The organism is Curtobacterium luteum (assembly GCF_001475545.1).
Taxonomy (GTDB): domain Bacteria; phylum Actinomycetota; class Actinomycetes; order Actinomycetales; family Microbacteriaceae; genus Curtobacterium; species Curtobacterium luteum_A.
Genome location: NZ_LDQC01000079.1, coordinates 1 through 47305, shown reverse-complemented (window position 1 = coordinate 47305; position 47305 = coordinate 1). Strand labels below are relative to the sequence as shown.

Sequence of the window (47305 nt, the reverse complement as noted above, 5' to 3'; positions counted from 1 at the left end):
ACGAGGTGGACCAGGCCGTCGACGTGCGTGCCGTCGGCCTGGAGGCGCGACACCAGTCCGTCGACCGCGCTGCGGTCCGCCAGGTCGCACCGCTGGGTCGTGACCTGCGGGACGGACGCGCGCAGTGCCTCCAGGCCGCCCTCCCTCGCGCCGACGGCGACGACCGCCGCACCGGCCGCGACCAGTGCTCGGGACACGGCCGCGCCGCTGGTGCTGGTCGCTCCGGCGACCAGCACCGTGCGGTCGGCGAGTGGGCCGCCGCTCACGCTGCGGCGGCCGGCACGTCGTCCGTCGTCCCCGTGATGCCCGCGGTCGACTGGATGACGGTCGCCATCTTCTTGTTGAGCGCCTCGTAGAACATCGAGAGCGGGAACTCGTCGTCGAGCACGGCGTCCGTGTAGCCCTTCGGCGGCCCGGCGAGCGTCTCCTGCGGCAGCCCCTTCGCCCAGGCCGAGGCCGGGTGCGGCGTGAGCGTCTGCGTGAGCATCTCGTAGGCGGCGAGCCAGTGCGCCGACTTCGGGCGGTCGATCGAACGCCAGTAGAGCTCGTTGATCTGGTCGCTCAGCGCGATCACCACGTCGGGCACGGCGTCCCAGTCGATGGTGAGCTGCGTGTCGGTCCAGTGCAGGACGCCGTGCTGGTGCAGCCACGCGAAGAGGAGCTGGCCGCCGAGCCCGTCGTAGTTCCGCACGCGGCTGCCGGTGATCGCGAAGCGGAAGATGCGGTCGAACAGCACCGCGTACTGCACGAGCTTCGCGTGGTCACGGATCGCACGCTGTGCCTCCGACAGCTCGGCGTCCGGCACCGCGGACAGCGACCGTTGCAGGGACACCGACTCGCGGAACGCCGTGAGGTCGCAGCGCAGTTCCTCGAGCGAGTAGAGGAAGAACGGCATGCGCTGCTTGATCATGAACGGGTCGAAGGGCAGGTCGCCGCGCATGTGGGAGCGGTCGTGGATGATGTCCCACATCACGAACACGCGCTCGGTGAGCTCCTGGTCGTCGAGCATCGCCGCGGCGTCCTCGGGCAGGTCGAGCTTCGTGATGTCGGCGGCGGCGCGGACGACCCGGCGGTAGCGGGCTGCCTCGCGGTCCTGGAAGATCGCGCCCCAGGTGAACGCCGGGACCTCGCGCATCGAGACCGTCTCGGGGAACAGCACGGCGGAGTTCGTGTCGTAGCCGGGCGTGAAGTCGACGAAGCGCAGGGCGACGAAGAGCTTGTTGCCGTAGTCGCCGGCCTCGAGCTCGGCGATGAAGTCCGGCCAGATGACCTCGACGAGCAGGGCCTCGACGAAGCGCGAGGCGCTGCCGTTCTGCGTGTACATCGGGAACACGACGAGGTGTCCGAGGCCGTCGACGCGGTGCTGCTGCGGCTGGAAGGCGTTCAGCGAGTCGAGGAAGTCCGGGACGCCGAAGCCCTGGTCCTGCCACGCCGCGAAGTCCCGCGCGAGGAGGTCGAGGTACGCGGCGTCGTGCGGGAACGCGGGGGCGAGTTCGGCGATCGCGGGGACGACCACGGCCAGCAGCTCGGACGCGGTGGCGTGGTCGGCGGGGTCCGGCACGGAGCCGTCCGCGGCCTGGAGGCCCTGGAGCGCGACGACTGCGTCCTTCAGTCGGAGCCAGGCCGGGTGGGTGGCGACCTCGCGGACCGGGCGGTGCGCACCGGCCGCGGTTTCGTCGCCGGTCCGGCGGTCCTCGACGACCTCGGGCTCTCCGATGATGGCGTCCTGGGTGAACCTCTGGACGAACTGCGACATCTCGAACCTCCCGTCGTCGGGCCGGCGTACATGGCCGGACCGCCTCGATCGGCGGCCCTGACGGAATCCTAATGAGGACTGCGAGCGGCATTCTTGCCACTTTCCGGCGCTTTCCTGCGCGCCCGGGCGCACCACGCTCGCAACCGTGCGTGGCACGCACGACATCGTGAGCGGAGCGCTCCTGGCCCCCGTCCGGGACGGTCATCCTGCGGGATGATCCGGCTGGCCGACCGGTCTCGCTACGGTGACCTCGACCGCGTGCCGCTCGGGGCGTGCGCTCGCAGACAGGGGTACCCGACGTGGACCGTCACCACCGCCAGCACCGCCCTCGCCGTCACCGCCGATCGGGCCGGACGCGCCGCACCGGAGCCGCTGCCGTCGTCGCCGCGTTCGCCGTCGCCGTGAGCCTCGCCGGTAGCCTCGTCGCGCTGCCCGCCGTCGCCGCGCCGTCGGACGGTTCGACGGCTCCCGCGGTCGGGTCGAACAGTGCACCCACGCCGGGCACCACGGTCGCCACGGGCACCACGGGCGCCACCGGCAGCGCCGGCAGCTCCGGCAGCCCCGGCAGCTCCGGCAGCTCCGGCACGACGATCTCGGCCGGTGCGGCGCCCGTCGCGTCCGGGCCCGGTTGGACCGTGACCCCGACCGACAGTGGGTACACCGTCACCCTCACGCTCGACGAGCCGCTGGTCGTCCGTGCCGCGGCCCCGACGCTCGTGGTCGACGGCACCGACATCGGCGTCGCGACGACGAGCCTCGACCAGCGGACCCTGACGGTCACCACGACGGACCCGTCGGTGGCGGACGCGACGAGCGTCGTGCTCGGCTCGACCGGCGGCGTGCAGCGGCCCAGCGGCGCGGCTCCGCAGGTGCAGGCGAAGCCGCAGGCCGTCCCGCGGGAGACCCCGGCTCCGCTCGACGCCGACCCGGCCGCAGCGGGACCGTACTCCGTCGTCCGTGCCGACTACGACCTCGGTGACCAGGTCGAGACGATCCGCGGGTTCGCCGGTCGCAAGGGCGAGATGCGTGCGGCGGTCTGGCTGCCGTCGAACGCGCCGGGGAAGCGTCCGGTCGCGGTGTTCCTGCACGGCCGTCACGAGGTGTGCTCGGGCGGGACCCCCTCGAAGACCGGCTGGCCGTGCGGCAAGGGGCAGACGGTGATCCCGAGCTACCTCGGCTACACCGCAGCGGCCCAGGCCCTCGCGAGCAACGGTGTCGTCGTCGTCTCGATCTCCGCGAACGCGATCAACGCCCTCGACGGCACCTACGCGGCGGACGGGGGAGCGGAGGCCCGGGGGCAGCTCGTCCTCGACCACCTCGCCCTCCTGCAGCGCGCGGATGCCGGTCAGGAGCCACGACTGTCGTCGAGGCTCGTCGGCAAGCTCGACCTCGGGCACGTCGGTCTGATGGGGCACTCCCGTGGCGGCGACGGCGTGGTCCGCGCAGCGCTGCTCAACAGCCAGCGGAAGCAGCCGTTCGGCATCGTGTCGGTGCTGCCGCTCGCTCCGACGGACTTCGGTCGGACCACCCTGCCCGACGTCGACACCGCCGTCGTGCTGCCGTACTGCGACGGCGACGTGTCCGACCTGCAGGGGCAGCACTTCTTCGACGACTCCCGGACGGCGTACGGCGACGACGTCCTCCGCTCCTCCGTGCTCGTGATGGGCGCGAACCACAACTTCTTCAACAGCGTGTGGACCCCGGCCACCTACCCGAAGGACTCGTTCGACGACTGGTACGACGACTCGGACGCGGTCTGCGGCGCGAAGGCCAAGGGGACGACCCGACTCTCGTCCTCTGCGCAGTACGCCGTCGGCACGAGCCTGGTCAGCGGGTTCTTCCGCCTGACCCTCGGCGGCGAGCAGCAGTTCCTGCCGTACTTCGACGGCAGCGGACGGGTCCCGGCCGCGCTCGGGAAGGCGGACCTCCGGGTCACCGCGTCCCTGCCCGGGAGCACCCGCCGCGACCTCGCGCTCTTCACCGCGCAGGACCCTGCCGTCACGACGGCCGGAGCGCTCCGGGCCGCCACGTGCGCCAGCTCGGACGGGATCGCCGTCGCGAGCGCCCTGCCGACCTGCGTCACCGGGGAGACCACCGCGCCCGACTACGTGCCGGCGTGGCTCGCGCCGTCCGTCCCGGCGACGCCCGCCCTGCACGTCACCCCGACCGGGAGCGCGACCGGCGGCGAGGTCCGGGTCGCCGTCAGCCCGACCGCTGGCGACCTGTCGTCGTTCTCGGCGCTCTCGTTGCGCCTCTCGCCCGACGACCGTGCGACGTCGGCCGCTGACGTGAGCGTCCGCCTGACCGACGCCGCGGGCGCAGCGGCGAGCGTCCGGCTGTCGGACGTCAGCCGTGCGGGTGCACTCCTGCCGGGTTCCCAGGACGCCGTGCGCAAGACGCTCCTGCAGGAGGCGCGGGTTCCGCTCGCCTCGTTCACCGGCATCGACCTCACGAGCGTCCGGCAGGTCGCGGTCGTCGTGCCGAAGGGGAAGAGCGGCCTGCTGCTCAGCGACCTCTCCGCGGTGCCCGAGTCGTCGCTCGGGACCCCGGAGGTGGTCGACCGGCCCAGCGTCCGCGTCGTCGACCGGTTCGTCGACGAGGGCAACGCCACGGGCACCACGCGCGTCGCGATCGTGCTCTCACGGCCGGCGGAACAGGTCGCGACGGTCGCGTTCGACCTCGACGCGTACGACGAGACGGTGCGCTCGACGGTGCAGTCCGTCGTGTTCCAGCCCGGCGACACCTGCCGGTCGGTGGCGGTCACGAAGGTGGGGAACCGGCGTGCGTCGGAGTCGCCGACGACGGCCTACCCCCTCTCCGTGAGCCTCACACAGGGTGGCGCCGTGCTCGGCGGCGGGACCGGCACCCTGACGCTCCGTGAGGACGACGGAGTCAGGGTCGACGGCCGGACCCGGGCGTCGGCCCCTCCCGTCGGCAAGGCCGGTGAGGCGTGCGCCGAAGCGCAGGCAGGCAAGGGCACCGTCACCGCGAACCCGACGCAGCCGAAGCGCGGCAAGAGCGTCGCCTGCACGTCCAGCGGCTTCCGTCCGGGTGAGTCGGTGGCGATGCGGATCGACGGCGGTGCCGTCGTGCGGGTGACGGCGAACTCGGCGGGGACCGCGACGTACACGATCGGCGCGACCCGGACCGTCGGGAAGCACACCGTGTCCGCCCAGGGGTACGGCTCGGGGCGCACGGCCTCCGGCTCCTTCACGGTCCGCCGCTGACGCCGCCGACCCGCGGCTGCGCACACCGACGCGGACCGGAGGCGCGGGTCGGGTCCGCCCCGCGCCTCCGGTCCGTCAGCCCGTCCGTCCGCGGACACGACCACTCGGTCAGCCGGCCGGTGCCGGTCGACGGCCGGCTCGCACCGGGCGCTGCTGCAGGAGGAGCCGACTGCGTCGCGAGCGCACCCCCCGGTCCCTCGGCGTCACGCGCGTGCGGCCGCCACAGCTCGTGACGCGAAGGTGCGGAGTGCGTGGTGCAGCAAGGCGCTGTCCCCGTTGCGGTGCGCGGCGGCCGCGAGCTGGAGTGGCCCCGCGGTGCGGTGCAACCTCGCTCTGGCGAGCTCGTCAGGACGCAGGTCTCGTCGCAACTCGTCGGCCGGGAAGCTCCGGACGAGCCAGGACAGGTCGATCGCGGGGTCAGCGACGGACGCGTGGTCGACGTCGATCAGTCCGACCGAGTCCGTCGCGACGAGGACGTTGAACGGGCTGAGGTCGCCGTGGACGACCGCGGGAACCGCGTCCGCCTCTGCGTGGAGGAGCTCCGCCACCACCCCTCGTGCCAGATCGCGCAGAGCCGAGGTCGGCAACGCCTCGGTCGTCTCGTCGACGATGGCCGGCCATGCATCCCCACCGCACCAGTCACGGACCGGCCGCAGTGCCTTCGCTCCCGGCAGGTGCGTCGGCAGACTCCGCAACCGCTCGAGCACGGGCAGGTAGACCCGTCGCGCCTCCGCCCAGGTCGATGCCGTGAGCGCGGCGCCGTCGACCCGTGTGTACACCGCAGCCGTCCAGTCCCGCGTCGAAGCGGGCTCGAGGACGGGGGTGGGGACCGCCAGCCCGTGCGGGAGGTCCTGGAAGCGCCGCGAGTTCTCGGCTTCAACGGTCGTGCGGTGCCGGTGGCCGGTGCCGAAGGCCACCCGCACCGCGACGTCCTCGAGCAGGACCACGCCGTGGAAGGCGCCGTGCACGAAACGCCGATCGCGCCACCGAAGAGCGGGCCAGGTGGCCTCGAGGGCGGTGGCCACGGGTGCCAGATCGACCTCTCGGAGGTTCACCGGGTCGCGCGACACGGTCACACTCCTGTCCCGCGGACGGCTGGCGAGCAGTTGACGGAGAACGTCGTGGTCACTCGGCGATCCTCGCACCTCGAGCGTGCCCGTCCTGCCTCGCACCGGGCCGTTCGGGCGTCGGCTGAACGGTCACCGCCGTCCGCGGACGTACGCGCTGCCGTCGCACGTGTGCACCGCATCGTCGTCGACGAGCAACCGGAGCGAGTACTCGGCGCAGTCGACGAACGTCCCGATGCTGATCCACCACGACGACCGCCGCAACTGCCCCTTCGACGGTCCGTCCGACCCGATGCCCGCGCGGTGCACGACCCACTGCAGGTCACGGGCCTCGCTGTCGAGGTACCGCATGACGGCCTCGTTGTCGCGGTGTTGTCCGTCGTAGCTCTTCGCGATGGTGCGACGGACGATCTGGAGCACGAGCGGCAGGCGCTTGCCGGGCTTCGCACTGAGACCGCCCGCCTGGTAGAGGAACCGACGTACGCCCTGCCGACGCATCGCCGGCACGAGCGCACGGACGAACTCGTCGTTGATCATCCGGGTCGCCTGCGTCGCCCGGTCCCCGAGCATCGCCACCACGGCGTCCACGCCGTCGAGCAGGGCGTCGAGGTCGAGTGGCTCCGTGACGGAGCCCCGCACGACATCGAGCTGGTCGTGGGTGGTCGCGAGCTTCGAGGGTGTGCGGGCGACGGCCCGGACGGTGTGCCCCGCGGCGAGGGCGAGGCGGACGAAGTGCTGACCGGTCTGACCGGTGGCACCGAACACGAGGATGCGCATGTCGTCAATCTAGGCACTGACTAGAAAATAGGCAACGCCTAGATCGGGATTAGGATGAACACGTGAGCGAGCGGCCCTTCCACCACGGCAACCTGCGAGCGGTGCTGCTCGACGAGGCCGTCACCGTGCTCCGGGGATCCGGTGTCGACGGGCTGTCCCTCCGCGACCTCGCTCGACGCGCAGGAGTGAGCCACGGCGCACCCCGCAGCCACTTCGTCGACCGACAGGCGCTGCTCGACGCCCTCGCCGTGACCGGCTTCGAGCGACTGACGGCAGCGGTGCGACGAGCCCTCGCCCGTTCCGGCGACGACCTCGACGGCCGGTTCCGAGCAGTGGCGCGCGCGTACGTCGACTTCGCGATCGACGAGGCCGCGCTGATGGAGCTCATGTTCCAGGCGAAGGAAAGCGGCGGTGGCGGACCCACGGCGGAGTCCGCGGCGACCCTGTTCGCGGTGCTCGACGGCGCGATGGGCCCGCGGCCGGGAGACGGCGGCGACGAGGACGCGCGGACCACGTTCGGGATGCTGTTCGCCGCCACCATGCAGGGCATCGCCGCGCTCGTCGCGTCGCGCCGGCTCGAACGGACGCACGCCGACGGGCTCATCGACGCGGCGACCGACATGATGCTCGCGTCGGACCTCCGCGCGCGAGCCGTCACGGAGCGCTGATCCCGCCGGCCGAACCGCCCCGTTCGTTCTCCGCCACACTGGCGACATGCTCTCGGTCCGCGTCTCCGCTCCCGCCCCGCTCGCGGAGGAGCTCCGCGCGCGGTTGTCGACGGACCCGACCGTCTCGGACGTCACGGTCCTGCGCGCCGCCTGCCTCGACGGGCACGGCGACGTGCTCCTCTTCGACATGGCCCGCGAGAACGCGAACAACGTCATGCGGATGCTCCGGCACGCCGGCGTTCCGGAGCAGGGCACCATCGCCGTCTACGACCCGGTGACGGTCGTGTCGGACGCTGCGGACGCCGCCGAGCGAGCAGCACCGGGACACCCTGCCGACGGAGTGCTCTGGGCGCAGCTCGCCGACAGTTCCCGGGAGGACGCGCGCCCCTCCGTGTCGTTCTTCACCTTCCTGCTCCTGGCGACGCTCATCGCCGGGATCGGTCGGCTGCTCGACCAGCCGGTCCTCATCATCGGCGCGATGGTGGTCGGGCCGGAGTTCGCCCCGATCGCCGCGACCTGCTACGCCGTGGTCCGTCGGCGCTTCGGCATCGCGGGTGCCGCGCTGGCGACGCTCCTCGCCGGGTTCGCCGGCTCCGCGCTCGTGTCGTGGGGCCTCTGGGCAGCCCTGTACGGGGCGGGCCTGATCACGTACGAGCAGGCGACGACCGGGCAGCAGACCGAGTTCATCGTCGCGCCGGACGGGTGGTCCTTCGTCATCGCGGCGCTCGCCGGCATCGCGGGGGTGCTCTCCATCACCTCGGCGAAGCCGTCCGCGCTCGTCGGGGTGTTCATCTCGATCACGACCGTCCCCGCGGTCGGGACCGTCGGACTCACACTGGCGGTCGGCGCCTGGGACGAAGCATCCGGCGCGGTCGTGCAACTCCTCGTCAACCTCGCAGGGCTGCTGCTCGCGGGCACGGTGACGCTCGCGGTCCAGCTGCTCTTCGGCCGGTGGGTCGGTCGGCGGCTGCAGGAGCGTCGGGCAGCCCGGAGATGACGGTGCGCGCGACCCGCGCGGCCTGCTTCGACCTCGACGACACGCTGTTCGACCACCGAGGAGCGGCCCGCGCCGGCGTCCGACGGTTCCTCGGCGACCTGGGCGTCGACGTCGACGAGGCGGTGCTCGCGGCGTGGACCCGAGCCGAGGACGAGCAGTACGAACGGTGGCGGTCCGGCGCGATCAGCTTCCCCGAGCAACGGCGGGAACGGCTCCGCATCGTCCTCCCGCCCCTCGGCGTCACGCTGCCGGCCGACGACGCGGGGCTCGACGATCTCTTCGACGACTACCTCGCCGCCTACCGGGACGCCTGGCGGGTCTTCCCGGACGTCGTGCCGCTGCTCCGGACACTTCGGGAGCGCGGGTACCGGATCGGTCTCCTCACGAACGGCTCCGAGGCGCAGCAGCTCGAGAAGCTCGCCTGGACCGGCCTCGACGCGGCGTTCGACGCCGTGTGCATCTCGGAGCGGATCGGCGTGCAGAAGCCCGATCCACGCGCCTTCACGATCCTCGCAGAACGGCTCCGGGTCGATCCGCAGGCGTGCGTCTTCGTCGGGGACGACCCCGAGAAGGACGTCCAGGGTGCCCGGCGAGCCGCCATGCACGCCGTGCTGGTCGACCGAGCCGAGCCCGGAGCGCCGGACCTGGCGACGGTGGTCGAGACGGCGCTCGACGCGGGCTGACCCGCGTCAGGCCGACGAGTTGCGGTTCAGCCGGTCAGCCGCCTTGCCGAGCAGCCAGTTGACCGCCCAGCCGAGCACTCCGACCACGGGCACGAACAGGATGACGATCGTCCAGACGATCTTCACGACGTCACTCCGACGACGGTCGCGCCACACCTGCACGAGCGCGACCACGTCGAGCGCGAGCAACAGCAGCAGGACGAGGACGTGGAACCCGGTCAGTCCGACGAACACGCGGTCTTCTCCTTCCGGCACCGGCGGCCCGGTGCGCCCGGACGACACTACGGCCGGCCGGCCACGCTGTCGTCATCCGCTGGGGGGACCGGACAGGAGGCACGGGGCGGACCCGTACCGTGCCTCCCGTCCGGTGCGACCCTGCCGTGCGCCGGGGGCGACCCGCACGTCACCCCAGCAGCGCGGCGATGCGCGCGGCGCGCGCCGCGTCGTCCTGCGCCTCCGGCAGCTCGCCTCGGCTGACGTACCAGAGCGCCGACTCGACGAGCCGGGCGACCGACCAGGCGTGGATCCGTTCCGGGTCCAGCCCCGTCCGGTCGGCGACCAGCGCCGTCCGCTCGACGACCTCGGAGACCGGGTCGGGCAGCGCGAACGGGTCGTCGACCTGCATGAGCAGCGGGCAGAGGTCGTAGGCGGGGTCGCCCGTCATGGGCTTCGGGTCGATCACGAGCCACGGTGCACGTTCTGCCGCGAGGACGTTCCCCGGGTTGTGGTCGCCGTGCACGACGACCTCCTGCGGGGCGGTCCGGGGGAGCTCCCGGAGCAGTGCGACGCCGTGCCGGACGATGCCGGGGTCGAGCGGCGGCGCGAGGGTCTCCATGCGGTGCTCGGCGAGGTCCGCCCACTCGTCGCAGACGTCGACGAGCCGTTCGAACGGGCTCTCCGCGGGCACTCCCGCTGCCCAGAGCCGGGCGACGGCGTCCGCTCCGATCGTCAGCCGCTCCGTCGCGCCGAGGTCGTCCCGATCGCCGAGCCGGGTGCCCGGTTCGCAGCGCTCGAGGAGCAGCACGTACGGGTCCTCGGGGTCGGACCCGAGCAGACGGACCGCACCCCGGCCGTCCCACCACGTGAGCGCTGCGGATTCGTCGCGGGCCTCGCGGTGCGGGAACGACAGCTTGAGCACCGCCGGCTCGCCGTCGGCGGTGGTCACGCTGCGGACGTGCGAGACGCTGCCGCCGCTGACCTCGGGGCCGACGCGGAGACCCCACCGCTCGACGGCGGCGGCGAGCCGTTCCGGCACCGTCCGACGCCAGTCGTCCTCCGTCGGCCACACGCCGGGGATCAGCCGACTACCGGAGTGAGCTTCACCGGCACGGCCTTCGACACCGGGGTGTTGCTGCCCTTCGCGGCACTGTCGAGCGGCACGAGGACGTTCGCCTCCGGGAAGTACGCGGCCGCGCACCCCTTCGCGCTGGGGTAGGCGACGATGCGCTGGTCGCGGAGCACGCGTTCGACGTCGTCGTGCCAGACGGTGGAGACGTCGACGTGCTGCCCGTCCTCCAGCCCGAGCTCGGTGAGGTCCTCCGGGTTCACGAACACGACGTGCCGCCCCTTCTTGATGCCGCGGTACCGGTCGTTGAGGCTGTAGATGGTGGTGTTGTACTGGTCGTGGCTGCGCAGGGTCTGCAGCAGCAGGGTGCCCTCGGGCCGGTCGACGTGCTCGAGCTCGTTGACGGTGATCATCGCCTTGCCGGTCTCCGTGGCGAAGGTCCGCGAGTCGCGCGGGCCGTTCGGCAGCACGAATCCCTCCTTGCTCCCGGCTCGGCGGGAGTAGTCGTCGAAGCCCGGCACGACGTGGCTGATGTGGTCACGGATGACGCCGTAGTCGTCGCGCATGGCCTCCCACGCGATCGGCACGCGGTCGCCGAGGACGGCGCGGGCGAGCTCGCAGACGATCGCGACCTCGGACCGGAGGCCCGGTGCGACCGGTGGCACCTGGCCGTGGCTGCCGTGCACCGAGCAGACCGTGTCCTCGACCGAGACGAACTGCGGACCCGAAGCCTGGACGTCGACCTCGGTGCGTCCCATCGTCGGCAGGATGAGGGCCTCGTCCCCGACGACGGCGTGGGAGCGGTTCAGCTTCGTCGAGACCTGCACGGTCATCTCGGTCCCGCGGAACGCGGCCTCGGCGAGCTGCGAGTCCGAGATCGCCGCGACGAGGTTGCCGCCCATGCCCATCCAGAACTTCACGTCGCCGCGCTGCATGGCCTGGATGCCCTTGAGTGCGTCGACGCCGTGCTCCCGCGGCGGGTCGAAGTGGAACTCGGCCTGCAGGGCATCGAGGAACGAGTCCGGCATCTGCTCCCAGATGCCCATCGTGCGGTCGCCCTGCACGTTGCTGTGCCCGCGGATCGGGGAGGCACCCGCGCCGGGCTTGCCGATGTTCCCGCGGAGCAGCAGGAGGTTGATGATCTCCTTGATCGTGTCGACGGCCTTCGTGTGCTGGGTGATGCCCATCGCCCACGTGATGATGGTGCGTTCGGAGCGGAGGTAGCGGTCGGCGAGCTCGTCGATCTCGGCCAGCGTCAGACCGGTCGCGCGCACCACCTCGTCGTCGTCGACCTGCAGGATGTGCTCGACGAAGGCGTCGTAGCCGCTCGTGTGCTCGTCGATGAACGCGCGGTCGACGACGGTGCCGGGCGCGGCCTGCTCGGCGAGGACGACCCGCTTCGCGACCGCCTGCAGCAGCGCCATGTCGCCGCCGAGCCGGATCTGCAGGAACTGGTCGGCGATCTGCGTGCCGTGGCCGACGACCCCGCGCGGCCGCTGCGGGTTCTTGTAGCGCCGCAGGCCCGCTTCGGGCAGCGGGTTCACGGCGACGATCTCCGCGCCGTTCTGCTTCGCGTCCTCGAGCGCGGTGAGCATGCGGGGGTGGTTCGTGCCCGGGTTCTGCCCCATCACGATGATGAGCTCGGTCTGCTCGAAGTCGTCGTACGCGATCGTCGACTTGCCGATGCCGACGACCTCGGCCATCGCGAGACTCGTCGACTCGTGGCACATGTTCGAGCAGTCCGGCAGGTTGTTCGTCCCGAAGGCCCGGACGAAGAGCTGGTAGACGAAGGCCGCCTCGTTCGAGGTGCGGCCGGAGGTGTAGAACGACGCCTGGTCCGGGCCGTCGAGGCCGTTCAGCTTGTCCGCGATGATCTCGTACGCGCGTTCCCAGCTGACGGGCTCGTAGTGGTCCTTCCCGGCGGGCTTCCACACCGGCTCGGTCAGTCGACCCTGCATGCCGAGCCAGTACTCGGTCTTGTCCGCCAGGTCGTCGACGGAGTGCTCCGTCCAGAACGTCCGCGGCACGGTGATCGGGGTGGCCTCCCACACCACGGCCTTGCCGCCGTTCTCGCAGAACTCCGCGGTCTTGCGCTTGTCCGGGTCCGGCCAGGCGCAGCTCATGCAGTCGAAGCCGCCCTTCTGGTTCAGGGCGAGCATGAGCTTCGCGGTCCGGGCAGCACCGAGCTGTTCGAGCGCAGGACCCATCGAGTGCAGGACGCCGGGGACGCCCGCCGCCCAGTCCTTCGGTTCGCCGACCTCGAGGTCGGCGTCGGTCACGTCGTCGGTCGGGGGCTGCTTCGTCATCGTGCGCTCACGGTCTCTCGGTCGCTGCTGCTGTCGGTGGTGGTGTCGACTTCGACGATGCGCTCCGGTCGGCTGTAGACGACCATGCTCTGGCCCCGGAGGAACCCGACGATCGTGATGCCGACCTCCTTCGCGAGGTCGACGGCGAGCGACGACGGCGCGGACACCGCGGCCAGCACCGGGATCCCGGCCATCGACGCCTTCTGTGTCAACTCGAAGCTCGCGCGGCCGCTCACCATGAGGACGGTGCCGCTCAGGGGCAGCCGGTCCTCCTTCACCGCCCAGCCGATCACCTTGTCGACGGCGTTGTGTCGTCCGACGTCCTCGCGGAGGACGAGCATCCGCCCGGTCCGTCCGTCGAAGAGCGCCGCAGCGTGCAGGCCGCCCGTCTTCTCGAACACGGCCTGCTCGTCGCGGAGCAGGTCCGGGAAGGTCGCGAGGAGTGCCGGGTCGAGCACGAGGTCGTCGTGGAGGACGGCGTGCTGCGAGGTCGTCCGGACGGCGTCGATGCTCGCCTTGCCGCACAGCCCGCACGAGCTCGTCGTGTAGAAGGCCCGCTCCAGACTCGGGTCCGGCGCCGGGACACCGGGCGCGAGGGTGACGTCGAGCACGTTGTACGTGTTCAGACCCTCGTCGGTCGCACCGGCGCAGTAGCGGGCAGCGAGGAAGTCGTCACCACGGGCGATGACCCCCTCGGAGACGAGGAACCCCGCGGCGAGGTCGACGTCGTTCCCCGGGGTCCGCATGGTGATGGCGAGGGACGAGCCGCCGACCCGGATCTCGAGCGGCTCCTCGACGGCGAGCAGGTCCTCCCGGACCGACCGCGAGGTGCCGACGGTGATGCGGGTGACCCGCTTCCGTGCGGTGATCCGGTTCATGGGTCGGGTCTACCACCCGCACCCGTCGCCCACCAGTGCGGTGCGGGTCCCGTCCAGTGCGGACCACCCGTCCCGGACCCGTACCCGACCCAGGAGTCCGTCTCAGCTCCAGGGCAGCCGGAGCGCCGGAACGGTGTCCCCGATCCGTCCGCCACCGGCCCCGACCACCAGCAGCCCGTCCGCGTCCGCCAGGCCGCGGAGCATCGCCGACGACTGGTGGGACGTCGGCACCGCACCACCCGGCGTCGTCCGGTACGCGAGCAGGAGCGCGCCGGGTCGGTCGTTCGGGACGTCGGCCCCGAGCACGACCGAGCCCGGCTGGTCGAGCGCGCGCCCGGTCAGCCCCGCGACCAGCGGACCGCCGAACAGCACCGCGCCGACCATCGCCGCCATCGGGTTGCCCGGCAGGCAGAGGAAGAGGGTCCGGCCGCGTCGGGCGAGCATCGTCGGTCGTCCCGGGCGCACGTCCACCCGGTCGACGACGAGCTCGGCGCCGATCCGTCCCAGTGCGCCGCGGACGTGGTCGGTCGACGACCCGGCGGTCCCGCCCGTCGTGACCACCAGTCGTTCCGTGGCGTCGGCGAGGAGTCGGTCGGTCGCCGCGGGGTCGTCCGGCACCCGGACGGCCGCCACCGTCGACGCACCGAACCGCTGCAGCACGGCGGGGAGCGTCATCGTGAACACGTCCCGCACCCGCCCCGGCTCCGGGACGCCGTGGGCCACGACCTCGTCACCGAGCACCGCGACGCGGGCGGTCGGTGCGGGGACGACGTCGAGGCCGTCGACGCCCGAGGCGGCGGCGAGGGCGATCCGGGGCGGTGTCAGCACGGCCCCCGCGGGGAAGAGCAGCTGCCCGACGGCGACCTCCTCGCCCGCGGGCCGGATGTGGCGACGGGTCCCGACGGTGTGGCGTACGAGGCGGCCGTCGACGACGTCGGCGTCCTCCGAGCGCACGACCGACGTCGTGCCGGGTGGGATCGGCGCCCCTGTGGTGATCGGCCGCGCCCGACCGGGCTCGAGCCGCTCGGTCGACGGGACCGCGCCGGCCACGATCGCCGCACCGAGCGACCACGGGCCCTCACCCGCGACCGCCCAGCCGTCCATCGCTGCGCCGTCGTGCCCGGGGACGTCGCTGCGCGCGGTCAGGTCCGACGCGAGTACCCGCCCGAGACCGGCGGCGAGGTCGATCGGGACACCGGGCTCGCGGAGGGAGGCCCCGGCTGCGTGCACGGCGGCGCGTGCGGCGGTCCACCCGACCGGTCCGCCGGTCACGCTCCGTCCTGCTCGGCGCGCGCCGCGGCGAGGCGGGTCGCGGTGGCGACGGCGTCCGACAGGTCCCCGTCGGTGCCGCCACGGAGCCCCGCGGCGTACCCGACGAGGAACGTCGTGAGCGGCGCGGCCGGGCGGGCGACCCCGTGGGCTGCGTCACGCGCGAGGTCGAGCACGACCCCGATGTCGATGGTGGCGTCCGCGGGGAGTCCGAGCGCCTCGGCGAGCTCGGTCGTCCACGCGGCGAGGACGTCGTCTGTGGTCATGCCGTCAGTCAAGCAGGATGGCCGCCGCCGGACCCCTCGACAGGGTCAGGTGAGCCGTTCGGCGTCGTCCGCGGTGTCGACGTCCGCGCAGAGCGCCGAGGGCACCGGCACCTCGACCAGGTCGAGCGGGGCGGTGAGCCGGCGGAGCGACGCCCCGTCGACCTCGCCCAGGGCGTCGACCGCGGAACGCAGGGCTGCCGAGCGGTACAGGGCCAGGAGGGGCTGGCGCCGTCCGTCGTCGTCCACCGCGACCCATCCGTCCGGCGCCGACCTCGACGGCACCACGAGCGCCGTGCGCAGGACCGCGACCGCCTCCACGGGACGCACCAGGTCGCAGGCCAGCACGAGCGTGGTCGGTGCGCTCGCCGGGACCGCGTCCAGTGCGGCCGCGAGTCCGCTCACCGGACCGCCGAACGGCGGGTCCTCGCGGACGCGCACGACGCTCGCCGGCGACCGGGCGGCGCCCCGCGCTCCCACGAGCACCGTCCTCCGGGCGCCGGTGGCGGCGTCCAGCGCACGGTCGAGGAGCGTGTCGCCCGGCGCGCCGAGCGTGGTCTTGTCCATGCCGCCGAGGCGCGTGGCGCGGCCTCCCGCGAGCAGGACCGCGTCGAAGTCGGAGCTGTCGGGCACGTCCGGACGGTACCGCGTCAGCGGTCGTGCCCCGGCACGTCGGGACCCGTGGGGAGGGTCCAGGTGGCGCCGGGGGTCGCCGCGGCCGGAGCCCCCGCCGAAGGACGCCGTCGCCCGAGTTCGGCGAGCGCCCGTTCGGTGTTCCGCAACCCGCGCCGCGTCTGCCACATCGTGAACACGAGGAACCCGAGGAAGAACACGAGGAAGAGGAGCCAGACCGGACCGGCGCTGACGGCCATGACGACGCTGAGCACCGAGAACAGACCGAACACGACGGGCGCCAGCCACCGGTTGCGGAGCCACTGCCGCTGGTACCGCTCGAGTTCCGAGGTCCACCGGCCCGTGTCGACGTCGTCGGGGACGACGCCCGTGCGCATGGTCTTCTGCATGTCCGTGACGGCGTCGGCTCCGCCGGCTCGACGCCGCCGGACGCCGATGACGATGCCGAACACGACGGTCATGGTGACGGCGGAGAAGAGTGCACCGACCAGTCTCGCGCCGACGTTGACACGCGTCGGGTCGGTGAGGAAGCCGATGCCGAAGTACACGCCTCCGACCACCACGAACATGATCGGCAGCAGTACGGGCAGCGGGAGACGATTCAAGCGGTCCACGGGTCCTCCTCGGGTCGCTCCGCAGCGTGCTCCGGCCGCCATCCGGCCGACTGTGAGCCACGTCCCCCGATCAGCGGCCGGGAGGCTCGACACGGCACCGGCGTGCACACCCGGTCCGAGCGCGGTCGGCTCGCACCGCCGCTGGCGGCTCCGCGGTCAGCTGCAGCGCTCGAGGGTGAAGGACGGCTCGTCCCCGGTGCCGCCGTGGCTCGTCACGAACCCTCGGCCGGCAGTGTTCGACGAACCCCAGTGCTGCACCGTCGTGCACCCGAGCGCGTCGGTCGCCTCCACGACGGGGTCGGAGGCGGTGGCGGAGGACGCGACCACGACGAGCCGGTCGGCCCCGGTCGCGACGAGACGCTCGATCTCGGCCACGGTGAACACCGGCACGTGACCGGAGAACCCGCCGTCCGTGAGGACCTCGCGTCCGGTGTCACCGATGACGTCCGCTGAGATGCGCCAGGAGTCGGACAGGAAGAGCGGCCGTCCGTCCCGTCCACCCCCGTCCTGCTCGGCGGTCCGGACCAGGGCGGCCTCGGCGGGCGTCAGCGTCGAGTGGCCGCCCCAGACGTCCGGCGCCGAGATGCGGAACGCGGAACTCGGGACGACGCTCCGGTCCGCGCCGATCATCCCCGCGCGGGCGAGCGCGAACGACCGGTCCGGGGTGCGGCCGCCGAACGCGTACGCGCCGGTGCCCGTCCCGACCGACGCGTCACCGCCGCTGCCGTCCCGCGCGGCGTCGAGGGCCTGGATCGAGAAGCAGGCCGGCCCGGCGACGACCGCGGCCACGAGCAGCGCCGCAGCCGTCCGACGCCCGCGTCCGCGCGTCCGCACGGAGACGCCGCCCCAGTGCACGAGCAGCGCGATGAGCGCGACGATCGTCAGTCCGACCGCGACCGCGCCGAGCGCCACCGGCTCGGTGGAGGACCGCGCGAGCCAGGTCCACCAGGCGCCCTGCACCACGAGGAGCCCGATCGGGACGGCGCGGAGCCGTCGGTCCGCAGCGTCGACCAGCGACGCGGCGCCCCACCAGCCGACCGCAGCGAGCACCGCGAGCTGGACGCCGACGCCCGCGACGTACGCGGTGTGCGGGAGTCGCATGACGGACAGCACCGCGACCTCGGTGACCAGCCACACGACGACCGTGACGAGCGTGGCGAAGGCGGGTCCTGCCTCCCGGCCGGTGCGACGAGGCCACCACCGGGCCGCACCGATCGCGATGCCCGCGAGCGCTGCGGGCCAGGACCAGCCGACCTGCGAGGCGTACCGGGGCGAGAAGAGCTGGACCAACGTCCGTCCACCCTGCTGCGGGTGACCGCCGAAACCGTGGAACCCGTGCGTCAGGTGTGCACCGGCGCGCGCGAACGCGCCGCCCAGGGCGCTGACGGCGCCCGGCCAGGCTCCCGGCAGGAACCGGTCGACGCCGTTGTAGCCGAACACCATCGCGAACACGCTGTCGTCGGTCGAGCCGTCGACGTACGGGTGGTCCGCCGTCGGGAGCAGTTCGACCACCACCGTCCACGCGAGGCTGGCGACGAGCGTGGACGCGATGAGCACCGCGACGTGCCCGAGCGTCCGACGCCAGCGCGCACCCGGCACCGCCAGCGCGACCGCGGTGCCCACGACGAGCGCCGGGACGACGAGCCACGCCTGGAGCATCTTCGCCTGGAAGCCGACGCCGACGAACAGCCCCGCGAGCACCAGCGGCCACCAGCGACCGGTGAGCGCGGCCCGCTGCCACCACACCAGCGCGACGGCGAGCGCCATCGTGAGGAGGCCGTCCTCCATCGGGTGGCCGAACATCGACACGAAGATCGGGGTGGCCGCTGCGAGGGCCGCTGCCACGAGGCCGACCCGCGCGCCAGCCCACCGCAGCCCCACGACCGACACCGCGACGGTCGTGACCGCGCCCTCGACCACCTGCGGCAGCGCGAGTGCGGCGGTGGACATGCCGAACAGGTGCACGCTGATCGCCTGGGGGACCGCGAAGCCCGCGAGCTTGTCGAGCGTGACGGTCGCATCGGGGTCGAACGAGCCGCTGAGGAACGCGGGCAGGGACTCGGACATCGAGCGGGCCGCCGCGGCGTAGAAGTCCGAGTCGCCGCCTCGTGCGAGGTTCCAGCTCGTGAGGACGGCGCCGAGCACGACGATGACGGCGAGGACGACGAGCTGGCGCCGCGGTTGCTGCAGCCAGCGGGCGGGGCGCGCGTCGGTGCGGTCGGGCATGGTCATGACGGCAATGTGCTGCGCGCATCGATGAGGGAGCCGGGGATCCGCTCCAGTCCGGCAGCGGGTTCGTTCAGGTGGGACCCACCGGTAGCGTGGATGCATGCCCCGCTTCACACCGCCGCCGGCCGACGCCGTCCGCGCACGACTCCTCGACGCGGCCCGTGACGAGTTCGCGTCGCAGGGCGTCACCGGGGCGAAGGTCGAGCGCATCGCCGCCGCGGCCGGGAGCAACAAGGCGCAGCTGTTCCACTACTTCGGCGGGAAGGACGGGCTGTACGAGGCGCTCCTCGTGCAGACCGCGACCGAGCTCGCCACCGAGGCCCCGCTCGACGTCGACGACCTGCCCGCGTACGCCGGTCGGCTGCACGACGCGTACGTCCGGCGGCCGTGGGTGCCCCGGCTCCTGACCTGGCACCGGCTCGAGGGCGGAGCGGTCGCGTCGCTCGAGGACGCGCGAGCGGACGCCGTCGCGGCCGTCGAGGGAGCGCAGCGTGCGGGGGTGCTGCCCCGGACGTTCCGACCCGCGGTCCTGCTCGGGCTGGTCGAGCACCTGGCGGCGTTCTGGACCGAGACCGCGCCCGAGGCCGAGGGGTCCGTCGCGGCGGTGGCCCCGCAACGACGTCGGCAGGCCGTGGTCGACGCGGTGGCGGCGCTGCTCGGACGGTCGGGGGATTCCCGGCCGCGGGGGAGTTCGCTGGGCGCATGAGCGAGTTCGTGAGGGACAACCCGGCTGCCGCACCCGAGGAGCCGGACGCGTTCGGCATCGACCTCGTCGACGGCGACGAGCCGTCCGTGCGCCTGCTCGTGCGCGGCGAGCTGCCGGACTCGCTCGAGCACGACGGCCGCACCTGGGTCGCCACCGACGAGACGCACGACCCGGGCGACGACGGCCCGCCGATCGCCGTGTTCCGCCCGCAGGACTGACCGTGACGGCAGCGGACGAGACCGGACCGTTCTTCCACGGCACCGTCGCGGCGCTGCGGGAGGGGGACCTGCTCGTCGCGGGTCGGCCGTCGAGCTACCGGCCCGAGATCACGATGAACCACGTGTACTTCACGGCGCTCGCGGACGGCGGCGGACTGGCCGCGGAGCTCGCGGTCCTGCTCGCCGGAGGCGGCGAACCGCACGTCTACGAGGTCGAGCCCACCGGGGCCTTCGAGGACGACCCGAACGTCACCGACAAGAAGTTCCCCGGCAACCCCACGCGGTCGTACCGCACGACGGCGCCGCTCCGGATCGTGCGCGAGGTCCACGACTGGACGCGGCTGACGCCGGAGGCGCTCGGGACGTGGCGGGAGCGGCTGGCGACGATGCGGCGGGACCGGGCCGAGATCATCAACTGACGCCCGGCTGTCGGTGTCGGTCGTCGGCCGTACGCTGCCGGCATGCCCGAGGGTGACTCCGTCCACCGACTGGCTGCTCGGCTGCGCGCGGTCGACGGGGCACGGGTCCGCGCCGGTGAGCTCCGCGGCGGCCCGGACGCCGGGCACGCCTTCGTCGGGCAGCGCATCGTGGGCCACGCCACGCACGGCAAGCACCTGCTGACCCGTTTCGACGACGGCTCGACCCTGCACACGCACATGCGGATGCAGGGCTCGTGGACCGTGACCGCTCCGAGTCGACGGCTCCCGCTCCACGTCGCTCGTGACGCGCGGGTGCGACTCTCACTCGACGACGGCCGGACGGTGTGGGGGATCGACCTGCCGGTCGTCGAACTCGTCCCGACCGCCGAGGAACACCGTGTCGTCGGGTACCTCGGTCCAGACCTCCTGCACGACGACTTCGACCGCGACGAAGCCGTCCGCCGGTGCACGAGCGACCCGGCCGCGACGATCCGGACGGTCCTGCTCGACCAGCGCCGGGTCGCGGGTCTCGGCAACCTGTGGGCGAACGAGCTCTGCTTCATCCGCGGCGTCCACCCGGACCGTGCCGTCGGTGACGTCAACGTCCCGGCAGCGCTCGACACGGCACGCCGGATGCTGCGGCACTCGGCCACCGTGCCGGATGCGTACCAGGTGACGACCGGGGTGCTGCGCCGCGGGGAGCGGCACTGGGTCGTCGGACGGGCCGGACGCCCGTGCCTCCGGTGCGGGACGCGGGTGCGGGCGCGTGACGACGTCGAGGTGGTGGGATCACCCTCGCGGCGGCTGTGGTGGTGCCCCCGGTGTCAGCCGGCGCCGACGACGCGCTGATCGGGGGTGGCCCGAGCGAGCCGCCGGCTCAGAGCACCCGCTCGAGCAACCGCAACGTCCCCGCGATGTCGATGCTCCGGTCGAGCAACCACTGCACCTGCAGCCCGTCGAACGCCGCGATGATGAGCGACGCCACCTGCTCGAGGTCGGCGTCCGAGTACCGTCCCGACGCTGCGAGCTCGTCCCGGAGCTGCGCCGCGAGGTCCGCCCGCACGGCCTCGAACCGCTCGGTGAAGAACGCCCGTGCCTCCTCGTTGCCCGGCTCGACCGAGGCACCGAGCAGTGTCGTGTACAGCGTGACGAGCGCCGGTTCGCGGACGTTGTGGTCGGCGACCGCGGTCATGCCGGCGACGACCCCGGGGACCGCCTCGAGCATCCGCGCCGACAGGACGTCCCGCTCGCGGAGCACCTCGACGAGCAGGGCCTCGCGTGACGAGAAGTAGTGCCGCAGTGCCGCGTGCGAGACGCCGATCGCGTCGCCGATGGCCCGGAGCGACGTGCCGTCGATCCCGCGGTTCGCGACGACGTCGAGCGTGCGGTCGAGGATCTCCTGCCGCCGCTGGATCCCCTTGGCGTACGGACCCCGGACGCCGCTTCCCACGTTGGAACTCATCCGTCCAGGCTACGGCGCGACGGAGAGCGGACACGGCGCTCCGAAACGATCGCGTCAAAAACTTCCGACCGGAGGTTTTGAGTGCTACTGTCGCGGTCACCTACCAGCACTAGGTATTCAGACGGGCGTCAGCCCCCTGTGGCTCGAGGAGGAGTCATGTCGACACCGACGTCGAAGGAAGAACCCAAGTCCGGTCTCGCCGGCACCGCCACCCCGCCGGTCACCGCGGCCGCCGGGGCGACGAGCTCCGACCCTGCAGCGGCATCGCGTGCGTTCTCGGTCGAGGGCATCACGCAGGCCGTGAGCGCGGTCCGCGTCGGTCGCGGGTACCTCTGGGCCCTGAGCTTCGCCCAGTTCGGCCTGTTCGTCGCCCTGCTCACCCCGGTCTTCGTGAGCATGTCGATCAAGGCCGAGCAGCTCAACCCGACCAGCCCCGAGACGGTCGTCGGATCGGTCCTGCCGTTCGGTGCCCTCGGTGCCCTGTTCGCCAACCCGTTGCTGGGCGCGATCTCGGACCGCACGCGCACCCGCTGGGGGCGTCGCCGCCCCTACATGGTCGGCGGTGTCGTCGTCTTCGTCGGCGCGCTCGCCTGGATCGCGTTCTCGGACAGCGTGCTGCAGCTCACCCTCGGGTGGTTGCTGGCGCAGATCGCCGCCAACACGGTGCTCGCCACCCTCACCGCGAGCTTCGCGGACAACGTGCCGGAGTTCCAGCGCGGCAAGGCGTCGAGCGTCATCGCGCTCGCGCAGAACATCGCGATCCTTGCCGGCCTCTACCTGGCTGTCTACCTCGTCGGCAACCTGCCGCTGCTGTTCATCGCACCCGGCGTCCTGGCGATCATCGCGGTCCTGATCTACGCGTTCGTCGCCCGCGACGAGCTGCCGACGACGACGATCAAGCCGTTCAGCTGGATCAACCTGATCAGCTCGTTCTGGACGAACCCGATCAAGCACCGCGACTTCGGACTCGCCTGGTGGGGACGCTTCCTCATCACATTCGGCACGTTCATGTTCACGACCTACCGCCTCCTCTACATGCAGGACCGGATCGGTCTCGCGCAGAAGGACGCCGTGGCGGTCGTCGCGTTCGGTGTGCTCCTCTACACCGTCGCCCTGCTCGCCAGCGCCGCGCTCTCCGGCTGGGTGTCGGACCGCCTCGGGCGCCGCAAGGTCTTCGTCTGGAGCTCCACCGCCCTCACCGCGGCCGGCCTGGTGATCCTGGCGCACGTCGACTCGGTCGGCGGGTTCTACTTCGCCGAGATCGTCCTCGGCTTCGCCTACGGCATCTACGCCGCGATCGACACCGCGCTCGTGGTGGACGTCCTGCCCGACCCGGAGCGTCCCGGCAAGGACCTCGGTGTCATCAACATCGCCAACGCCCTGCCGCAGTCGCTCGCTCCGGCGGTCGGCCTGTTCCTCCTCGGCATCGGCGGCGGGCAGAACTACACGCTCATGCTCTGGGGCGCCGGCGTCGCGGTCCTGCTCGGGGCCCTCGTCATCTTCCCCATCAAGTCGGTCAAGTAACGCACTCGTGCGTCAGCAGCCTGGAGGCGCGAGCCGCGTCCGCAACGCGAGTCGCGCCTCCAGGCCGTCACCGCCAGCCCCGCGACGACGCGGGCAGAAAGGACCCACCATGGCACCCGCCATCTCCCTGCCGCTCTACACGGTGAACGCCGCGCTGGAGCCCGACCTCGACGGTGGCGTCCGCCGTCTCGCCGAGATCGGCTTCGACACCGTCGAGGCCTTCGCGTTCGTCGGCCGGTCCGCCGAACTCAAGCGGGCGTTCGACGCGCACGGCATCACCGCGAAGACCGGTCACGCCTTCCTCGTGCAGCAGGAGATCCCGCTGCCCGACGGCTCCGTGATGACCGCACCGTCCCACGCCGAGACCTTCGCCGCAGCGGCTGAGCTCGGTCTCGAGATCGTGATCGACCCGTTCGTCGGCGCCGACGAGTGGACCACCCGCGAGGGTGTCGAGCGCGTCGCCGCCCGGCTGAACGAGGCGGCCGCCGAGGCCGCCGAGCACGGCATGCGCGTCGGCTACCACAACCACGACCACGAGCTCCGACCGCGGATCGACGGCAAGCCCGCGCTCCAGGTGCTCGCCGAGCTGCTCGACCCCCGTGTCGTGCTCGAGCTCGACCTCTACTGGGCGTCGGCCGCGGGGATCGACCTCGTGCCGTTCATCCAGGAGCTCGGGGACCGGATCGTCGCCGTGCACGTGAAGGACGGGCCGATGCACGACGGCATCTCCACCGCCTCGGTCCCGACGGACCAGACCCCGGCCGGCCAGGGCGACGTCCGCCTCGCCGAGGCGATCGCCGCGGCACCCGCGCTCGAGTACGCCGTCATCGAGTTTGACGGCTTCGACGGGGAGATCTTCGACGGGGTCGAACAGTCCTACCGGTGGCTCGACGCCACGCTGCACACCGTCGCGCCCGACGCCGAAGCGGTCTCCGCATGACTCGCACCGGGAAGGTCGGCGTCGGGCTCATCGGCGCCGGCATGATCAGCGAGCAGTACCTCACGAACCTCACACGGTTCCCCGACGTCGAGGTCGTCCGCATCGGCGACATCGACACCGAGCGTGCGGCGGCATTGGCCGCGAAGTGGGGCGTCGCAGCGTCCGGCACCGGCGAGGACGTCCTCGCGGACCCGGACGTCGAGATCGTCGTCAACCTCACGCTCCCGGCCACGCACGTCGAGGTCTCGACCGCCGCCCTCCGCGCCGGCAAGCACGTCTGGAGCGAGAAGCCGATCGGTGTCGACCGGGAGTCCGCCGCCGGGCTCGTGGCACTCGCGGAGTCGCTCGGGCTCGAGCTCGGCATCGCGCCCGACACCGTCCTCGGCTCCGGCTGGCAGACGGCCAAGCGGGCGATCGAGTCCGGCGCGATCGGCACCCCGCTCACCGCGGTGACGAGCTTCCAGTGGCAGGGCCCGGACGTGTTCCACCCGAACGCGTCGTTCCTCTACGCGAAGGGTGCCGGTCCGCTGTTCGACATGGGGCCGTACTACTTCACCGCACTCGTGCACCTGCTCGGCCCGGTCGCGTCGGTCGTCGCGACCGGCTCGAGGTCCCGCGACACCCGGCAGCTCGTGGTCGGCCCGAACGCCGGTCAGGAGTTCCCGGTCGAGGTGCCCACCCACCTGTCCGTGCTGACGTCGTTCGAGCAGGGCGGCAGTGCCCAGTCGCTGCTCTCGTTCGACACCCCGCTGTTCCGCCACGGCGTCTTCGAGGTGAACGGTACCGAGGGCACGATCGTCCTGCCGGACCCGAACACCTTCGGCGGCGGGCACCCGATCCGCATCGCCCGCCCGCTGGGTGCCGATGTCTCGTTCCCGTTCGAGCAGGAGTGGGAGACCGTCCTCGACGAGGAGCCGTCCGCCGGTCGCGGGCTCGGCGTGCTCGACATGGCGCGCGCGATCCGCGGTGGCGGCTCGCACGTCGCGACGGGCGAGGTCGGGTACCACGTGCTCGACACGATGGTCGCCGTGGAGGAGTCCGTCGAGCGCCGCGCGTTCGTCGACGTCGAGTCGACCGTCGCGTCGATCGCGTCGCTCCCCGAGGACTTCGATCCCTTCGCTGCCACGCTCGACACGGTGGCTGCCGGGGTCTGACGACCCACCATCACGGACTGGAGGCCCTGCTCACGTCCGCCTCGTGCGGACCGCGAGCAGGGCCTCCCGTCTGGTGCTCACGGCGCTCGACCTGCCGGTCCGCGCGCCGAGTCTCGGCTCCGCGGACTCCTTCGTGGGTCCGGGGCCGCGGAACTGTCCGCCCGACCGAGTCTCGGCGAAGCTGGCGGTCGCCCGCCCGGACAGCGCGACCGCGCGCCGGTCAGGCCCAGAGCCGCTGGATCGGCACCGGCCGACCGAGTACCCGCTCCGCCGCGCGGTGCCCCGAGTACAGCGCCGCCGCCACCGTCGCCGGGTCGTCCGTCCACGTCGCCTCACCCGCGAGGTGCAGCACTCCGTCGATCGGCTCCGCCAGGTCGTCGTGGTCGGCCGTGGCCGACCCCGGCAACATGTGGGCGTAGGACCCGAGCGCCCAGGGGTCGTCCTGCCATGCGGTCACGACCACGGAGGTCGGCGCACCCACCCGGTCGCCGAACAGCCGTCGCAGCTGGTCGAGCACGGACGCCGCGACCCGTTCGGTGGTCCATCCTCGGATCGCCCGACCAGCCGGTCCCGCGGCGAACGTCAACAGCGTCGGCTCGCCGTCGATCCGGGTCAAGTCGTACCAGGAGTGCCACCACCGCCCCGACGGCCCGAGCTGTCGGACCGCGTACACGTCCTCGTCCCAGAACCGCTCCGGGAACCGCAGGACGACCTTCTCGAAGGCGTTCATCCGCAGGCGGCCGAGGGCTTCGCGGTGCCGGTCGGGAAGCGCCGGGTCGAACGTGATCGTCCCGGCCTGCAGCACCCCGACGGGGACGGTCACGATCGCGGCGCCCCCGGCGAACGGCATCGCAGTCGGGTCGTCGGCAGTCGTCACGACGACCCCTCCAGCGCCCCGCGACACCGCGGTGACGGCGTGCCCGAGCCGGATGTCGAGGCCCTCTGCGAGGTGCGCCGGCAGCTCGTCGTACCCGTGCGGGAACACGACCTCGTCGCCCTCGATGGTGTCGTCGTCGAGGCCGTGCGCTGCGAGCTCGTCCGCGGACACGCCGTACTGCTCCTCGCTGCGGTGCTCGAGGTGCTCACGGACCCGCTCGGCACGGTCGGCGTCCCACCCCTGCGCAGCCACCGCCCGTTCGACGACCGCGCGGTAGGAGTCCGTCGGACCGGAGGCAGCGATCACGTCCGCGAGGCTCCGGTCGACCGCGTGCACGTCGTCGGCGAACCGTGCGGCCTCGGCGTCCGTCATGCGGCGGCCGTCCGGTGCGTGGTAGGCGATCGGCCGACCGTCCACCTGGTAGCCGCCCACGGTGAACTCCACCGTCGGCAGCCCGAACGCCCGCGCCGCGTCCGCGACCGCGCTGCCGTCGACGCCGTGGATCCAGGACGCCCCGAGGTCGGTGACCTGCCCACCGCTCCGGTCGGTGTGCACCCGCCCACCGACGCGGTCGCGCGCCTCGAGCACGACGACCCGACGTCCGGCGTCCTGCAGCAGCCGCGCCGCGGTGAGTCCGGCCACCCCCGCACCCACGACGACGACGTCCCACGGGGCAGTGTCCACGCTGGCGCTCCTCTCCGTAGCGGATCACGATCGTCACAGGGTAGTGCGGATCTCGTCGCGAAGCGCTAGTTTCGGTGCTCGGATCCACGGTGCAGTGGAACATCCGCGACGGAATCCGTCGCACGGCATCCGAGAGGTGGCTGGTCATGCGGGACGGCGGAGTGGTGACTGCGGCCACCGACACGGCGGCGGTCGACAAGGGTCTGCGGACAGGCGCGCTCGGCCTGTTCGGCAGCGTCGTGATGGGCATCTCGTCCACTGCGCCGGCGTACAGCCTCGCCGCGAGCCTCGGCCTGGTGGTCGCGAGCGGCGGAGCACTGCTCGCCGGGGTCAAGGCTCCGGCGATCATGCTGCTCGCGTTCATCCCGATGTGGATGATCGCGGTCGCCTACCAGGAGCTCAACAAGGAGGACCCGGACTGCGGCACGACCTTCACGTGGGCGACCCGGGCCTTCGGCGCCGTCACGGGGTGGCTCGGCGGCTGGGGCATCATCGCCGCGGACATCATCGTCATGGCGAACCTCGCGCAGATCGCCGGCTCCTACGGGTACACCTTCGTCGGTGTCATGACGAACGACCCCGCGATCAGCGCGCTCGGGAGCAGCACCCTCTGGTCGACGGTGGCAGGCGTGCTCTGGATCGCCGTGATGACGTTCATCTGCTACGTCGGCGTCGAGGTCTCTGCTCGGCTCCAGTACGTGCTCCTCGGTGTCGAGGTGCTGGTCCTCGTCATGTTCGCCAGCGTCGCCCTGATCCGGGTCGGCACCGGCCACGGCGTCGACGGGTCGATCACCCCGTCGCTCAGCTGGCTCTGGCCGAGCGGCATGGACTTCGGATCGGTCATCGCCCCCGCCATGCTCACCGCGATCTTCATCTACTGGGGGTGGGACACCGCGGTGTCCCTCAACGAGGAGACGAAGGACCCCGAGAAGACCCCGGGTCGCGCAGCCGTCATCAGCACCGTGCTGCTGCTCGTCATCTACGCGCTGGTGTCCATCGCCGCGATCGCGTTCGCCGGTGTCGGCACGAAGGGCATCGGTCTCGGCTCACAGACGAACGCCGACGACGTGTTCTCCGCGATCGGCCCGACGCTCTTCGGCGACTCCTTCATCGGCCATGCGGCGATGGCGCTGCTGGCGTTCTCGATCCTGACATCCGCGTCGGCGTCCACGCAGACGACGATCCTGCCGACGGCCCGCACCGCGCTCTCGATGGCGGCGTACAAGGCGCTGCCGACCCAGTTCGCCCGGATCCACAAGCGGTTCCTCACGCCCACGTGGTCGACGATCGGGATGGGGCTCGCATCGATCGGGTTCTACGTGCTCTTCACCGTCATCTCGACGAACCTGCTCACCGCCCTCATCGGCTCGGTCGGCCTGATGATCGCCTTCTACTACGGCCTCACGGGCTTCGCGTGCGTCTGGGTGTACCGCCGTTCGCTGCTCTCGAGCGTCCGGAATGCGGTCATGCGCGGACTCGTGCCGCTGGCCGGTGGCGTCACGCTCGCGGTGACGTTCGTCTACGGACTCGTGCAGTTCGCCCAGCCGGACTGGCTGCAGGACGACGCGGGACACGACGTCACCATCCTCGGCATCGGCGCCGTCGCGGTCGTCGGGATCGGGGCGATCCTGATCGGCGTCGTGCTCATGGTCGTCTGGTGGGTGCGGTCCCCCGACTTCTTCGCGGGACGGACGCTCACGGCGCGGACCCCCGTGCTCGTGCTCGACACCCCCGAGGGCCTCCCGACGATGGGTCTGCCGGACTCCGGCCGTGAGCCGACCGTCATCGCGCCGGACATGTCGAACCTGCCGACCGGCAGCATCGCGGTCGACGAGGAGACGGGCAAGCGCTTCCGGAGGACGCGCTCACGCCGCGACGACCGTCGCGACGGCTGAGGTCCGAGCGCTGGCGCGTCCGTCCGCCCCGCGGCCCCACGCGACCACCTGACGCACCGGAGGCCCGGTACCAGCTGGTACCGGGCCTCAGGCCGTCGTGTGGTCACGGAACCGAGAGCGCCTGACTGGTCGCTCACTCCGTTCCGGAGTGCTAGTGTTTCAGAATTCTGTACCTTACATGATGGGGAGACGATGACGTCACTCACTCGTTCCGTGAATCGATCGACCCTCGGTCTGGTCGCTGTCTGCGCGTTTGGGGCGGCCATGCTGCCAGCCGCTCCGGCGTCGGCATCCTCTGCCGGGCCGACACCGGCTCGTCATGGACTCGAGGCAGGGGTTTCCACTGCCGCTCGGTTGTTCGACGGGGCGGCTGCGCGTGCCGCTGGGGCCGACGCGTCCGACATCGATGATTTCGCCACGGGCTGGGTGATTGCGGGCGGCCGGGTGGAAAACGCGACGGTGGACGAGGCCTTGGTGAAGAAAGTCCAGCTCTCTGCCGATGTGGCTCGCGCGTGCTCCGGCCGGAATCGATGGGATTACACGGGAATCCAGCTGAACATCTACCTCAACTCCTGCAACACGACGCGGCTGCTCGGAGCGATCGGCGCCGGAGCCGGCGGGGCAACGCTCGTCGGCATCGTCACCGCGGCCACTGGCCTCGGAGCCGCTGCCGCGGATGCGCTCGCTGGCGGGCTCGCGATCGCGGGCGGAGTGTTGACCTCGTGTTCCGCGAAGGGCCGAGGGGTCGCCATCCACAACATCCCGCCCGGGCCGGTCGTCTGGTGCAACGGCCAGTGAACGACCGAACGAGTCCGGACAGGACTCGCTGGCTCCGGCTCGGGCTCCTCGCTCTGAGCGGGGTCTGCGCCCTCATCGGACTGGTCATGGTCGGTGTCGCGTGCTTCCTCGAGCCGCGTGACAGTCCTCGAACGGCCGGGCTGGTCACAGCGGCGCTCTCGATCATCACGCTGGGGGTGGTCGCGCTGCTCTTCGCTTCGCTGGTCACGAGGCACCGGACACGTTCGTGTCGCTCCGAGGACCGCGATGGCTGATGCGCGTCCGCCCTGCGGCCGACGCGACCGTCTGACGCACCGGAGGCCCGGTACCAGCTGGTACCGGGCCTCCAGGCCGTCGTGTGGTCACCCCTGATCCCCGGTGACCGCAGGGCGGGCCGGTCACCCGGCCCGCCCGACGACGTCAGCGCGCGGTGCGCGCGCCGATGCGCGGGACGACGAGGCCGAGGACGACCATCGCGACCGCGAGGATGAGGTGCAGGACGTTGTCCGCGCTGTTCAGCGGCACGAAGTTCGCGCCGGTCGCCATGCCTGCCGTGAACAGGCCGTAGATGAAGACGACGAAGTAGACGATGCCGCCGATGACGAGGTAGTTGCGCGAGCCGACGTGCGAGCGCGCGGCGATGACACCGACGACGCCGAAGAGCAGGTGCACGATGTTGTGCAGGACGGACACCTGGAAGACGCCGACGAGCAGCGCCATCGAGCCGTGGCCGGCCATCGACATCGAGCCCATGTCCATCGTCAGGCCGGGGATGAAGCCGGCGATGCCGACGAGGAGGAACACGACGCCGAAGAGCAGCGCGACCTTCTGGGTCAGCGTGGCGGCGAAGCCGGTGCGGGCGGGGGAGGTGTGTGCGGTCATGGTGCGGTCCTTCCGAACGGTGGGCTCGAACTCGATGGGCCCGGGGCGGAGATCGCCACGGAACTGTCCCAGTCGCACAGTGTCTTCGGAGCGGGCGATCCGGTGGTTTGGAGCGACCCGTGAGGTCTTCCGGAGTTCCGGATGCTGTTCCGCCACGATCCGGGGCGCTGTGCCGGTCCAGCCTGCACGTTGCCTGTGGATCCGGTTCGACGCATTGCGCTCCGTGGACTCCCGTCCCTCCTTCTGGGGGCGTACCGGGACGGCCGCATCTCCGTCGCGCGGGGGACGCGCGCCGCCTGGACGTCCCCCTAGCGTTGGCTGCGTGATCGAAGTCGAGCACCTCACCAAGCACTACGGCCAGAAGATCGCCGTGAACGACGTCTCGTTCGTCGTCCGACCCGGGAGCGTCACCGGCTTCCTCGGGCCGAACGGCGCGGGCAAGTCCACGACGATGCGCATGATCATGGGGCTCGACCGCCCCACCTCGGGGAGGGCGATCGTCAACGGCGCGCCCTACCGGAGCTTCTCCGACCCGCTCCGGCAGGTCGGGGCGCTGCTCGAGGCCAAGGCGGTGCACTCCGGGCGCAGCGCGTACAACCACCTGCTCGCACTCGCGGCGACGCACGGCATCCCGAAGGCCCGGGTGCACGAGGTCATCGAGATGACCGGCCTCGACGCGGTCGCGAAGAAGCGCGTCGGCGGGTTCTCCCTCGGCATGGGGCAGCGCCTCGGCATCGCGGCGGCCCTGCTCGGCGACCCGAAGACCCTCATCCTCGACGAGCCGGTCAACGGCCTCGACCCCGATGGCGTCCTCTGGGTCCGACAGCTCGCCCGCCGCATGGCCGCCGACGGTCGCACCGTGTTCCTGTCCAGCCACCTCATGAGCGAGATGGCGCAGACCGCCGACCGCGTCGTCGTGCTCGGTCGCGGCCGGGTGCTCGCCGATGCCCCGATCGCCGAGTTCGTCGCCGGCGGTCAGGACGGCGGCGGCAGCCGGGTGCTCGTCCGCACGCCCGCCCCCGACCAGCTGTTCGGCGCGATCGGCTCTGCGGCGTCCGCCATCACCCCGCGTGAGGACGGCGCCTTCGTGGTCGTCGGCCCCGACGCGCAGCGCATCGGTGACGTCGCCGCACAGGTCGGCGCACCGATCCACGAGCTCACCCCGATGGGCGCCAGCCTCGAGGAGGCGTACATGGCGCTCACCCGCGACGACGTCGAGTACCGATCGGAGGGCGTCCGATGAGCGCCGTCACCATGCCCCGCTCCACGAGCCTCTCCTTCCCGCGGCTGATCCGGAGCGAGTGGATCAAGCTGCGCAGTGTCCGGTCGACCGTCTGGTGCTACGCCATCGTCGTCGTGCTGACGCTCGCGATGGCGTACCTCCTCGGGGTCGTCGACACCGGCGTCCCGCGAGGAGCACCCGCGACGGCGGCGAACCAGCTCATCGTGACGATCGGGACCGCCAGCGTGTCGCTCACCGCGCTCGTCGTCGGCGTGCTCGGCGTCCTGATCATCACGGGGGAGTACGGCACCGGGCAGATCCGGTCGACCTTCACCGCGGACCCCGGACGCACCGGCGCCGTGCTCGCCAAGGCGTTCGTGCTCGCGCTGACGACCTTCGTGGTCAGCGCCGTGTCCACGTGGATCGGCGTCGCGATCTCCGCTGCGCTGCAGGCAGGTCGGGACATCCGGCCGGACCTCGCCGACCCCGCGGTGTTCATGCCGATCCTCGGGTCGTCGGTCTACGTGACCCTCGTCGCGCTCCTGGCGTTCGGCATCGGGCTGCTCGTGAAGTCCAGCGCTGGCGGCATCGCGATCACGCTCGGCATCCTGCTCGTCCTGCCGATCATCGTCAGTGTGTTCGCCGGGCTGACGAACCAGCAGTGGATTGCCGACCTGTCGGAGTTCCTGCCGTCCTCGGCGGGAGCGCAGCTGTACACGTTCGACTCGGGTCCGCCGCAGGGTGACGGCCTGCACCTGGACGGCTGGGGTGGCTTCGGGGTCCTCGCGGGCGAGGTCGTCGTCATCGGCGCCATCGCGCTCGCCGCGGCACGGACGCGCGACGTCTGACGACGCCGACGGACCGACGGGAGGCCCGGGACGCGCGAGCAGGTCAGCTCACGTGACCCGGGCCTCCCGTCGTGTTCCCGAGGGCGGGGCGAGGCGAGCGACGGGCGTCAGCGACGGCCGAGCAGGGCTGCCACGGCTTCGCGGAACCGCGACGGGCGCCGGACCGTGAGCGGCACCGCGCGCGTCTGGTTCGGGAACGCCAGGTCGTGCAGCATGTTCCGCTTCGAGCCGTCCCAGTTCGCGAAGAGGTACGCCCCGCCGAACGACGTGAGGCTCCGGACCGGTGTGCGCTTCCAGTTGCGGGCGACGTAGTACCCGGAGTGACCGGCGCTGATGTTGCGGATCACGGTGTCGACGTCGATGACGCTCGTGGTCGTGACGACGGCGGTGATGCCCGTGCGGTCGCGGGCGACGTACTCGATGCGGTGTTCGGACACGGGAAGCTCTTCGTGCTGGAGGGATCAGGGTGGGGACGCGGAACCGCCGTTGCTTCCGGAGACCAAGGATACGTCGAGGACGCACAGGACGTCACGACCCGGGCGCGATCCGTGCGGTTCCGCGCGGTGCGGACCATGGTGGGGACGTCGCCGAGCCCGAGTCTCGTGCGGGACCCCCGCCACCTCCGCCGCAACCCGCCGGTGCGGTGCCGCGACGACACGCTCTTGGCGAGTCCGCGCGCGCAGGGCCATGCTGGGACGGTGTCAGCGCCCCTCTCCACGGTCCGGCCCGCCCTGCCTGGCATCGCCGTCGCCCTCGCCGTCGGCATCGTCGCGACCGTCGTCGGCGCCCTGGTGCCCGTCGTCGGCGGACCGGTGCCGGCGGTCGTGCTCGGCACCCTCGTCGGCTGGCTCGTCCGCCGTCGGACCGACGGGGCGCTCGGCCCCCTGGCCCCCGGGGTCAAGTTCGCATCGAGCCGCGTCCTGCAGGCCGCTGTGGTCCTGCTCGGTGCACAGCTCTCGATCGGGGCGGTCCTGCGCATCGGCGCCGAGACGCTGCCGGTGATGCTCACCACGCTCGTCGTGTGCCTGGTCGGTGCATGGCTGATCGGTCGCGCGCTCCGGGTGTCGTCGACGCTCCGGACCCTGATCGGCGTCGGCACCGGCATCTGCGGCGCCTCCGCGATCGCCGCGGTGACCCCGGTCATCGGTGCGGTCGGAGCGGACGTCGCGTACGCGATGTCGACGATCTTCCTCTGCAACATCGCCGCCGTGTTCCTCTTCCCGCTGCTCGGGCACGCGCTGGGCCTGTCGCAGCACGCCTTCGGCGTCTTCGCGGGAACCGCCGTCAACGACACCTCGTCGGTCGTCGCGACCGCGACGGTCTACGGTCGCCAGGCGACCGACACCGCGGTCGTCGTCAAGCTCGTCCGGACGCTCATGATCATCCCGATCGTGGTCGGACTGGCCGGCCTGGAGGCGCGGCGCACCGCCCGCGCGCAGGTTGCGGTCGGCGAGGACACCGGTCGCGCCGGGGGCGTCCGCGTGTTCCGGTTGGTCCCGTGGTTCCTGATCGGGTTCCTCGTGGTGGTGCTGCTCCGGACCGTCGGGGTGCTGCCCGCAGCCACGGCTCCGGGCTTCGCGACCGTGGCAACGTTCCTCATCACCGTGGCGCTCGCCGCGATCGGCGTGTCGACGGACTTCGGTGCGCTCCGCCGGGCGGGGTTCCGACCGATGCTGCTCGGCATCGTGCTGTGGGCGCTCGTGGCGGGGACGAGCCTCGGCGTGCAGGCGGCGTTCGGGATGCTCTGACGCACCCTTGCTGCATCCTGACCCATCGTTTATCGTTGTTATCGACAATCGATGGTGACGAGGGGAACCGACCATGACCGCACCCGTGTACGACCCGCCGCGCGGCAGCCGGTCCTGGCTCCCCTACGTCTTCGCGTGCGCGATCGGCGTCGTCTGGATCGGCTGGACCTACGTCGCCGATCTCCTGTACTCGCTCCGCGTGGGGACGATCACGGTGCCGCTCCGGACCGCGTCGACGTCCGACGTCCTGCAGCCGCCCGGTGGGGTGGGCGTCCGTGCGGACGCGTTCTCGATGCAGGTCCGCAGTGCCGACGTCCCCGGCGCGGCCCTCGCCTACGTCCGGGTCGGCGACGCCGTCGAGGTCGTCGCCGTCGCAGCCCTCATCGCACTCGTCGGGGTGGTCGTGTGGCGTGTTGCCCGCGGCGGACTCTTCGATCGGTCGACGCCGCGGCTCCTCGACGGGGTCGTCCTGGCCACGGTCGTCGCCGGTCTCCTCCCCGACTTCGTCCGGCGCATGGGGTGGAACTGGATCGTGTCCTCCCTCGGGTGGGACGGCCGCCTCCCGGAGCCGCTCGTGGAACCGCAGTTCGTGCCGGTGTACCTCGGGGTCCTCGTCGTGACGTGCTTCCGGTTCGCCCTCACCGCATCGCAGCGGATGGTGCGCGACCAGGCCGGTCTGGTCTGATGCCGCCGGAGGACGACGGGCACGCAGTCGTGTGCCACCTCGACGAGATGCTCGCCGCACGGGGCATGACCCTCACGGAACTCGCGGACCGGGTGGGCGTGACGGTGGTGAACCTCTCCGTACTCAAGAACAACCGTGCCCGCGCGATCCGGTTCTCGACGCTGACGGCCCTGTGCGAGGCGCTCGGGTGCCAGCCGGGCGACCTGTTCTCCGTCCGTGGACCGTGACGTCGACACGCACTTCCGTCATCAGGTGAAGCCACGACCGATCGTGGAAGCTCGTTCCGCCGGGGCTCGCTGCGACGAGCGAGTCCCACAGCCGCGAGTCGTCGGTCATCGTGAACCGGATCTGCACTGGACGGAGCCCTCCCTCGGGTAGCGGCCGCTCGTCGATCACGGAGGACGGCGGTCGACCGAGGCCGAACGTACTGCCGCGAGCGGAGCGAACGCCGATCCCGCGCCGTCGGCTCTGTGACGATCCGGTGACGACCCGGGCGGGCAACGACGCCGGTCGAGCGTCCTCGAGCGCTGGTCGGCGCCGCTGCCGCCACAGACCTGCGACGCAGGGTCCCTACCGTCCCACCTGTCCGACGCGAGCGAACGCCTGGCGCGGACGGAAGGGAAGACCACCATGAAGCTCTCCAGCACAGCGCTCCTCGCGTCGGCGGCCGCGGTGGCCGTCCTCGGCGGGGCCGTCACGTCGGCCTCCGCCGAGGCGGCACCCACCCACGACACCACTGTCCGCACCGCCGCCGAGCACGTCCTCGCCGCGCGGAGTGCCCAGCCACCGGCACCTGGTCGCCAGGACCGCTACCGGTCGACCGACTCGGTTCGGGGTCTGACCCGTGCCGTGGACCGCGCGAGCCACCCCGGCCTCGAGCTCTGCGGCGGCGACTTCGCGTCGCTCGTCACCGCCACGGGCGACCTGCGCGGAGACGGGCACACGGGCTACCTCGTCGACACGACGTGCGCCGGCGCCACCGGGAGCACCCCGGACGAGGTCGCCCTGTACGAGTCGACCGGGCACGGAACCGCCCGGTCCGCGGTCCTCTCAGCAGCGACCGCGACGCCGCGGACGAGTGCCTACCCGTACACCTGGGGCGCGCACACCGTCGTCCTCGCGTACCGCGGTGACACGCAGTACCGACTCGTCCGGCTCACCCCGCACGCGGTCGACCGCGGGCCGCTGGTCGCCTTCCGCTGACCGGGCGCGGACGCCGGACGGGAGGTCCGGACCGCGTGGGCAGACCTGCTCACGCGGTGCGAGCCTCCCGTCCGGCCGCGCCGTGGCGTCGACCCGCCGGGCACCCGGCGGTCGAGACCGCTCACACGATCCGGGAGTCGATCACCGCCCGGTCGCCCCGGTACCGCGAGAACCCGTACTCCACCGGTGCGCCGTCGGCGCGGCACATGAGCCGCTCGATGTGGAAGATCGCCTGACCGGGGTCGATGTCGAGCAGGTCGGCGGTCCACTGGTCGGCGTTCACCGTGCTGAGCAGGAGCCGGCGTGCGACCGGACGTTCCCCGCTGCGCCGGACGAGCACGTCGGGCACGTACTCGGCGAGCGGCTCGGACACGAGGTCGGGGAACCGCTCCTGCGGCACCCAGCTCGTCCGGACCCGGCTCGGCTCCCCGTCGAACGAGATGAGGCTCTCGACGAAGTACGCCGCGTCCCCGGCCATCTCGAGGTTGCGCCGCACGGTCTCCGGCGCCGGCACGAGCTGCACGCAGAGGTGCACGATGCTCAGACGTGGCGAGTCGAAGATGCTCCCGCCGGCGGTCTCGCCGTAGATCGTCACCTCGTCGGTGGTGCGCGCGAGGTTCACCGAGGCGACCGGCCGCACACCGAACGTGCCCGATCGCGGGGCGCGCGTGATGAGCCGCTGCTCCTTGAGCAGGGTGAGTGCCGCACGGAGGACGTTGCGGGTGGTCCCGTAGAGGTCGAGCAGTTCCCACTCGTAGGGGAGCGGGCCGACGAAGCGTCCGGCGACGATGTCGGCGCGGATGAGGTCCGAGACCTGCCGCGCGGCGTCGGACCGGCGGTTGAACCCGATCCAGTGACCGGGCCGGACGTCCCCGACGCCCATGTCCGTCCACGGCGGGGTCGGTCGGCGCGTCACGGAATCGTCGTGTTCGAGCGAGGGCACGGTGTCGGTCACGAGGCCACCCCCACGGTCGCGGTGTCACCCGTCCAGCCGGCCCACCGCAGGAACTCCCGCGCGAGCCGGACCGCGTAGTCCGGGTCCTGGATGTCGAGCGAGACGAACACCCGCCGGTAGAACGTGGGCCCGCCGAGCAGGTCGACCGCGATCCCGAGGTCGACGTCGGGCCGCAGCTCACCGGCGTCCATCGCCCGCTGGAGCATCGCGTTCACCCGCACGCGACGGTCGAGGTGCCACGCAGCGACGGCCTCGGCGACCCGCGGTTCGTGCGCGGCGAGCTCGACGATGATCGGCAGCGCGCGGCCGACCGGCGTCGCGACGAGGGCGTGCACCCAGCCCCGCGTGAGTCCCAGGACCCCCTCGTCGATCGGCACGTCGAGGACGGTCGGGATCGACTCCTCCATCAGCCGGATCACGGTGTCGGTGAGCAGGAGGTCCTTGCTCGACCAGCGGCGGTAGATCGTCGCCGCCCCGACCCCCGCGGCGTCCGCGATCGCCCTGACCGTCACCGCTCCGGGGCCGCCGGTCGCGAGGATGGCGGTGCAGGCCGCGTGCACGGCTTCGTCGACGCCGCTGTCCCGCGGACGACCGCGGACCGTGGTCCGGGTCGGCATGACGGCGGTCACGCGGCACTCCAGTGCTCGAGCACGCGGCCCATCGGCCACACCTCGCCGATCTTCGCGGCGATGTCGAACAGGTTCGCCTCGTGCACGCTCGGCAGCCGGTCGCCGACGGCCTCGCGCACGACGATCGGGACGAACCCGTGCTGCATCGCGTCGGTGGCGGTGGCCCGGACGCACCCGCTCGTGGAGAGGCCTGCGATGAAGAGCGTGTCGATACCGCGTGCGACGAGGTCCGCCGCGAGCGAGGTCCCGAAGAACGCGCTCGGGTACTGCTTCGGCACGAGCGTGTCGCCCGGCTCCGGTGCGAGGCCCGCGATGAACGCCCCGGTCGGCGCGCCCGGCAGGTACGCCGTGAGCGCGGGCACCTTGCGGAAGAACACTCCGGCGTTCGAGCCGTCGGCCGACAGCGCCATCGTCGTCACGGCGACGTGCACCCCTGCTTCGCGCGCCGCCGTCGTGAGCTCGCGCATCCGCTCGACCGGCTCCTCGACGCCGGCGTACAGCCCGCAGGTCGGGTCGACGTAGGCGGTCACCGGGTCGACGACGACGAGCGCCGCCCGCCGTCCGGGTTCCAGCGCACCGGTGTACCCGGCCGCCGCGTAGTCCTCGTGGTCGTCGGTCATGCGGTCCTGCTCCCGTCGTGTGGTCTGGTCGTGTCGGCCTGGAGGCCCGGGTCGGCTCCGTCGTGTCGGCCGTCTGCCCGGTGCGTGGTCGCGGTCATCCCGACGCACCCGCCTCGGGGACGGGACCGGACGTGTCGGGCCGTACCGGTGCCTCCCGGTCGGGCGGTCCGAAGGGTCCGAACGCGACGATGAGCGCGCCGAGGACGGCGCAGCCGGCGAAGGTGAGGGCCGCGGCCCGGACGCCGTCGACGAACGCCCGCACGTCGCTGGGCGAGAGGGCGAGCAGGCTGCCGTCGTAGGCGGCCGACTGCTGCGCGGCGGACAGCCCGCTCGTCGCGATCGCGAGCCCGAGCGCGGTGGAGAACAGGAACCCGGCGTTCTGGAGCGCCGACCGGATCGCGTTCGCGATGCCGCGGCGGTGCACCGGCACCCGGACCATCAGGGCCGACGTGCTCGGGGTCATGAACACGCCGGTCCCGACGCCGACCGCACCCAGCCCGACCGCGGTCAGCACGTAGGCGTCGTCGTCCGCGAGCGAGGCCGCGAGCACGGCTGCCCCGACCGCGATGAGCAGCATGCCGATGGTCGAGAGCGTCCGCGCGGGTACCCGTCGCGCGAGGACCCCGGCGCTCGCCGCGGCGACGGTCGTACCGATCGGGGTCGGCAGCACCCAGAGGGCGGCCTCGACCGCGTCGTTGCCGGAGACCGCCTGGAACGTCAGGGAGGCGAGGAGCACGAGCGCGTAGCTGGAGAGCGCGCAGAGCCCGGCTGCCGAGAACAACGTGATGGTCGCACGGTCGCGGAAGATCGCCGGGTCGACGAGGGGGTGCGCGACCCGGCGTTGCGTCCGGACGAACAGCCACCCGACCAGGACGGCGCTCGCCGCGGTCGCGATGGTGCCGGGGCTGCCCCATCCCGACGAGCCGCCGATCGACACGGCGCCGACGAGCAGCCCGACGGTCGCGATCGACAGCAGCGCGCCGGGCAGGTCGAACCGCTCCCCGGTCCGCGGACGGGTGGTCCCGGGGATCAGTCGGACGGACCACAGCAGCCCGGCGAGCGAGACGGGCACACCGACGAGGAAGATCCAGCGCCACCCGAGCGACTCGGCGACGAGCCCGCCGACGATCGGGCCGACGACCTGGCCGACGGCGGCGACCGTCGCGTTGACCCCGAGGCCGAGCGACAGGATCGGTTCGGGGAAGACGTCCGTCAGCAGCGCCGTCGTGTTCGTGACGATCGCGGCGGCGCCGACGCCCTGGACGAGCCGGGCACCGATCAGGACCGCCGCGTCGGGCGCGAACCCACACGCGAGGGAGGCGGCGAGGAAGACGAGGATGCCCGCGAGGTACAGCCGTCGACGGCCGACCAGGTCCGCGATCCGGCCGAACACCAGGATGAGGGTCGTCGTGGTGAGCATGTAGCTGAGCAGGACCCAGCTGGACTGGAGTGCGCTCGCGTCGAGGTCGGCGCTGACGTCGGGGAGCGCGACGAGCAGGGCGCTCGAGGAGATGAAGACGAGGACGACGCTCAGGCTCGAGGCGCAGAGCACCTGCCAGGCGCGGCGGCGGGCGGCGCCCTCGTCGGTGGGGCGGCTACGGATGGTACGGCCCTCCCGAGGCGGACGCCGGTGGCACCCGGAGGTGGTGGTCGGTACTCCGTTGGAACGCGACCGCTGCGGAGAGCACGGTGCCGTCCGCCCAGGGGCGCCCGACGAGCTGCACGCCGACGGGCAGCCCGTCCGGAGCGACCCCCGCGGGCATCATCAGCGCGGGGAACCCGACGTAGTCGAACAGGCGGGTGTTGCGCGGGACCACCTCGTGCAGGTTGAACCGCTCACCGTCGACCGACATCGTCAGGTCGTCGAGCCGCGGGGCCGTCGCACCGATGCCGGGGGTCAGCACGACGTCGACCCCGGCCTCGTCCATCCGGGCGACCATCGCCGCCTGGACGAGTGGGCGTCGCCGGAGCGCACGGAGGTAGTCCGCGGCAGTGGGGGTGAAGGAGACGTCGAAACGTGCGCGGGTGCCGTCGTCGAACAGCTCGGCGGTCGGCGCGTTCGCCTCCTGGTTCGCGGCGAGCTCGCCGTAGAACACGGTCCAGCACTCGGAGTCGACGGCCTCGAGGTCGTCGAACTCGATCGGGACGATCTCCGCGCCGAGCCCGCGGAAGGCGTCGATCGCGACCGCGTGCGACCGGAGGACCGCGGCGTCGACGCGCTCGGTGAACCAGGTCCTGGGGACGCCGATGCGCATCCCGACGACACGGTCGGGATCGGCCGTGAGGTCGGGCACGGTCGGGTGCGCCGTCGGGTCCTCCGCGTCGGCCCCGGCGATGACGTCGAGCACGAGCGCGAGGTCCTCGGCCGTCCGTGCCATCGGGCCGACGTGGTCGAGGGTCCAGGACAGGCTCGTGACGCCGGTGCGCGGGACGAGACCGTACGTGGGCTTGATGCCGGTCGTGCCGCACAGCGCCGACGGGACGCGGATCGAGCCGCCGGTGTCGGTCCCGAGGGCGAGCGGCACGATGCGCGCGGCCAGCGCCGACCCGGAGCCCGTGGACGACCCGCCCGTCCACCGGTCGGCGTCCCAGGGGTTCCGGACCGCGCCGTAGCGGGCGTTGTGCGGCCCGCCGCAGGCGAACTCGGTGGTGGCGGCCATGAACACGGGGATCGCTCCGGCAGCGCGGAGTCGCGCGACCACGGTGGCGTCGGTCGGTGCGATCCGGTCGCCGGTCTGCAGCGAGCCGCTCGTGACCACGGTGCCCGCGACGTCGATGATGTCCTTCACCGCGAACGGGACGCCCTCGAGCGGCCGTGCCGAGCCGTCCGCCCATCGCCGGGTGGACTCGGCCGCCGCCGCTCGGGCACCGTCGACGAGTCGGAGGACCGCGTCGGACCACACGGCGTCGGACGTCCAGAGCGGTGCGAGGACGTCGAGGACGGCGGCGGGGGTCGTGGATCGCTCGGCGAAGGCCGCGAGGAGCTCGGTGACCGAGGCGCCCGCCGGGTCGGCAGCGGCGCGGGCCGTGTCGGCTGCGCGGGCGGTGTCGGCTGCACGAGCGCGCTGCGCCGTCCGGCTGGCCGCTGGTCGGCTCGGTGCCTCGCCGAGGAGTCGGGTGAACAGCGCCTGGCTGTGCCCGGGCTCCGCGGCGAGGGCGTTCGGCGCGGCGGGCAGGGGGTCTGCCCGACTCGCCGCCAGCGCCCGCTCGAGCTCCGGGGCGATCGTGCCACGCACCACCGTGAACACGTCCGTCGCCGCGGTCACCCCGGTCACACCGGCACCGCCCGCGAGTGCGCGGAGCCCTCGTGCGCGTCGGCGAGGTAGCGGAAGACGCCCGGCTGTCGGTCGCGGCCGAGCGGGAAGTCCCGCCGAGCGGCAGCGACCTCGGCGACGTCGACCGCGGCGCGGACGACCGGGCCGGCCTCGTGGGCGGGGGCCGAGACGACGAGCGCACCCCGCGGGGTCACGACCGAGGAGCGGCCGAAGTAGCTGACGGTCTTGCCGTCGAGCGTCTCCTGCCCGCCGCGGTTCGGCGCGACGACCCACGTCTGCGTCTCCATCGCCCGCACCTGGAGCTCCTGCGTGAACAGCGTCTCGCGGAAGCCCATCGAGGACACGAACACGAGCATCACCTCCGCCCCGGCCGCGCGCGCTGCGAGCCAGTACTCCGGGAAGCTCCGGTCGTAGCAGATGAGCATGCCGAAGCGGGTTCCGAGGGCGTCGAACACGACCGGCCCGGAACCGGGGGAGAAGTAGTGCTTCTCGTCGACGTCGGAGAGGTCGTCCTTCGGGATCGAGGTCTTGCGGTACGTCGGCACCCGGTCACCGTGCACGTCGGTGCCCTGCACCACGGTCCCGTCGGCGTCGATGAGGACGGCGCTGTTGTACTGCGCGTCACCGGCGTCCTCGTACAGCCCGAAGGCGACCGCGGTGCCGAGTCGACGGGCGGCATCCGCGAAGCGCGCAGTGGCCGGACCGGGGACGGGCTGCGCCCAGGACTTCCGGCTGTCGTTCACCACACCGCAGAAGTACGGGGTGGTCGCGAGCTCGGGGAACACGACGAGGTCGGCGCCCTCCGCTGCCTCCTCGAAGCGCGCGATGAGCTCGTCGAGCGCGGCGTCGGCGTCCGCGGGGGTCTCGCCCGACTGGACGACCGCGACCTCGATGACCGGGCCGCTCGCTGCGGCGGTCACGCGGTGACCGCGCTCGGTGCGACCGAGGCCACGCCCTCGCGGGTGCGCATGAGGGGCTGGATGCGGGTGCCGAACTCGTCCATGCCCTGCAGGAAGTCGTCGAACACGAGCATGATGCCCTTCGTCCCCTCGACGTCGGCGGCCTCGTCGAGCATCGCGGCGACGTGCTCGTAGGACCCGACGAGCGTGCCCATGTTCATGTTCACGGCGCCCTCGGGCAGCGAGATGCGCTTGGCGGTGTTGCCGTCCTCGCCGTTGGTGTCGGTGAGGGCCTGGCCGGTCATCCACGCGATGGCCTCGACGTCCACGCCGTCGCTGTACCGCTGCCACTTCTCCTGCGCCGCCTCGTCGGTCTCGGCGGCGATCACCATGAAGAGGACGTAGGAGCCGACGTCACGGCCGGTCTTCTCGCGGGCCTCGAGGAGCGCCTTGTTCTGCTCGGCGTAAGCGGTCGGGGTGTTCACGCCGACACCCATCGAGAAGTTGTAGTCCGAGTACTCGGCGGCGAACGCCATGCCCTGGGACGACTGCCCGGCCGAGACGATCGGGATGTGCGCGGTCGGCTTCGGCAGCATCCGGCAGTCGTCCATCTGGAAGTACTCGCCCCGGAAGTCGCTCCGGCCGGTCTCCCACAGCTCCTTCATGACCTGCATGTACTCGGTCTGGTAGGCGTAGCGGCGCTTGAAGTGCACCTCGTCGCCCGGCCACAGGCCCATCTGGTCGTACTCCGCCTTCTGCCACCCGGCGACGAGGTTCAGCCCGAAGCGGCCGTGCGAGATCGAGTCGACGGTCGCGGCCATGCGCGCGGCGATCGCTGGCGGGATGGTCAGCACCGCCGTGGTCGCGAAGAGCCGGATCCGCTCGGTGCGAGCAGCGAGACCGGCCATCAGGGTGAACGACTCGAGGTTCTCGTCCCAGAACCCGCTCGGCCCGCCGAAGCCGCGCAGCTTGATCATCGACAGGGCGAAGTCGAAGCCGTACGCCTCCGCCTTCTGAACGATCTCGAGGTTGAGGTCGAACGACGGCTTGTACTGCGGCGAGGTGGTCGAGATGAGCCAGCCGTTGCTGCCGATCGGGATGAAGACTCCGATGTCCATGGGGGACTCGCTTTCTGTGTGTGGTGGAGGGTCAGGACTGCTTCGCGGCGGCCTTGGCGGCGCTCGCGACGGCGTGACGGCGGATCGTCTGCGACACGGCGACGGCCACGATGAGTGCGCCGCCGTAGAAGAGCTGCTGCACGAAGTTGTCGGCGCCGAGCATCTGCAGGCCGACGACGCCGGAGAACAGGAAGTACACGGCGATGAACGTGCCGATCGCGTTGAACCGGCCGGGGATGATCGCCGTCGCACCGAGGTAGCAGGCGGCGAACGCGGGGAGCAGGAACGACTGCCCGCTCGACGGGTCCGCGCCGCCGAGGGTGCCGGCGTAGACGACCCCGGCGACCGCGGCGGTGAAGCCCGCGCCGACGAACGCGCCGACCCGGAGGCGGCGGACGTTCAGGCCCGAGAGTTCGGCGACGGCGCGGCCGGTCCCGACGAAGAGCAGGCGGCGTCCGACGGGCGTCGCGCTCAGGACGACGAGCACGACGATCGTCGCGATGAGGCCGTACACGAACGCGAGCGGCAGCCCCGCGAGCCCGCGCCAGCCGACCGTGGCGTTCACGAGCGCGGCGTCGACGCCGGTGACCGACGACGACGCGCTCATCCACTGGACGATCCCGATCATGAACGTCGACGTGCCGAGGGTGACGATGAACGAGTCGATCCGGAACGCGACCGTCAGCAGGCCGTTGACGAGGCCGACGACGACGCCGATCACGAGCCCGACGGCGATCGCCGGCAGGAGCGGGACGTCCATCTTGGCGTTGAGGACGGCGATGGTCATCGCCGAGAGCGACATGGTGGACGCGCCGGACAGGTCGAACTCGCCGGCGGTCAGGGGGAACAGGAAGCCCAGCGCGAGGATGAGCAGCACCGACTGTGACCCGAGGATGTTCTGCAGGTTGCCGAGCGTCGGGTAGGTGTCGGGGAGCGCCACGCTGAACGCGATGACGATGACGAGCCAGGCACCGAGCAGCGCGTACCGCTCGGTGTGCCCCCACGAGAAGCGCGGGCGTGCTGCACGGATGACGGAGGTCTCGAGGACCTTGTCGGCGGTGGTGGACATCAGGCGTTCTCCTTGAGTCGGGAGGAGTCGACGGGGGTGGGGGTCGGCGGGTCGACCAGGCTGGCGACGACCGCCGCGGCGATCACGTCACGGTCGATGCGGTCGCCGGTGAGCACGTCGTGGACGCGGCCGTGGGCGAGGACGACGACCCGGTCGCACATCTGGGCGAGCTGGTCGTAGTCGGTCGAGGCGCAGACGATCGGGACGCCCTGCTCGGCGGTCTTCCGGAGCATGGCGAAGATGGCGGCGCGGGCGCCGACGTCGATGCCCTGCGTCGGCTCCTGCAGCAGCACGAGCCGTGGGTCGTCCTGCATCCACTTGGCGAGGACGGCCTTCTGCTGGTTGCCGCCGGACAGGGTGCCGAAGAGCGCGGCGGGGTCGGCGGGGCGGACGTCCCAGTCGCGGACGAGGCCCTCGACGTGCGACCGCTCGCGGGCGGGGGAGAGGCCGAGGAGTCCGCGGAGCTTCCCGAGGACGGGCAGCGTCACGTTCTGCTCGACGGACAGGGTCAGTGCCCCGCCCTCCCGCTTGCGGTCGGCCGGGACGTAGACGACGCCGCGGCCGATCGACGCCGCCGGGGTCGCGCGGGCGAGGTCGGTGTCGACGTCGTGCACGACGAGCGACCCGGTCGCGGACCGCGCGCCGTACAGGCCGGGCAGGACGTCCTCGACGCCGGAGCCGGCGAGCCCGGTGACGCCGACGACCTCGCCGTCGGCGACGTCGAACGACAGCCCGTCGACGACGCCGACACGGAGGTCCCGCACCCGGACGACGGCGTCGCCCGTGGTGGCCGGACGGTGCCGTCGGGCGACCGGGGCCTCGAGGCCGCGGCCCACGATGAGCGAGACGAGCTCGTCCGCGGTCGTGTCCGCGGTGTCGCGGTGCGCCTGGACCCGTCCGGCGCGGAGGACCGTCACGCGGTCGGCGTGCTCGAGGACCTCGGCCATGTCGTGCGACACGAGCAACGCCGAGGTGCGGCCGTCGGACACGAGGTCCTTCACGACGCGGAAGAGCAGGTCCGCGTCCTCCTTCGGCAGGAAGACGGTCGGTTCGTCGAGCACGATGAGTGCCCGTTCGTCCCCGAGCTCGGCGACGGCCCGGAGGATCGCCACGAGCGCCTTCTGCGTGTCGGTGAGCTGCTCGATCCGGGCGCGGGGGTCGATGTTCACGCCGTACCGGGCGAACAGCTCGGCTGCGGAACGGTGCTCCGAGCGCCACCGGACGAACGGCCCGTGTCCGGCGACGACGGTCGCCAGCCGCAGGTTCTCGGTGACCCCGAGCGACGGCACGAGGGCGAGGTCCTGGTGGACGAAGCTGATGCCGACGCGACGGAAGTACCCGGGAGGCACCGGGAGCGGCAGTCGGGCGCCACGGACCTCGATCGTCGCTCCTGGGTCCGGCGCGTAGGTGCCGGACAGGATCTTGATCAGGGTCGACTTGCCGGAGCCGTTCTCGCCGAGCAGGGCGTGGACCTGGCCCGGCCGGACCTCCAGCTCGACGTCGTCGAGCGCGGTGAGCCCGCCGAACCGCTTGGTGAGTCCGCTGATGCGGAGCACCGGTGCGCTGTCCGCTCCGGCCCCGGCGACCGCAGCGGATGCTGCGGGGCCGAGCCGTGCCTCCCGGGTGTCGGTCACTTCGCCGCGCCCCAGATCTTCTCGTACCCGGTCTTGTAGGCGTCGCCGTAGCCCTTGCTCGGGGCCGGCGGCGTGCCGGCCTCGTCGACGTTCTCCTTCGTGAAGACCTTGAGGGGTGTCTCCTCGTTGCCGTCCTCGATGATCGGGGTGTCGGTGAGCACGCGGCCGGCCTGGTCGATGGTGGCGTAGGCCAGCCACTCCATGTTCTCGCCGATGTCCATCGTCATGACGTTCCCCTGCTGCAGGATCTTCATGACCGCGGGCGTCCCGTTGTACGAGGACGTGTGCACCTGACCGGTCTTGCCCGCCGCCGTGACCCCGGCCTCGACGAAGAGCGCCATCGAGTCGTAGATCGGCAGGACGTAGTCGAGGTTCGGGTCCGACTGGATCGCGGACTGCACGGTCGACGAGATCTTCGTGGCCCAGTCGGCGACCGGGACGTTCGTCACCTTGACCTTGCAGCCGGAGCAGTGCTGGTCGAACTCCTCCTGCATCGCCTTCACGATCCCGTCGGACGGTGGGACCTCGGACGACGTGATGATGAGGACGTCGCCCTTGCCCTTCGTCTCCTTGATGGCCCAGTCGGCGTTGAGCTTCGCGGCCTCGTGGAACGGAGCGGTGACCTGTGCGGCGACGAGCGGCTGGAGCTGCGACGGGAGCGATTCGCCCGTCTGGTACGTGTGGCTGATCAGCACCGGGATGCCCGCCGCCTTCGCACGCTTCAGCGCCGGGACGATGAGCTCACCGTTGACGCCCTGCGCGAGGACGATGATGTCGGCCTTCCGGCTGATCGCCTGGTCGATCCCGGCCGACTGCTCGGTCGGCGTGCCCTGGTTCGTGTACTCGACCCACTTCGCCCCGTACTGCTCGGCGAGCTTCTCGCCGGCCTCGTCGACGGAGACGATGAAGGGGACGGCGGAGGAGTTCGGGATGTTGAAGATGGTCTTGCCCGCGATCCCCGACAGGTCGAAGGGCTTGCCCTCGAAGGTGAACTCGGGGTCGACGCTCGCGGCCTTGATCTGGGCGGTCGCGTGGGTGACGCCGGCCGAGTCGTCCGCGGACCCGCTGGAGGCGGTGGACGTGGCGGAGCAGGCGGAGAGGAGGAGCACGCCGCTGAGGGCGGCGGCGAGGATCGCGGGGCGGGCGGAGCGCGTTCGGGTCGGTGCGGGGGACGACATCGGTCGGTGACCTCCAGGACGTGGTGCGGGGA

The 47305-nt window shown here is 72.1% G+C and carries 45 protein-coding genes and 1 pseudogene; 19 read left to right on the top strand and 27 right to left on the bottom strand.

Annotation, left to right across the window (positions count from 1 at the left end):
* Both NS184_RS13505 and NS184_RS13500 read right to left on the bottom strand, forming a co-directional pair.
* A pseudogene (locus NS184_RS13505) lies at positions 1 to 197 on the bottom strand (SDR family NAD(P)-dependent oxidoreductase); the annotation flags it as partial.
* 65 nt (positions 198 to 262) lie between these two features.
* Positions 263 to 1756, bottom strand: coding sequence for a DUF6421 family protein (locus tag NS184_RS13500; RefSeq protein ID WP_058726626.1), 1494 nt, complete (start codon positions 1754 to 1756; stop codon positions 263 to 265).
* A 401-nt stretch (positions 1757 to 2157) separates the two neighbouring features.
* Between NS184_RS13500 and NS184_RS13490 the strand changes: the two genes are divergently transcribed.
* Entirely contained in the window at positions 2158 to 4983 is a 2826-nt protein-coding gene (locus tag NS184_RS13490) for a hypothetical protein (protein ID WP_058726624.1), read from the top strand.
* Positions 4984 to 5186: 203 nt separating this feature from the next.
* Here NS184_RS13490 and NS184_RS13485 read toward each other — a convergent pair whose 3' ends face one another.
* Entirely contained in the window at positions 5187 to 6053 is an 867-nt protein-coding gene (locus NS184_RS13485; protein ID WP_193750480.1) for a phosphotransferase family protein, read from the bottom strand.
* 129 nt (positions 6054 to 6182) lie between these two features.
* Positions 6183 to 6827, bottom strand: a complete 645-nt coding sequence (locus NS184_RS13480; RefSeq protein WP_058726622.1) for an NAD(P)-dependent oxidoreductase — start codon at positions 6825 to 6827, stop codon at positions 6183 to 6185.
* Positions 6828 to 6889: 62 nt separating this feature from the next.
* On the opposite strand from NS184_RS13480, the gene NS184_RS13475 reads away from it, so the two are divergent.
* The 3 genes from NS184_RS13475 to NS184_RS13465 are packed head-to-tail and all read left to right on the top strand — an operon-like array spanning position 6890 to position 9175.
* Complete coding sequence (locus NS184_RS13475) at positions 6890 to 7495, top strand: TetR/AcrR family transcriptional regulator (protein ID WP_058726621.1); 606 nt, start codon at positions 6890 to 6892, stop codon at positions 7493 to 7495.
* Between the two features lie 46 nt (positions 7496 to 7541).
* On the top strand, positions 7542 to 8492 hold the full coding sequence (locus NS184_RS13470) for a DUF389 domain-containing protein (protein WP_058726620.1): 951 nt from the start codon (positions 7542 to 7544) through the stop codon (positions 8490 to 8492).
* A gap of 2 nt (positions 8493 to 8494) precedes the next feature.
* Entirely contained in the window at positions 8495 to 9175 is a 681-nt protein-coding gene (locus NS184_RS13465) for an HAD family hydrolase (RefSeq protein ID WP_193750479.1), read from the top strand.
* Positions 9176 to 9181: 6 nt separating this feature from the next.
* On the opposite strand, the gene NS184_RS13460 is transcribed toward NS184_RS13465, so the two are convergent.
* From NS184_RS13460 to NS184_RS13420, 9 genes are all read right to left on the bottom strand, one after another.
* The gene (locus NS184_RS13460; protein ID WP_058726618.1) at positions 9182 to 9409 is read right to left on the bottom strand and encodes a PLDc N-terminal domain-containing protein; all 228 of its coding nucleotides are present in this window, start codon (positions 9407 to 9409) and stop codon (positions 9182 to 9184) included.
* Positions 9410 to 9578: 169 nt separating this feature from the next.
* The gene (locus NS184_RS13455) at positions 9579 to 10463 is read right to left on the bottom strand and encodes an aminoglycoside phosphotransferase family protein (protein WP_058726617.1); all 885 of its coding nucleotides are present in this window, start codon (positions 10461 to 10463) and stop codon (positions 9579 to 9581) included.
* Between the two features lie 8 nt (positions 10464 to 10471).
* A complete protein-coding gene (locus NS184_RS13450) occupies positions 10472 to 12766 on the bottom strand; it encodes an FdhF/YdeP family oxidoreductase (protein ID WP_058726616.1) in 2295 nt (764 codons plus the stop codon).
* Positions 12763 to 13644 (bottom strand): formate dehydrogenase accessory sulfurtransferase FdhD, encoded by an 882-nt coding sequence (gene fdhD / locus NS184_RS13445; protein WP_058726615.1) that lies wholly within the window; start codon positions 13642 to 13644, stop codon positions 12763 to 12765. The genes NS184_RS13450 and fdhD overlap by 4 nt, the downstream gene beginning before the upstream one ends.
* Positions 13645 to 13746: 102 nt before the next feature.
* The gene (locus NS184_RS13440; RefSeq protein WP_058726614.1) at positions 13747 to 14916 is read right to left on the bottom strand and encodes a molybdopterin molybdotransferase MoeA; all 1170 of its coding nucleotides are present in this window, start codon (positions 14914 to 14916) and stop codon (positions 13747 to 13749) included.
* Positions 14913 to 15179 carry a DUF6457 domain-containing protein gene (locus tag NS184_RS17960; RefSeq protein WP_058726613.1) on the bottom strand — a complete coding sequence of 89 codons (267 nt, stop codon included), beginning with the start codon at positions 15177 to 15179 and terminating at the stop codon, positions 14913 to 14915. The genes NS184_RS13440 and NS184_RS17960 overlap by 4 nt, the downstream gene beginning before the upstream one ends.
* 45 nt (positions 15180 to 15224) lie before the next feature.
* Positions 15225 to 15809: a molybdenum cofactor guanylyltransferase gene (gene mobA / locus NS184_RS17955; RefSeq protein WP_242863057.1), complete on the bottom strand. Its 585-nt coding sequence runs from the start codon at positions 15807 to 15809 to the stop codon at positions 15225 to 15227.
* A 17-nt stretch (positions 15810 to 15826) separates the two neighbouring features.
* Positions 15827 to 16423: a hypothetical protein gene (locus NS184_RS13425; RefSeq protein WP_058726612.1), complete on the bottom strand. Its 597-nt coding sequence runs from the start codon at positions 16421 to 16423 to the stop codon at positions 15827 to 15829.
* A gap of 156 nt (positions 16424 to 16579) precedes the next feature.
* Positions 16580 to 18655 (bottom strand): glycosyltransferase family 39 protein, encoded by a 2076-nt coding sequence (locus tag NS184_RS13420; RefSeq protein ID WP_058726611.1) that lies wholly within the window; start codon positions 18653 to 18655, stop codon positions 16580 to 16582.
* A gap of 97 nt (positions 18656 to 18752) precedes the next feature.
* On the opposite strand from NS184_RS13420, the gene NS184_RS13415 reads away from it, so the two are divergent.
* From NS184_RS13415 to NS184_RS13400, 4 genes are read left to right on the top strand one after another with little or no spacing between them, the layout of a single operon-like run.
* On the top strand, positions 18753 to 19358 hold the full coding sequence (locus tag NS184_RS13415) for a TetR family transcriptional regulator (protein WP_058726610.1): 606 nt from the start codon (positions 18753 to 18755) through the stop codon (positions 19356 to 19358).
* Positions 19355 to 19576 (top strand): hypothetical protein, encoded by a 222-nt coding sequence (locus NS184_RS13410; RefSeq protein ID WP_058726609.1) that lies wholly within the window; start codon positions 19355 to 19357, stop codon positions 19574 to 19576. Before NS184_RS13415 ends, NS184_RS13410 begins: the two co-directional genes overlap by 4 nt.
* A gap of 2 nt (positions 19577 to 19578) precedes the next feature.
* Positions 19579 to 19995: an NAD(+)--rifampin ADP-ribosyltransferase gene (arr, locus tag NS184_RS13405; RefSeq protein WP_058726608.1), complete on the top strand. Its 417-nt coding sequence runs from the start codon at positions 19579 to 19581 to the stop codon at positions 19993 to 19995.
* Between the two features lie 42 nt (positions 19996 to 20037).
* Positions 20038 to 20844, top strand: a complete 807-nt coding sequence (locus NS184_RS13400; protein WP_058726607.1) for a DNA-formamidopyrimidine glycosylase family protein — start codon at positions 20038 to 20040, stop codon at positions 20842 to 20844.
* Between the two features lie 28 nt (positions 20845 to 20872).
* On the opposite strand, the gene NS184_RS13395 is transcribed toward NS184_RS13400, so the two are convergent.
* Positions 20873 to 21457: a TetR/AcrR family transcriptional regulator gene (locus tag NS184_RS13395; RefSeq protein ID WP_058726606.1), complete on the bottom strand. Its 585-nt coding sequence runs from the start codon at positions 21455 to 21457 to the stop codon at positions 20873 to 20875.
* 156 nt (positions 21458 to 21613) lie between these two features.
* Here NS184_RS13395 and NS184_RS13390 point away from each other — a divergent pair, with 156 nt between their 5' ends.
* The 3 genes from NS184_RS13390 to NS184_RS13380 all read left to right on the top strand — a co-directional run bounded on the left by NS184_RS13390 (position 21614) and on the right by NS184_RS13380 (position 25075).
* Positions 21614 to 22981: an MFS transporter gene (locus NS184_RS13390; RefSeq protein ID WP_083513696.1), complete on the top strand. Its 1368-nt coding sequence runs from the start codon at positions 21614 to 21616 to the stop codon at positions 22979 to 22981.
* Between the two features lie 109 nt (positions 22982 to 23090).
* Positions 23091 to 23921, top strand: a complete 831-nt coding sequence (locus tag NS184_RS13385; RefSeq protein ID WP_058726605.1) for a sugar phosphate isomerase/epimerase family protein — start codon at positions 23091 to 23093, stop codon at positions 23919 to 23921.
* Positions 23918 to 25075 (top strand): Gfo/Idh/MocA family protein, encoded by a 1158-nt coding sequence (locus NS184_RS13380; RefSeq protein WP_058726604.1) that lies wholly within the window; start codon positions 23918 to 23920, stop codon positions 25073 to 25075. The genes NS184_RS13385 and NS184_RS13380 overlap by 4 nt, the downstream gene beginning before the upstream one ends.
* A 220-nt stretch (positions 25076 to 25295) precedes the next feature.
* On the opposite strand, the gene NS184_RS13375 is transcribed toward NS184_RS13380, so the two are convergent.
* Positions 25296 to 26636, bottom strand: a complete 1341-nt coding sequence (locus NS184_RS13375) for a flavin monoamine oxidase family protein (RefSeq protein WP_058726603.1) — start codon at positions 26634 to 26636, stop codon at positions 25296 to 25298.
* 146 nt (positions 26637 to 26782) lie between these two features.
* On the opposite strand from NS184_RS13375, the gene NS184_RS13370 reads away from it, so the two are divergent.
* Positions 26783 to 28531: an APC family permease gene (locus tag NS184_RS13370; RefSeq protein ID WP_058726632.1), complete on the top strand. Its 1749-nt coding sequence runs from the start codon at positions 26783 to 26785 to the stop codon at positions 28529 to 28531.
* A 354-nt stretch (positions 28532 to 28885) separates the two neighbouring features.
* Positions 28886 to 29329 carry a hypothetical protein gene (locus tag NS184_RS13365; RefSeq protein ID WP_058726602.1) on the top strand — a complete coding sequence of 148 codons (444 nt, stop codon included), beginning with the start codon at positions 28886 to 28888 and terminating at the stop codon, positions 29327 to 29329.
* A gap of 399 nt (positions 29330 to 29728) precedes the next feature.
* Here the strand turns inward: NS184_RS13365 and NS184_RS13355 are convergent, their stop codons facing one another.
* On the bottom strand, positions 29729 to 30190 hold the full coding sequence (locus tag NS184_RS13355; protein ID WP_058726631.1) for a DUF4383 domain-containing protein: 462 nt from the start codon (positions 30188 to 30190) through the stop codon (positions 29729 to 29731).
* A 322-nt stretch (positions 30191 to 30512) separates the two neighbouring features.
* On the opposite strand from NS184_RS13355, the gene NS184_RS13350 reads away from it, so the two are divergent.
* On the top strand, positions 30513 to 31433 hold the full coding sequence (locus NS184_RS13350; RefSeq protein ID WP_058726600.1) for an ABC transporter ATP-binding protein: 921 nt from the start codon (positions 30513 to 30515) through the stop codon (positions 31431 to 31433).
* Positions 31430 to 32260, top strand: a complete 831-nt coding sequence (locus tag NS184_RS13345; RefSeq protein WP_058726599.1) for an ABC transporter permease — start codon at positions 31430 to 31432, stop codon at positions 32258 to 32260. Before NS184_RS13350 ends, NS184_RS13345 begins: the two co-directional genes overlap by 4 nt.
* A gap of 107 nt (positions 32261 to 32367) precedes the next feature.
* Here the strand turns inward: NS184_RS13345 and NS184_RS13340 are convergent, their stop codons facing one another.
* Positions 32368 to 32697 carry a hypothetical protein gene (locus NS184_RS13340; protein ID WP_058726598.1) on the bottom strand — a complete coding sequence of 110 codons (330 nt, stop codon included), beginning with the start codon at positions 32695 to 32697 and terminating at the stop codon, positions 32368 to 32370.
* Between the two features lie 261 nt (positions 32698 to 32958).
* On the opposite strand from NS184_RS13340, the gene NS184_RS13335 reads away from it, so the two are divergent.
* The 4 genes from NS184_RS13335 (at position 32959) to NS184_RS13320 (ending at position 35896) form a co-directional block, all read left to right on the top strand.
* A complete protein-coding gene (locus NS184_RS13335; protein WP_058726630.1) occupies positions 32959 to 34008 on the top strand; it encodes a YeiH family protein in 1050 nt (349 codons plus the stop codon).
* 73 nt (positions 34009 to 34081) lie between these two features.
* A complete protein-coding gene (locus NS184_RS18390; protein WP_058726597.1) occupies positions 34082 to 34693 on the top strand; it encodes a hypothetical protein in 612 nt (203 codons plus the stop codon).
* Positions 34693 to 34920 carry a helix-turn-helix domain-containing protein gene (locus tag NS184_RS13325; RefSeq protein WP_058726596.1) on the top strand — a complete coding sequence of 76 codons (228 nt, stop codon included), beginning with the start codon at positions 34693 to 34695 and terminating at the stop codon, positions 34918 to 34920. The genes NS184_RS18390 and NS184_RS13325 overlap by 1 nt, the downstream gene beginning before the upstream one ends.
* A 403-nt stretch (positions 34921 to 35323) precedes the next feature.
* On the top strand, positions 35324 to 35896 hold the full coding sequence (locus tag NS184_RS13320) for a hypothetical protein (RefSeq protein ID WP_058726595.1): 573 nt from the start codon (positions 35324 to 35326) through the stop codon (positions 35894 to 35896).
* 121 nt (positions 35897 to 36017) lie between these two features.
* Here the strand turns inward: NS184_RS13320 and NS184_RS13315 are convergent, their stop codons facing one another.
* From NS184_RS13315 to NS184_RS13270, 10 genes are all read right to left on the bottom strand, one after another.
* On the bottom strand, positions 36018 to 36851 hold the full coding sequence (locus NS184_RS13315) for a GntR family transcriptional regulator (RefSeq protein ID WP_058726594.1): 834 nt from the start codon (positions 36849 to 36851) through the stop codon (positions 36018 to 36020).
* Positions 36848 to 37480 carry a TetR/AcrR family transcriptional regulator gene (locus tag NS184_RS13310; RefSeq protein WP_058726593.1) on the bottom strand — a complete coding sequence of 211 codons (633 nt, stop codon included), beginning with the start codon at positions 37478 to 37480 and terminating at the stop codon, positions 36848 to 36850. Before NS184_RS13310 ends, NS184_RS13315 begins: the two co-directional genes overlap by 4 nt.
* Positions 37477 to 38100, bottom strand: a complete 624-nt coding sequence (locus NS184_RS13305) for an isochorismatase family protein (protein WP_058726592.1) — start codon at positions 38098 to 38100, stop codon at positions 37477 to 37479. Before NS184_RS13305 ends, NS184_RS13310 begins: the two co-directional genes overlap by 4 nt.
* A 94-nt stretch (positions 38101 to 38194) precedes the next feature.
* Entirely contained in the window at positions 38195 to 39652 is a 1458-nt protein-coding gene (locus NS184_RS13300; protein ID WP_058726591.1) for an MFS transporter, read from the bottom strand.
* Positions 39653 to 39695: 43 nt separating this feature from the next.
* Positions 39696 to 41375: an amidase gene (locus tag NS184_RS13295; protein WP_083513694.1), complete on the bottom strand. Its 1680-nt coding sequence runs from the start codon at positions 41373 to 41375 to the stop codon at positions 39696 to 39698.
* On the bottom strand, positions 41372 to 42295 hold the full coding sequence (locus tag NS184_RS13290; RefSeq protein WP_083513693.1) for a carbon-nitrogen hydrolase family protein: 924 nt from the start codon (positions 42293 to 42295) through the stop codon (positions 41372 to 41374). The genes NS184_RS13295 and NS184_RS13290 overlap by 4 nt, the downstream gene beginning before the upstream one ends.
* Positions 42292 to 43392 carry a pyrimidine utilization protein A gene (gene rutA, locus NS184_RS13285; RefSeq protein ID WP_058726590.1) on the bottom strand — a complete coding sequence of 367 codons (1101 nt, stop codon included), beginning with the start codon at positions 43390 to 43392 and terminating at the stop codon, positions 42292 to 42294. The genes NS184_RS13290 and rutA overlap by 4 nt, the downstream gene beginning before the upstream one ends.
* 31 nt (positions 43393 to 43423) lie before the next feature.
* The gene (locus NS184_RS13280) at positions 43424 to 44461 is read right to left on the bottom strand and encodes an ABC transporter permease (RefSeq protein ID WP_058726589.1); all 1038 of its coding nucleotides are present in this window, start codon (positions 44459 to 44461) and stop codon (positions 43424 to 43426) included.
* Positions 44461 to 46095, bottom strand: a complete 1635-nt coding sequence (locus NS184_RS13275) for a sugar ABC transporter ATP-binding protein (protein WP_083513692.1) — start codon at positions 46093 to 46095, stop codon at positions 44461 to 44463. The genes NS184_RS13280 and NS184_RS13275 overlap by 1 nt, the downstream gene beginning before the upstream one ends.
* On the bottom strand, positions 46092 to 47305 hold a 1214-nt coding region (locus NS184_RS13270; RefSeq protein ID WP_345969014.1), incomplete at its 5' end, for a sugar ABC transporter substrate-binding protein. The genes NS184_RS13270 and NS184_RS13275, both read right to left, overlap by 4 nt.

What these genes read in the sequence shown, in the direction of transcription:
- NS184_RS13280 (WP_058726589.1), bottom strand. Translation starts at nt 44,461, where the DNA reads ATGTCCACCACCGCCGACAAGGTCCTCGAGACCTCCGTCATCCGTGCA.
- NS184_RS13500 (WP_058726626.1), bottom strand. Translation starts at nt 1,756, where the DNA reads ATGTCGCAGTTCGTCCAGAGGTTCACCCAGGACGCCATCATCGGAGAG.
- fdhD (WP_058726615.1), bottom strand. Translation starts at nt 13,644, where the DNA reads ATGAACCGGATCACCGCACGGAAGCGGGTCACCCGCATCACCGTCGGC.
- NS184_RS13410 (WP_058726609.1), top strand. Translation starts at nt 19,355, where the DNA reads ATGAGCGAGTTCGTGAGGGACAACCCGGCTGCCGCACCCGAGGAGCCG.
- NS184_RS13390 (WP_083513696.1), top strand. Translation starts at nt 21,614, where the DNA reads ATGTCGACACCGACGTCGAAGGAAGAACCCAAGTCCGGTCTCGCCGGC.
- NS184_RS13380 (WP_058726604.1), top strand. Translation starts at nt 23,918, where the DNA reads ATGACTCGCACCGGGAAGGTCGGCGTCGGGCTCATCGGCGCCGGCATG.
- NS184_RS13450 (WP_058726616.1), bottom strand. Translation starts at nt 12,766, where the DNA reads ATGACGAAGCAGCCCCCGACCGACGACGTGACCGACGCCGACCTCGAG.
- NS184_RS13385 (WP_058726605.1), top strand. Translation starts at nt 23,091, where the DNA reads ATGGCACCCGCCATCTCCCTGCCGCTCTACACGGTGAACGCCGCGCTG.
- NS184_RS13305 (WP_058726592.1), bottom strand. Translation starts at nt 38,100, where the DNA reads ATGACCGACGACCACGAGGACTACGCGGCGGCCGGGTACACCGGTGCG.
- NS184_RS13320 (WP_058726595.1), top strand. Translation starts at nt 35,324, where the DNA reads ATGAAGCTCTCCAGCACAGCGCTCCTCGCGTCGGCGGCCGCGGTGGCC.
- NS184_RS13480 (WP_058726622.1), bottom strand. Translation starts at nt 6,827, where the DNA reads ATGCGCATCCTCGTGTTCGGTGCCACCGGTCAGACCGGTCAGCACTTC.
- rutA (WP_058726590.1), bottom strand. Translation starts at nt 43,392, where the DNA reads ATGGACATCGGAGTCTTCATCCCGATCGGCAGCAACGGCTGGCTCATC.
- NS184_RS13470 (WP_058726620.1), top strand. Translation starts at nt 7,542, where the DNA reads ATGCTCTCGGTCCGCGTCTCCGCTCCCGCCCCGCTCGCGGAGGAGCTC.
- NS184_RS13420 (WP_058726611.1), bottom strand. Translation starts at nt 18,655, where the DNA reads ATGACCATGCCCGACCGCACCGACGCGCGCCCCGCCCGCTGGCTGCAG.
- NS184_RS13395 (WP_058726606.1), bottom strand. Translation starts at nt 21,457, where the DNA reads ATGAGTTCCAACGTGGGAAGCGGCGTCCGGGGTCCGTACGCCAAGGGG.
- NS184_RS18390 (WP_058726597.1), top strand. Translation starts at nt 34,082, where the DNA reads ATGACCGCACCCGTGTACGACCCGCCGCGCGGCAGCCGGTCCTGGCTC.
- NS184_RS13400 (WP_058726607.1), top strand. Translation starts at nt 20,038, where the DNA reads ATGCCCGAGGGTGACTCCGTCCACCGACTGGCTGCTCGGCTGCGCGCG.
- NS184_RS17960 (WP_058726613.1), bottom strand. Translation starts at nt 15,179, where the DNA reads ATGACCACAGACGACGTCCTCGCCGCGTGGACGACCGAGCTCGCCGAG.
- NS184_RS13325 (WP_058726596.1), top strand. Translation starts at nt 34,693, where the DNA reads ATGCCGCCGGAGGACGACGGGCACGCAGTCGTGTGCCACCTCGACGAG.
- NS184_RS13345 (WP_058726599.1), top strand. Translation starts at nt 31,430, where the DNA reads ATGAGCGCCGTCACCATGCCCCGCTCCACGAGCCTCTCCTTCCCGCGG.
- NS184_RS13355 (WP_058726631.1), bottom strand. Translation starts at nt 30,190, where the DNA reads ATGACCGCACACACCTCCCCCGCCCGCACCGGCTTCGCCGCCACGCTG.
- NS184_RS13370 (WP_058726632.1), top strand. Translation starts at nt 26,783, where the DNA reads ATGCGGGACGGCGGAGTGGTGACTGCGGCCACCGACACGGCGGCGGTC.
- NS184_RS13415 (WP_058726610.1), top strand. Translation starts at nt 18,753, where the DNA reads ATGCCCCGCTTCACACCGCCGCCGGCCGACGCCGTCCGCGCACGACTC.